Below are 56,493 nucleotides of genomic sequence, written 5' to 3'. Positions count from 1 at the left end.
TCTAATTGATGCGATAACTTCTTTCAGTCCCCCTGCCTCACTCTGAGACATACTTATTAATTCTAATTCCCATTTTTTTTGATGACTAACTTTTTCATACATCTTAAAAAGATCTGCAGCAAATAAGCTTGCCTCCAATCCTCCTGTACCTGCTCTAATTTCTATAATTGCATTTTTTTTATCTGCCTCATCTTTTGGTAATAAAAATAGTTTTAATTTTTTTTCTATAGTTTCGTTTTCTAATTTTAAATCTTTTAATTCTACTTCAGCCATTTCTTTAAACTCATTATCACTGCTAGAATCGCTTAATATTTTTTCTAGATCTTTTTTTTCTCCCTCATAAGAAAAATATTTTCTAGCATCATCAATTACTTCGTTTAAATCGGAGTATTCTTTTGATTTTTCAGCAAAAAGTTTTTTATCCACTTCACCTGATGATAATTCTTTCTCCAAAATAGAATGCTTAGATATTAAATCTTCAATAGTTTTTAGAGGTATCATTGTATTTATAATTTTTTATCAAGTTCGGCAGCTTTTTTTTCAACTTCACTTACAACTCTTGATATTATGTCTTCTGATAAAACTTTTTCACTTTGAATGCCAGATAAATAAAGCATATTATTACCTTTCCCACCTCCAGTAATTCCTATATCTGTCATCGCTGCTTCACCAGGTCCATTAACCACACAGCCAATAATCGATAATGTTAAAGGGGTTTTGATGTGAGCTAATTTATCTTCTAATATTTTTACCGTGTCAATTACTTGGAATGCTTGTCTTGCACATGATGGACAAGATATAATTTTTACACCTCTATTTCTTAAATTAAGTGACTTTAATATTTCATTACCAATTTTAATTTCTTTAACTGGATCATCAGACAAAGAAATTCTTATAGTATCCCCTATTCCATCCATTAAAAGTGAGCCAAGTCCTATTGATGACTTAACACTACCCGATACAAAACCTCCAGCTTCTGTGATCCCTAGGTGTAATGGATAATCTGTAACTTTTGATAGTTGACGATACGCTGCAATAGATAAAAAAATATCTGAAGATTTTACACTTATCTTAAAATTAAAAAAATCTTGATCTTCTAAAATTTTAATATTTCTCAGTGCACTTTCAACTAAAGCTTCCGGGCATGGTTCCTTATATTTTTCTAAAATATCTTTTTCAAGAGAGCCAGCGTTAACACCTATTCGAATAGAGCAATCATTATTTTTAGCAGCACTAAGTACATCGTGTATTTTTAATTTATCCCCTATGTTGCCTGGATTAATTCTTAAACATTTTGCTCCATTTTCGGCAGCTTCTATTGCTCTTTTATAATGAAAATGAATATCAGCAATTATTGGAACCGATACATGTTTTGTAATTTCCTTAAGAGCTAACGAAGATTCTTCATCTGGGCAAGAAACTCTAACCAGATCAGCACCCTCTTCATGAATATCATTAATTTGTTTTATTGTGGCCTGAATATCAGTTGTTAAAGTGTTGGTCATTGATTGAACAGAAATAGGATTATCACCACCTATTTTTACATCACCAACATTTATAACTTTAGTTTTTTTTCTATGAATGTCTCTAAATGGTCTTAAGCTCATAAGTTAATCTAACTTAAATTCTTTGTGAAGCACTGCTACTGCTTTTTTTATCTGTTTATTTGAAATTAAAACTGAAATTTTAATTTCAGAAGTTGAAATAACCATTATGTTAATCTTTTTTGAAGCTAGAGCTTGAAACATTCTATAGGTAATTCCTGGGGTTGTAATCATACCCACACCAATAATAGATACTTTTGAAACATTATTGTCATATGTAAGTTTTCTAAATGAAATTTTTTTATTTTGATTAATTATTTTTTCTGTTTTTTTTACATCCTCAGATTTAATTGTAAAAGTTAAGTCTGTTTCTTTTCCATTTAAAGAAATATTTTGAACTACCATATCAACATTAATTTGATTAAGTGATAATGGTTTAAAAACAGCAGCTGCTACTCCTGGTCTGTCCTTAACGCCCACAATCGTAACTTTAGAATCATTTTTTGTAGAAGTAATTCCAGTTATTATTTGATTACTGAAAGTTTTTTTTGCACCAGTTATTAATGTGCCTTTCTTTTTTTGAAATGAAGATTTAACTGAAAAATTAATATTATTTAGTTTTGCATCTTGCACAGATGTAGGTTGCATAACCTTTGCGCCTAATGATGCCATCTCTAACATTTCATCATAGGAAATTTTATGAATTTTTTTGGCTTTAGGATGATTTCTTGGATCTGTAGTATAAACACCATCTACATCAGTGAAGATATCACACGCATCAGTATTAAAAAATTTTGCAAGCATTATTGCTGATGCATCAGTTCCACCTCTGCCCAGTGTTGTAATTCTATTTTCTAAGTTAATGCCTTGAAAACCAGTTATGATAGGTATTCCACCTGATTTCATGAAACTAAGTATTTTTCCTTTATTGATTTTGCTAATTCTTGAAGAGCTGTAAGGTCCTTCTGTAATAATTGGTAGCTGCCAAGACATCCATGATCTAGCTTTAAAACCAAGGTGTTTTAATCTACCAGCAATTAATGCACAAGTTGCTTGTTCTCCTGTTGCTAACAAAACATCATATTCTGCTGCATCAAAGTTATTACTTAATTCTTTTGTTTTTTTTATTAATTCATTAGTTGTGCCACTCATTGCAGATGAAACCACAATGACACCCATTTTCTTCTTTTTGTAAGAGGAAATAATTTTTGCTACGCTCTTTATTCTATCTATACTTCCAACGGAGGTTCCACCGAACTTTAATACAACAGTTTTCATTGATAATTTTGTAATTTATATTTGATAAAATACATCTTAATTGTTATGTCCACAAGTTATCTATTATGAATTCAATAAATAAAAAAGAAATTGAGAAATTTTCCAAAATTGCTGAAGAATGGTGGGATCCTAATGGTAAATTCAAACCATTGCATAATTTTAATCCAATAAGAATTAGATATATAAAAGAAAATATTATCAAAGATTTTAAAATTAAATCATCTGATAAGCCGTTAAAAAATATTAAATTACTTGATATTGGTTGTGGTGGAGGGTTATTATCTGAACCAATGTGCAGACTAGGAGCAAGTGTTGTTGGCATTGATGCATCAAAGAAAAATATTGAAGTTGCAAAATTTCATGCAAAAAAAAATAAACTTAAGATTGACTATAAAGTTGCATCTCCAGAGATGTTAAAAGATAAAAAAAAATTTGATGTAATTTTGAACATGGAAATAGTTGAACATGTTAATGATATAGACTTTTTTATTAAAGAAAGTTCAAAATTATTGAAAAAAAATGGAATAATGTTTATCGCAACCCTTAACAAAACATTAAAATCTTATGTATTTGCAATAGTGGGTGCTGAATATATTTTAAAATGGCTTCCAATTGGAACACATGATTGGGAAAAATTTGTTAAACCTAGTGAGCTAATAGATATAAGTAAAAAAAACAATCTATCTCTTAAAAAATTAGATGGAATGAATTTTAATATATTAGATAATAGCTGGAAAGTAACAAATGATACTTCTGTTAATTATATTACAAAATTTATAAAAAATTAGTTCGTAGTATCTTTTATCCAAGGCAGTATTTCTGCTTTTATACCCTCTTCCTTTAATTCGTTAAGATCTTTTTTTGTTGCGGTACCATAAATACCTTTGGCTTTTTTTTTGTCTTTATAATGTAGAGACCTTGCCTCATAAGCAAAATTTTCTCCCACATATTCAAAATTTTTTTTTATAAATTCTTGATATTTATAAATTGTTTTTTTTATTTCTTTATATTTTTCACTGGATGAATCAATGTCTGTTAAAATATTTTTTGAAGTACTCACATTAGGAGACATCAAGCCCTTTCCAACATTTAAAGAATTACAAAAATGACAATTTAAGAATTTTTTCTTTTTAAGTTTTTCATATTCCTTGGACGATGAAAACCAACTATCAAAAGTAGTTTCACAATCTTTACATATGAGCTTGTATTTGATCATGGTTTATAGTTAATAATTAATAAAGTTAATTCAATATCAAATTAGCTTCTATAATCAGCATTAATCTCAATATATTTTTTTGTTAAATCCATTGTGTAAGCAGTAAAACTTTTTGATCCCATATTTAAATTTACTGAAATATCTATTGATTGACTTTTCATATAGTTAGCCGCTTCATTTTCTTTATAATATTTAAAAATTTGTCCTTTTTCTATAATCTTAATACCACCAAAGTTTATTGCTAATTTTTTTAAATCTATTTTCACTCCAGATTTTCCTATGGCCATTATTATTCTACCCCAATTTGGATCTTCTCCTGCGATGGCTGTTTTAACAAGATTTGAATTCGCAATAGAAAAAGCTATTACTCTTGCTTCTTTCTCACTTTTTGATTTAACTATATTGATTGTAATAAATTTAGTAGCTCCTTCACCATCCTTAACCACTCTTTTTGACAAATTTAATAATACTGAATGTAGGGCTTTATCAAAACTAAATATCTTTTTATCATTAATATTATTAATGATTGAGTTTTTTACTTTTCCTGTTGAAAAAATAGAAACCATATCATTAGTACTAGTGTCACCATCGCAACTAATTGCATTAAAAGTTGTATTAATATTTTTCTTTAATAGTTTGTTTAAAATATCGTTTGAAAGATCTGCATCTGTAAAAACATAACCTAATGTGGTCGCCATGTTTGGAAAAATCATTCCTGATCCTTTAGCAATCCCATAAATCTTAACATTTTTATTTCCTATTTTGCATTCCTCCATAGAAATTTTTGGCTGTAGGTCTGTTGTCATTATGCCTAATGCAGCTTTCATCCAGGTAAATTTATTTTGTGTGTATTTAATTTTTTTGATTAATTCTGGAATGTTCTTTTTAATTTTTTCAGTTGGATATTTTTCTCCAATTGTCCCTGTGCATCCAAAAAGTACTTGATTTGATGATATCTTCTTTGGAAAATCTTCGTCTTCAGTTTGTTTTTTTGTTAATTGTAATGCTGCTTCTTCTGCTATTTCTTTTAAACCTTTGTAACCATCTGATCCTGTAAATGCATTAGCATTTCTAGTATTAATAATTAGAGAGCTTATTTTTTTACTTTTAATATTTAAATTCCACTTAATGTTCTCTGAAACTATTTTTGATTGTGTATAAACAGATGCATAGTTTGCCCCGTCTCTAAAATAAAACATAACCAAATCATCCCTAGGTTTGCTGTATAAATTTGCACAAACTGTGGATATTGAAACTCCATCTAGATGTTCTAAATCTTGAAAGTCACTATTTTTTGACTTTAAATTTAGTGAGTTTATAAAGTTTTTAACGTTTATTGGCATGTGTTTAAAATATTTATTTAATACTTATATTAAAAGTTATAATTAATTATATACCAGAAAATTAAATGCTTAATCCCTTAAATTTTATCACAAAGTTTATTAAATCTAGCAATCAAAAAGAGCTCGATAGAATTAACAAAATAGTTGTAAAAGTTAACTCCTTAGAAGCTTCTGTTAAAAACCTTAGTAACGAAGACTTTCCTAAAAAAACTACAGAATTGAAAGATAGACTTAAAAATGGTGAAAATTTAGACACCCTATTGCCTGAAGCTTTTGCACTTGTGAGAGAGGCTTCTAAGAGAACAAGAAATGAGAGACATCATGATGTTCAAATACTTGGAGGTGTTGTGCTTCACGAGGGCAAAATTGCAGAAATGAGAACTGGTGAAGGTAAAACTTTAACAATAAGTCTAGCTGCTTATTTAAATGCTCTGACAGAAGAAGGGGTGCATATAGTTACTGTAAATGACTATCTTGCAAAAAGAGACTCGCAAGAAATGGGGGAGATATATAAATTTTTAGGATTAACTTTTGGTTTTATAAATAATGACCAAGATGATCTTGAAAGAAAAAAAAATTATAATTTTGATATTACATATGCAACTAATAGTGAATTAGGGTTTGATTATCTTAGAGATAATATGAAATTTTCAAAAGAACAAATGGTTCAAAGAGGACATGTTTATACTATTGTGGATGAAATAGATTCTTGTTTAATTGATGAGGCTAGAACGCCACTTGTAATATCGGGAGCTGCTGAAGACAAAACAGAACAATATCTTGCAATTGACAAACTTATAAAAAGATTATTACCAGAACATTATGAGATTGATGAAAAAGATAAAAATATATTGCTTACCAATGAGGGAATAAATAATGTAGAAAAAATATTCTCTGATGCTGGAATTCTAAAAAATGATAACTTTTATGACCCTGAAAACTTAAGTTTAGTTCATCATGTAAATCAATCTTTAAGAGCTCGTCATCTATTTGAAAAAGGAAAGGATTATATTGTTAAAGATGGAACATTAAAAATTATTGACGAACTTACTGGTAGAATATTAGAGGGAAGAAGATTTGGAGATGGCTTACACCAAGCACTTGAAGCCAAAGAAAGAATAGATGTTCAAGCTGAAAATCAAACTCTAGCATCAATAACTTATCAAAATTACTTCAAGCTCTATAATAAAATTTCAGGATGTACTGGAACTGCAGCAACTGAATCTCAGGAGTTTTATGAAATATATAATTTAGTTGTGGTTATCATCCCTACAAATAAAGAAATGATTAGAAAAGATTGGAATGATCAAATTTTTAGAACTGAAGAAGAAAAAAATAAAGCTATCATTGAAAAAGTTCTGGAGTGTCACAGGCAAGGTCAGCCTATATTAGTTTTCACTTCTAGCATTAATAAATCAGAAATTTATTCAAAATTACTAAATGATGAAAAAATTAAACATGTAGTTTTAAATGCAAAAAATCATGAAAATGAAGCTGAAATCATTGCAAATGCTGGAAAAATGAATTCAGTTATAATCACAACAAGTATCTCGGGTAGAGGTGTTGATATCCAGTTAGGTGGGAAAAAAGGAAGTCAACCTGATGATGAACTTTTAGAAAATAAAAATAAAATAAAATCACTCGGTGGACTATTTGTTATTGGTACAGAAAGAATGGAATCTAGAAGAGTTGATAACCAAGCCAGAGGAAGAGCTGGTAGACAGGGTGATGAAGGAAGTTCAATTTTTTATGTTAGTTTAGAAGATGACTTAATGAGAATTTTTGGTTCAGAATCTATGAATAATATTCTTCAAAAATTAGGCTTAAAAGATGGAGAAAGTATTGATCACCCCTGGATTAATAAAGCACTTGAAAGGGCGCAACAAAAAGTTGAGGCTAGAAATTTTGATATAAGAAAAAATTTATTAAAATTTGATGACGTGTTAAATGATCAAAGACATGTAATATTCTCTCAAAGGAATGGCGTGATGAATAGTGAAAAAGTTTTTGATTATTCAGATGAATTCTTATCTGAAATTATTAGTCATCTAATCAGCTTAAAAACACAGAAACTATCAACAACTAAAAATAATGAATTTAATAATCAGTTAAAAACTTTACTAGGAAAAAGTGTTGATGATAATGAATTTAAAAATGTTACTGAATTAAAAGATGAAGAGTTCAAAAATAAAATTAATTCTAAATTTTTAGAAGCAAGAAATGAAAGAATTAAAATGTTGGATGAAGAAAAAGCAAAAGAAGTTGAAAAAAGAATTTTTCTTCAGTGTATAGATTTAAACTGGAAGTCACATATTCAATATCTTGAACAACTAAGACAAGTTATTGGCCTAAGATCTTATGGTCAAAGAGATCCATTAGTTGAGTATAAAAAAGAAGCCTTTTTTCTTTTCGAAAACTTATTGAATAAATTGAAAATGGATTTTGTTACAATTTTAATAAATTTAAAAATAGTTCAAGAACCTAGTGAAAGTATTTCAAGACCATTAAAAAAAGAAACATCTAACGATCCAAAATGTTTACTAATAAAAAGAAAAAATGAAAAAATTTCAAGAAATGAGAAATGTGAAGCTACAGGTAAAAAGTTTAAAAACTGTTGTGGGGCCTTATAAAGAAAATATAAAATAGCCCAATAAAACTATTACTCCAAATAAAACTGCTAAATTTAACTTTGATTTAAAGAAGTTTTTAATAAATAAATTAACCTTACTTTCTTTCATGCTGAGTGTACTTAGATCGTCTATTTGATTTACGAAACCTTTAGATCTTCCAATAGTTAAAAATTTATTTTTTCTATGATTAAAAATTTCTTCTCCACTCATGTTAAAAAATTCATTCAAATTTTTTTCAATCGATTTTCTTACGTTATCTAATATTAGGTCTCTATCTCTGTGGGCACCACCAATTGGCTCTGGAATAATTTCATCAATTACTTTTAGTTCTAAAAGGTCTTTTGAAGACAATTTCATAGCTTTTGCTGCTTCTAAAGTTCTTTTAGGGTCTCTCCATAAAATGGTGGCACAGCCCTCTGGAGATATTACTGAGTAAATTGCATTTTCTAACATGATTACCTTGTTAGATGAAGCAAGTGCTATTGCCCCTCCTGATCCACCTTCTCCAATAACAATTGCAAGAGTTGGGACGTTTAAAGACATGCAGCACTCAATTGATTTTGCAATTGCCTCTGCTTGACCTCTTTCTTCCGCTCCTACACCAGGGTAAGCTCCGGGTGTGTCTATAAAAGAAATTATCGGAATGTTAAATTTATTTGCTAATTTCATTAATCTAATTGTTTTTCTGTAACCTTCAGGTCTCATCATTCCAAAATTTCTTTCAATTCTACTTTCAAGGCTGTCCCCTTTTTCTTGACCAATAACTAAGACAGATTTTTCATCAAATTTTGCAAATCCTGCTAATACGGATTTGTCTTCTCCATAATATCTATCACCTGACAATGGGATAAAATCCTCAAATAAATTATCGATAAAAAATTTTGCTTTAGGTCTGTCTTCATGTCTTGCAACTAGAGTAGTTTGCCAGGGGTCTAAGTTAGAGTAAATCTCTTGTAGCTTATTATCTATCTCTTTTTGAGACTCAGATATTTTTTTGGTATCTACTTCCGAAAGACCATCTTGATTATAAGGGTCTTTAAGTTTGTCTATTTCTATCTCTAAATTTTTAATATCTGTTTCAAAATTTAAATAATTTTTCATATGATTGTTTAATTATTAATTAATTGAGAAAAAAGGCAATAAAATGTTTTAAATAATTTATATTTGACATAATTCTATTAAAGGTTACTCTTAATTGATATCGGGAGAGACTATTAGATAATAGCGCCGAAGGAGCAACCACCCCGGAAACTCTCAGGCAAATGGACCGATAACAAACATAACACTCTGGAAAGAGATTTATCTCGCCGATGGAGCAAAACTCTCAGGCAAAAATACAGATGGGGTAAAATGGGTGCTATGAAAGAACAATATACAAAAATACACAATCTATCAGTTTCTAATAAATTGCTTAACTTCGTTAATGAAGAATTGCTTAAAGATACAAATATTTCTTCTGAAAAATTCTGGGAAGGCTTCGACCAAGTAGTTCATGAGCTAGCCCCAAAAAATAAAGAGCTATTAAAAATAAGAGAAGATTTACAAAAAAAAATAGACGATTGGCATATTGCTAATAAAGGTAATGAAATCAATTTAGAGGAGTATAAAAAATTTTTAAAAGAAATTGATTATTTAAAAGAAGTGGGCCCTGATTTTAAGATCAAAACAAATAATGTTGATGAAGAAATAACTAGTATTGCTGGACCTCAATTAGTAGTTCCAATCATGAATGAAAGGTATGCACTGAATGCTGCTAATGCTAGATGGATGAGTTTATATGATAGTTTGTATGGCACAGATATAATTGAGCAATCTGAAGATAGTACTTCTCAGAGATATGATCCTTTGAGAGGTGAAATGGTCATAAAATATGGAAGAGACTTTTTAAAAAAATACTTTCCTCTAGAAAATTTTGAATGGCATAATATTACAGGCTTTAAAATTGATAATGGCTCTTTAACAGTATTAAAAGATAGTAATAAATCATCTTTAAAAAATAAAGATAAATATATTGGTCATAGAGGAGAGGCCAATGATCCATCAGCAATAATTTTAAAAAATAATAATCTTCATATAGAAATAATTATAGACCCAAATGCTTTTAGCGCTCAACAAGATCCTGCTAAAATTAGTGATATTATTGTTGAAGCTGCAGTTTCAACTATTTGTGATAATGAAGATAGTGTTGCCGCAGTGAATGCTGATGACAAAGTTATTTGTTATCGTAATTGGCTTGGACTTATGAAGGGTGATTTGAAATCAACTTTTGAAAAAAATGGAAAGACTTATGAGCGTAAATTAAATCCTGACAGAAGTTATATTTCTAAAGATGGAAAAGGATTAAAGCTACATGGAAGAAGTTTATTATTGGTAAGGAATGTTGGGCACCTTATGACTAACTCAGCAATCACTTTAAAAGATGGTTCTGAAATACCAGAAGGTATTATGGATGCCTTTATAACTTCAGCAGCTTGCGTTCATGATATTAAAAAAAAAGGTAATTCTAGAACTGGTTCCATTTATATTGTTAAACCAAAAATGCATGGTCCTGATGAAACCTCATTTACTGATTTAATTTTTACTAAAGTTGAAGAAGTTTTAGGATTGGAAAAATACACCTGTAAAATTGGAATTATGGATGAAGAGAGAAGAACCTCTTCTAATTTAAAAGAGTGCATTAGAACACTTCAAAATAGAGTATTTTTTATTAATACTGGTTTTTTAGATCGTACTGGTGATGAAATGCATACTTCAATGGAAGCTGGTCCTATGATTAAAAAAGGAGATATGAAATCTTCTAAATGGATTGGGGCATATGAAAATAACAATGTAGACATAGGTCTTCAATGTGGTCTTTCTGGTAAGGCTCAAATTGGCAAAGGGATGTGGGCTATGCCGGACAAAATGAAAGAGATGATGGAACAAAAAACTGGCCATCTAAATGCTGGTGCAAATTGTGCTTGGGTTCCCTCACCTACAGCAGCAGCTCTTCATGCTCTTCATTATCATGAGATAAATATTTTTGAGAAACAAAAAGAAATTCAAAAAAGGGAATCTGCAAAACTGGATGACTTGTTAACAATTCCTGTAGCAGATAGACCAAACTGGTCAATGGAAGAAATTAATTCCGAAATTTCCAATTCTGCACAAACTCTTTTAGGGTATGTCGTCAGATGGATAGATCATGGAGTTGGCTGTTCAAAGGTACCCGATATTAATAATGTTGGTTTGATGGAGGATAGAGCCACTTTAAGAATTTCTTCTCAACATATAGCTAATTGGATACATCACGATATTTGTACAAAATCACAAGTTATGGAAGTAATGAAAAAAATGGCAAAAATTGTTGATGATCAAAATAAAAATGATGGTGCCTATACTCGCTCTGGAAGAGGAAGCTACGAAATGATGTCTGAAAATTTTGAGCAATCAATTGCTTTTAAGACAGCTTGTGATTTAATCTTTAAAGGTAAAGAGCAACCTTCGGGTTACACAGAACCGTTATTACATCTAAATCGATTATTAAAGAAATCTAGTCAGAATTAGTTTTAATTCCAGTTCTGTTTTTAAAAGCTGAATATAAAGTACCATCATCGAGACTTTCTATTTCACCACCAACAGGAAGTCCTTGAGCAAGTTTTGTAACCTTAGTAGAAGTTTTTTTTAAACTATCCTCTATGTAATAAGCAGTAGTTTGACCTTCTACTGTTGCACTTGTTGCTAGTATAACTTCTTCAATATTTTCTCTTGAAACTCTTTCTACTAATGAATTAATCAAAAGATCCTCTTTTCTCTGGCCGGCAGAAGAAATAGTGCCACCAAGAATATGAAAGTAGCCTTTATAGATATTTGAATTTTCAATTGACCATTGATCTGCAATGTCTTCAACTACACATATTTTATTATATTTTTCTTTTGAATTTTCACAATTGTTACAGCCTAATGAATTAGATTTTAAAGTACCACAAGATTGACACCTAATAACATTTTTATAAACTTGCGCCAAAGTGTTTGCCATTGGCTTTACAAGTTCATCCCTATTATTAATAAGTTTTAATACAATTCTTTTTGCTGATTTAGGACCTAAGCCAGGAAGTTTAGAAATTAATTTAATTAACTCTTCTATCTCATTAATATTTTGCATATTCTTAAAGCGGCCATTTAAAACCAGGAATACCTAATCCACTTGTAGACTTAGAAATTTCTTCAGATGTCTTAGATTTTAATTCTGATTTTGCATTATTATGGGCAGCCACTATCAAATCTTCGATTATAATTTTATTTTCCTTTAATATTTCGTCCGAAAGGTCAATTTTGATCATTTCATTTTCACCATTTAAAGTAACCTTTACAGAATTTGAACCAGACGTTCCTTCTACCTGAATGTTCTTTATTTTTTCTTGGCTCTCTTTCATTTTAGCCTCTAATTCTTTTGCTTTATCTAAAATTTTTGTAAAATCAGTCATTCTTTAATCTTCTTTTCTAGGTTTAACATCAATAAGTTCTGCGTCAGGGAAATTTTTTATAATATCTTTATAAATTGAGGAGTTCTTTACACTTTCTATCAGTTCTTTTTTTTCATTAATTTCTTCTTCTTTTTTTGATGGCTGCCCTTTGGTTTTGCTTAGACTTATAATCCATCTCTCATTAGTCCATTCAAAAAGTTTTGTTGAAAGATCTTTAATAAAATCTTTATCTAAATCTTCATTAAATGAGATTTCAATTCTTTTGTTCTCAAAACTTACAAGGTTAACATTTTTTTCTAATTCATATTTTAATTTAATCTCTTTTTTAGAAGAGCATGCTTTTAATAGATCATCAAATGAATTTATAAGACTGGTATTTATTTCAATGTTATTATTTTCTTTTTCTTTGATATCTTTTTCCTGAACAATATTTTTCATTTGCCCTATTGTTTCAGATTTATCTTTTATTCCAAAGATATCTTCGTTTGTTTTTTTTGGGGAAAAAGATGTTTGGTTTTCACTTTCAGATAATAGTTTGCTATCTTCTTTATATTTTTCACTTTCCTGTTTAATGCTTTTTAAATGAATTAATCTAATTAAGAACATTTCCATTGATAAATGTTGATTAGAAACAATATCAAGCTCCTCAAGTGTTTTAATAGTAAATTGCCAAAATAATATTAAGGTCTCATTGTTAACTTTTTCTGAAAGATCTTTAATTTTATTAAACTCTTCATCATTCAATAAAAAATTATTACCATCCAAATTTAGTGAATCAATATTTTTAAAATAATATAAGAGCTCTAAAAAATCATTAATAAAAATTTTTGGTTCAACACCCTGGTTATATATTTCTCTGTAAGTGTTGAGAACTTCAGTTTCTTTACCTTCAAATATCAATTCAAATAAATCAATTAATTGAGACTTATCAAAATAACCAAATATTTTTTGTGCTGCTGCAAGATCTAATTCTTTATCTTTATCCAAAGTAAGTAGAGCTCTATCAAGTAACGATAGCGCATCCCTAACTGAACCCTCAGAAATTTTAACAATTAATTTAAGAGCATCATCTGATGCGTTACCATTTTCTTTTTCTTTAATTTTCTTAATAAAATCAAACAACTCTAAAGATTTAATTCTAGATAAATCAAATCTTTGACAACGTGAGACTACTGTAATTGGAATTTTTTTTATTTCTGTTGTTGCAAAGATAAATTTTAAATATTCTGGTGGCTCCTCTAAGGTTTTTAACAATGCATTGAATGCTTGTTTGCTAAGCATGTGAACTTCATCAATTATAAATATTTTATATTTAGCAGTAGTTGGGCCATATCTAGAAAATTCAATAAGGTCTCTTACATCGTCCACCCCTGTTTTACTTGCTGCATCCATTTCCAATACATCAATATGATTTGAGTTAGAAATGGCATTACAATTTTCACAAAGTTCCTCTTTACACAAATTATCTATTCCATTTGAACAATTTAGAGATTTTGCAACAATCCTTGCTGTTGTCGTTTTTCCTATTCCTCTAATTCCAGTAAAAAGATAGGCATTAGGCACTTTATTAGCCTTAATAGAGTTAGAAATTGTTTCCGCAACAACATCTTGCCCTATAAGATCATTAAATGTCTGAGGTCTGTACTTTAAAGCTAAAACTTTTGTATTTTTATTCATTTTATATAAAGGAGACTAGAACCTGAATAACTGTCTCTACGACTGCTTCCGTTAAGATCTGGTCGGGTTCAAGCAGTATCCACCTCTAGCCTCCAAAACTATTATAACAGTAATGTTTTCTATTCTACAAGAAAAGTTTCTAAGTTATTTTTCTCTAAACTTATCAGCCTCAAAAACACCTAGTACGTGAAAATCTTGGCAATGAAGTCCTAATTCTTCTAAAGACTTTTGTACTTTTGGATTGTCTATGTGTCCCTCTAAATCACATAAGAAAAAATATGACTCAAAGGAATTTTGCTCTGGATAGCTTTGAAGTTTTGTAAGGTTAACTCCATTGATCGCAAAACCACCTAATGATTGATAGAGAGCTGCAGGCTTGCTTTTTAACTTAAATAGAAAAGAAGTTATGTATTTCTTATCACCAAAATCAGGCTGTAAAACTTCATTACCCATTACCAAAAACCTCGTAGCATTCCCTTTTTCATTCTCAATATTTTTTGAAAGTATTTTTAGATCATAAATTTCAGCACTTAAAGTAGAAGCAATTGCTGCTTCCGTTTTAATTTTAGACTTTGAAATTGTCTCAGCCGAACCAGCAGTATCTGCACGAATATGTTCAACTAAATTATTTTTTTTAATAAATTTAGAGCACTGTGACAAAGCTTGAGCGTGAGAATAAACATCTTTGATATCATTTAAATTGCTATCTGGCTGTCCTAATAAATTATGTTCAATTTTCTGAAAATGTTCCGCATAAATATTAAGTCTATACTTAAAAATAAGATATTCGATTCCAATATTTCCTGTAATTCGATTTGATTCTGGAATTACCATTCTCGAATTTTTATCTTGTGATGTTTTTAAAAAACATTCATCAAATGTCTTACATGGAATTATTTCTGCTTTAGGATCTATTTCTAGTGCTGCTAAATGTGAATAAGCACCGAATGTTCCTTGAAAATAAATTTTGGTCATTTTAGGATTTATATTCCATAATTTTTTTTATAGCTAGATAATCTTCTTTTGTATCTACACCAATGGGAGAAAAGTTTGCCAAAGCAACATTGATTTTCAGATTATTATCCAATGCTCTTAACTGTTCTAATCTATTTTTTTTTTCTTTAAATGTTTGGTCCAGACTAACAAATTTTTTTAATGTACTTGTTTTATATGAATAGATTCCAATATGATGATAAGTATTTTGATCATTTCTTGAAAAACCATCTCTAGTAAAATTTAATGCTATTGGAAAATTATTCTTTTCTAATTTTGTTTCTGTAATAACCTTAACTATATTTTGATCAATTAACATTTTATCATTTTTAATTTCTGCTGCTAGCGTTCCAATTCCAGAATTACTATTAATCATAAAGTTATTTAAATTTATAATATCATTTTTATCGATATTTGGTTCATCCCCTTGCAGGTTTAATATAAAATCAATGTCTTTAATATTAAGCTTTTCGTAAGCCTCAAAAATTCTATCTGTGCCAGTTTTGTGAGTGTTACTCGTCAAAACAGCTCTACCACCATTTTTTTCAACATCATCGAGTATTTCTTGATCTTCGGTTGCTACTACTACCTCGCCAATATTTGTTTCTTCTGCCTTTTTAAAAACATGAGAAATTATTGATAAATTATTAATTGTTAAAAGTGGTTTACCTGGCAATCTACTTGCTGACATTCTTGATGGAATTAATATTAATGTTTTAGCCATTATAAATTTACCAATTTGTGCGTCTAACAGACGCAAAATTAAAAAATTAAAAATTAAGTATTTTTTTAATTATCATGTTATATCTGCAAAATAATAAAATTTATATGGATTCGTTCGAGCTTAATAAAATTATTGCTGCTATTTTAATGGTTGCGCTTCTTGTAATTGGTTTAGGAAAAGTTGCTGATGGTGTCTTTCATGTAAATAAACCAGAAAATCCAGGGTATCAAGTTGAAGTTGAAGGACAACCAGCTTCCACAATATCCCAAGTTGCTGAAGTTGAGCAAAAAGTAGACATTGCCGCTATAATGGCTCTAGGCGATGTAACTTCAGGTGAGAAAATTTTTAAAAAATGTGCAGCATGTCACTCTATTGAAAAAGGTGGTCCAAATAAAATTGGTCCTGCTCTTTATAACGTAGTAGGCAGTAAAGTAGGTGCTGTAGAAGACTACAAATATTCTAAAACTTTAGCCTCATATGGTAAAGACTGGACTTTTGAAGAACTTAATGGTTTTTTAACTAAACCTAGCTCATATTTGAAAGGAACAAAAATGTCTTACGCTGGCTTGAGAAAAGAAGCAGATAGAGCCTCGATTATTAAGTACCTAAATCAAAATAGTGATAGCCCTAAACAGCTACCTTAATTTACCAAAACAATATAATAAAATACTTTTTTGAACATGCACTCTATTTAGAGCCTGCAGCCATACTTCAGAATTTTTTCCCAAAAAAACATCTGCTGTAACCTCTTTTCCCCTTGGAAGACAGTGTAAAAAAGTTGTATCTTTTTTAGCAAAACTCATCAATTTTGAATTGATTTGAAAGTTTCTAAAATCTTTAATTTTTTTATTTTTATCAACTTTATCGTTCAATGAAATTACTTTATCTGAAAAAATTACATCAGCATTTTTAACTGCTTTTTTAGCATCATTAAAGATATGAATTTTTCTTTTATTTTTTTTTACCCAATCTAATACAAATTTTTTAGGCCCATAATTCTTGGGACAGCCAATATTTAAGTTAAATGAAAATTTAACTGAAGCAGCAATCAAACTATTTAGAACATTATTAGAATCTCCAATCCAGCAAATATTTAATTTGGAAATAGATTTTTTTTTAATCTCTTCAACTGTGAAAATATCTGATAGCACTTGTGTTGGATGAGACGATGGACTTAAACCATTTATTACTGGTATCTTTAAGTATCTGCTAAATTCTTCTATTTTTTTATCACTATCAGTTCTCAGCATAAAACCATCCCCATAAGTAGATAAGATTTTAGCAGTATCTGCTAGACTTTCCCCACCTTTTCCTAGGTGTAATTCGTTAGCTCTAAGTGTTATAGTTCCTCCACCTAGTTGTTTTATTGCAAGGTAAAAACTTAATCGCGTTCTCAAACTTGCTTTTTCAAACATTTGAATGAGTAACTTGCCTTTTAAAGGTTTATCTTTATCAACCTCTAGAGTGTTATAATTTTTTCTTTTTTGTTTTCTGTTCTTTGCGTCAATGATGATTTTTTTAAGATCTGCTGAAGGTATATCTTTAAGGTTGATGAAATGTTTCATATTTATTTATAAGTAGAACACACTTTTTTAATAATATTTATTGCTGTTTTTATTTCTTCTTTTTTAACATTAAGAGGAGGTAATATTCTAATAACATTTTCAGCCGCTCTAATTGTTAATAATTTATTATCCATTAGTTTCTGTATAAATTTTGTTTGATCGTTATGAAGTTGTAATCCCATTAATAAACCAACGCCTCTTACTTCTTTAATTATTTTAGGAAACTTTTTTCTCAATATATTTAATTCTGAATGAAAGTATTTTGATAATTTTTTAACATTTGAAAGAAATCCTTTTTTTAATATTTGATCTAAAACAGCATTTCCAACAGACATAGCTAGTGGGTTGCCACCAAATGTTGACCCATGAGTTCCAGCTGTCATTCCTGATGCTACCTTTTTATTCATTAAAACTGCACCTAACGGAAACCCACCTCCAATACCTTTTGCTATTGGGACAATATCAGGCTTAATTTTCGAATTTTCAAATGCAAAAAAATTTCCACTTCTTCCAATTCCACACTGGACTTCATCTAAAATTAATAAAATTTTTTTCTTATCACAAATTTTTCTTAATTCTTTTAAACACCAATTGGGTATAACTTTAATTCCTCCTTCTCCCATCACAGTTTCAACCATAATAGCAGCCGTTTTTTTTGTTATTTTTTTTTTAAAATCTTTATGATTTCCAAATTCAAAATGGTCAAATCCATCAACTTTCGGTCCAAAGCCCTCTGTCATCTTCTTTGATCCACTAGCATAAATTGTAGCTAATGTTCTTCCATGAAATGAATTTTTAACACAAAGAATTCTATTTTTTGAAGGTTGTCCTATCGAATAAAAATATCTTCTAGCAACTTTAATTGCAGCCTCTGTGGCTTCTGCTCCACTATTTTGGAAAATAATAAAGTCTGCAAAAGTTTTTTTTGCCAATCTTTTAGCTAATTTTTCTCCCTCTGGAATGATAAACGCATTAGAAACATGCCAAAGTTTTTTAGATTGTTTGTTAACTGCTTTTATTAAATATGGGTTTGCATGCCCTAAGGAATTTACTGCTATTCCCTGAACAAAGTCTAAATATTTTTTTCCATTAGTAGAATATAAAAAACTTCCTTTGCCATATTTAAAGGAAATTTTTCTTCTATTATAATTTTTTGCTAAAGCGCTCATTAACTAAGATTTAATTTTATAACCTTTTTTGTAAAGAAGAAAAGCAACATACCACATGAGAACACTTAATATAATTAGATAGATTAATCCTACTGTTATCGATCCATCTGATTTTCCTAAGAAGCCATATCTAAACCCATCAATCATATAAAAGAATGGATTTATGTGACTAATATTTTGAAATAATTCTGGCAGTTTATCTATAGAATAAAATACACCTGATAAAAAACTTAATGGAGTTATTATAAAATTTGTTACAGTTGCTGTATGATCAAATTTTTCAGCCCAAAGGCCAGTTATAAAACCAAGACTTCCAAGAATAAATGCACTTAAAAAACCAAATACAAAAATATAAAAAATATTATAAATTGTGATATCAACTATTAATGAAAAGACCGCTATTGAAATTATAGCTATTAAAAAACTTCTTGTTAAGGCAGCCAGTATTATTGCCATCGACACTTCAAAGGCTGAAAGTGGTGCATAGAGCATGTCAACAATATTTCCTTGAATTTTTCCTATCATTAGTGAAGAAACAGAGTGACTAAATGATTGTGTTAAAATGCTCATTGCAATTAAACCGGGCGCTAAAAAATTTATAAAAGAATAGCCAAGCACATCTCCTCTATTATTGCCTAAAGCTAGGGATAGAACTGATAAAAATAATAAACTTGAAACAAGTGGAGATAACAAAGTTTGCTGCCAAACTGCCATGAACCTGTTACACTCTTTAAGCCATAGGCTTTTAAAGCCAATCCAATTTACAAAGCCAAACTTTTTAACTCCGATATGATATTTTTTATCCAATTCAACCATAAGTAATCATATATAAATTTTAAAAAAAGATGTGTATAAAACAGAAAAATCCATTGTCTTTTTTTTAATCTTGTGTGATCTGTATATAGTTATAAAAATTAATTAACATACTAAATATAGAATATGAGCTGGAACGAAGAAAAAGTAGAAAAGTTAAAAGAACTTTGGGGCAAAGGAAGCACTGCAAGCCAAATAGCTGAAATAATCGGTGGTATTAGTAGAAATGCAGTAATTGGTAAAGCTCATAGATTAAATTTATCATCAAAAATTAAAACTAGAAATGCATCTTCAAGCCAAAATTTTGATAATAGTTCAGAAGAAAATTCTTCTAAGCAAAAAAGAGGACGAAAAAGTAAGTTTCAATCCTTAATTATTGAAAAAGACTTCGAACCAGAAAATCCTAAGAAATTAGAGGAACTAGATGAGAGCTCTTGTAAATGGCCTATAGGTCACCCTGAAGAACAATCATTTTATTTTTGTGGACGATCGTCTTTAAAAGATTTTTCATATTGCAAACTTCATTTACTATATGCCTATCAGCCAAAAGGAAGAAAAGAAGAGCCTGTAGCTGATAAAGATGAAGAGACACCTCAGTATATTGATAAAAAAATTAATACTGCTTAATAATTTTTTAATTTAATTAATCTTAATTTTTTATTTCTTATTCTTTCCATTAAACCCTCTGATCAGAGATTTTATGATTAGATAAATTAGGTAAGAGAAAATTGAGAATATTAAAAAATAAATAATATTAATTATCATAAATAATCATACAATTTTAGTATAGGAAATTCTATTAAGAATTAGCAGGATTATATTTTTTTGTAGAAAATTGCCCACCTTCTCTCCACATATAGCTATATTTTTCTACTTCATTATCAAATACTCTTGTACTTGGAACCCCAATATCAGCATTAGTTTGATATTTTCCTGAAGGAACATTGTCATATTTTAAAAGTGTAAGCTGATCTATTGTTAGAAGTGGTTTTGGAAATAATTGAAAAACTTTAGCAGACATAGTTGCTAAAAAAAGAGGTAATGGTACTAATAATCTTTTTTTATCTATTAAATGTAATAATTTTTTTAAAATTTCTTTTAAGGATAAGATGTCAGGCCCAACACACTCTATAATTTTAGAGTAAATATTTTTAGAGACAACATGATAAATGGTATCAGTTAAATCCGAACAATGTATTGGAGCAAATTTAGTTGATCCATTATAATAAAGTGGAAAAAACGGAAGCCTACTAAGTAAGGTCATAAAAGACGTAGTAAAATTATCATCAACTGAATAAACTACAGAAGGCCTTAATATTGTTGCTAAAGGAAAATTTTTTTGAATATTTAGTTCACCATCTAATTTACTTTTTGCATACTCTGAGTCTGGTGCATTATTTATCCCTAATGCTGACAAATGAATAAATTGCTGAACTTTATATTCTTTACAAAGTTTAGATAAAATAGATGGAAAAATAGAGTGAATATTTTTGAAAGTATTGCCCTTGCCACTTTCATATAAAATACCAATTAAATTTATACAAATATCAGTTTGGGAAAAAAGCTTTCTAATTTTTTTTTCATCAAAGATATTAGCTTCAACAATGTCTATGTAACCTGCATTAGCTTGAGTTTTTATTGCATATCCTTTTTGATGAAGGTTTCTAGTAACCACAGTCACTTTATAATTATTTTTAGTAAGCTTTCTTATTAAATGACGACCTATTTGACCACTACCGCCAAAAATTAGACAATTTTTTGCTTTCATATATATATAATTAAAAATGAATATTGATATTAAACTTCACAAGAATGATCTACCAGAAGATTTAGATTTAGGCAATATTATAGCGGTTGATGGAGAGTTTATGGGCCTCAATGTTAAGCGTGATCCTTTATGCCTTATTCAAATATCAACTGGTAATTCTGATGCTCATATTATCCAGCTTGATAGGGAAAAATATGATGCTCCAAACTTAAATAAAGTTCTTTCTGACGCATCAATCATAAAAATATTTCATTATGGTAGGGCGGACATGGCTCACATAAAGCACTACCTAAAAACAGAAACTAATAATATTCTTGATACAAAAATTGCTTCAAAGCTAGCTAGATCCTATTCTGATAGTCACTCCCTAAAAACGTTAATTAAAGAATTTATGAACGTAGATGTAAGTAAACAATTTCAAAGTTCAGATTTTGGAGGGGAACTATCTCCAGCACAATTAAAATATTGCGCTAATGATGTTATTTATTTGCATAAAATTCATGAAGAATTAAATAAAATTCTAGTAAGAGAAAAACGAATTGATTTATATAAAAACTGTTTAGCATTTTTAAAAACTAGAGTTGATCTTGATTTGGCTTTATTTAAAGACGATATATGGTCTCATTAAATGAAAAAAAGAAATTATAAAAAAATTGCAAAGAATGTAATTGATCTTGAAATCAAAGCTCTAAAAAAATTAAAAAATTCAATTAATAATTCATTTAATGACGCTGTTGACGCAATATCAAAATGTCAATCTAAAGTAATACTATGTGGTGTTGGCAAAAGTGGATTAATAGCAGCAAAAATTTCAGCAACACTTTCTTCTGTTGGAACACCTTCATTTTCACTATCTGCAAATGACTGTTCTCATGGTGATCTTGGTAGCATTTCAAAAAAAGATATTTTAATTTTAATAAGTTATTCAGGATCTACAGAAGAATTAAAGAATATAATAAAATATGCCAACAGAAATAAAATTACTTTAATAGGCATAATGTCTAAAAAAGACTCAATACTATATAAAGCGTCAGACATTAAGTTACTTATACCAGAGGTAACTGAGGCAGGACTTGGTATTGTTCCAACTTCAAGTACTATAAATCAATTAAGTATTGGTGATGCATTAGCAATATCAACTCTAAATCAAAAAAAAATTAGCAAAAAAGATTTTAAAAAATTTCATCCTTCAGGAAATCTTGGGGCCAAACTAAGAACAGTAGAGGAGATAATGATAACTGGAAATAAAATTCCTTTTGTAAATGGTAATTTAATAATGAAAAAAGCTTTACAAATAATATCAAATAAAAAACTTGGAATATTGGTAGTTAGTAATAGCAAAGGGATTACAACAGGAGTTATTACAGATGGTCAAATTAGAAGGTTTAATGAGGTAAATGACAATCTACAGAGTTTAACTGTTAAAGAGGTTATGACTTTAAACCCCATCAGTATTGATAAAGATACCTTAGTAGAAAAAGCGTTATCAATCATGAATAGCAAAAAGATCACCTCTTTATGTGTTCACAGCAAAAAAAACTTAAAAAGAACTGTTGGAATACTACATATTCATAAAATATTAGAGACTAACATCAATTAGATGGGTCAAAAAAGTTTAATTCAGTTAATAATAGTTTTAATAATAATCTTAATCTCATCAGCTGTGTATTTAAATTATTTTACTAAAGACTCAGAAGATTTGGCAACTAAAATGAAGACCTTAAAAACTGAAAACATTAAAGACGAAACCAGTAATTATATAGAAAATATTAGTTACATTTCTAAAATTGGTGAAAACAAATATGAAATTTTAGCTGATAGAACAAAAATTAAAATAAATGAACCTGATATAATGTTTTTAGAAAATGTAGCTGCTTTTATAACCCTTAAAAACACTAGCACAATTAAAGTAACTTCAGATTTTGCGAAATATAATTCAAAAAATTATGACACTATTTTTTCAAAAAATGTTATAGCAACTTATCCTGGGCATAAAATAACAGGTGAGTTACTAGATTTTTCTTTTGTAAATAATATTGGTATTTTCTCAACTAATATTGTTTATGTTGGTAGTAAGACAAAAATGATTGCTGATAAAATAGAAGTGAATCTTACCAATAATGATACTAAAATTTTTATGCTTGATCAGTCTAAAAAAGTTATAATTGAGGGAATAAATTAATATGGCTCTTATAAAAAAATTTAGAATTAAATCATTTAAAAATCCCCAGCCTATAATATCGTTGGATAATATATCTTTATCATTTGGAAATAGAAAAATTTTAGATAACGTGAGCTTCAAAATAAATCATGGACAAATTCTTGGAATGTTGGGACCTAATGGAGTTGGAAAATCAACTATTTTTAATTTAATTACAGGTTTAATAAAGCCAGACTATGGTAAAATTAATTTTAGAGGTACTGTTGTTAATGACTACCCAATATATTTAAGGACTACAAAGTTTAAGATTGGCTATGTTCCTCAGTACGGAGGATATTTTGGTGATCTTACATTATTAGAAAATTTAAAAGCAATTGCTGAAATAGTAATATTAGAAAAAGAATTGATTAAAAATAAAATTGATCAATTAATTGCTAAATTTGAGCTTGATGCCATTAGAGACACTAAAGCAAAATATTTGTCTGGTGGTCAAAAAAAAAAACTAGTGATTGCATTAGCTTTATTAAGTGATCCTGAAATTTTATTGCTTGATGAATGTTTTGCAGCACTAGATGTTCTTACAATTAAAATGCTTCAGGAAATTATAGTTAACTTACAAACGGAAAACAATATAACAATCTGTATCTGTGATCATCAAGCAAGAGATTTACTGTCCTGCGTAGATATTGCTTTGATTTTGTCTAATTGTAAAATTGTGGCTCACGGCTCACCCAACGATTTAGTTAATAATGTTGAAGCAAAAAATGCCTATTTTGGCGACGCCTTTAAATTTAATTAAAATGGCAAAAATACTTGCAATTAAAAAAAAAATTAATTCATTCAAAAAAAAAATAGAAGTTAGTGGTGATAAAAGCTTAAGTATAAGGTGGGTCCTTTTAGCCTCCCAAGCAATTGGAAAATCAAAAGGTTACAACCTTTTAATGTCAGAAGATGTATTAGCTGCAATTGATAGTATCAAAAAACTTGGCGTAAAAGTGAGGATACAAAAAAATTACTGTGAAATAGTAGGCAATGGAATTAATGGCTTTAAATACAATAAAAGCTTAACAATAGATGCTAAAAATTCTGGAACACTTGGTAGGTTAATTTTAGGTCTTTTAATTAAATCTCCTAAAAAAATAAAAATAATTGGTGACAAAAGTTTATCTAAGAGAGATTTTTCAAGAGTGACCACACCTTTAAGCAAATTTGGTGTTAAATTTTCTTATAAAATAAAAAATAAACTGCCTTTAACAATTCTTGGCATACAAACAGCAAAAGGTATTAAATATTTTGAGAACAAAGGTTCAGCTCAATGCAAAAGTAGCGTAATGCTTGCAGCACTAAATGCATCAGGAACAACTTCTATTAAAGCAAAGAAATCAAGAAATCACACAGAGTTACTTTTTAAATATTTAAAAATTCCTATCAAAGTAAGAAAAACTAAAAAATTTGATTTTATAGATATTAAAAAACCAAAAAAAATTAGTGCCTTCAATTATCAAATTCCAGGAGACATAAGTTCCAGTTCTTTTTTTATGGTACTAACAACGCTTGCTGATAATTCAAAACTTTTAATTAAGAATGTAAATATCAATCCTTCTAGAGTGGGAGTTATTACAATCTTAAAAAAAATGGGAGCCAAAATAACACTTGAAAACCAAAAAAATTATAGAGGAGAAAAAATTTCTGATATTTTAATAAAAAGTTCAAAAAAACTTAAAGCTATTAATTGTCCAGTAGAATTAAATAGTAGTGCCATTGATGAATTTTTGGTTATTTTTTTAATTGCCGCAAAAGCAAAAGGTATTTCTTATTTTAAAGACCTTTCAGAACTAAACCAAAAAGAAAGTCCGAGATTAATTTGGGGTTCTAAAATTTTAAATATGATGGGTATAAAAACAGATTTAACAAACGATTCTATTAAGATTTATGGACAACCTGATTTAGAAATAAAAAAACCAATAACTGTTAAAAACTATCTAAAGGATCATAGAGTTTTTATGATGAGCACAATTGCTGCCTTAACCTTTGGTGGAAAATGGAAAATTCACGATAAAGATTCTATAAATACTTCCTTTCCATCTTTTTTGAAGATAATTAAAAATATAAACCATTCATCACTATGAAGCTTAAAAAAAAAATTAAAATCGCAATAGACTCACCTGCTGCTGCTGGTGCCGGCACTCAAGCAAAATTAATTTCTAAACATTTTAACTTATTTTATTTAGATACAGGAAAAATTTATAGATTAATTGCAAATATTAAACTTACTCAACAAAATAAGTATAGTCATAGTTTAATAAAAAAAAAGATGCTCAAATTAACTATGAAAGATTTGCAAAATAAAAAATTATTATCGGATGAAGTTGGAACAATGGCATCAATTATATCAAAAGATAAAAAAATAAGAAAACTTGTTCATGCATTTCAAATTAAAAGCGCTTATCATCCTCCCAAAAAGTATAATGGATCTTGTTTAGATGGAAGAGACATAACTTATAAGATAATTCCTGATGCTGATTTTAAATTTTTTATAACAGCAAATACTAAGACTAGAGCTTTAAGAAGGTATAAAGAGTTAAAAGGACTAAATAAGAAAATATCTTTTAATGAAGTCCTAAAAAGTATCAAAAACCGTGACAAAAGTGACTATAATAGAAAAGTTTCACCTCTTATGAGAACTCGAGATTCGGTCTTGATTAATACCACGAATTTAACTAAAAGATCATGCTTTTTAAAAATTAAACAAATTATGGATAGGAAACTAAAAGCTTAATGGAAATTTATAAAGACCTTTCAAACCCCGCATCTAAAGAATTCGAACAATTACTAAATTCACAGTTTACTAAAACAGCAAATCTTGAAGAAGGAAAAATTATTACTGGTGTAGTAAACAAAGTTACTGATAACTTTGTATTTCTTGAAGTACCTGGTTTAAAATCAGAGCCTATCTTGGATATTAATGAATTAAAAAGCATGGGTATGCTTGATAAAGCAAAAGTAGGTGAAAAAATTTCTGTTCTTCTTGAAAGGTTAGAAGATAAAAAAGGTGAAGTACTAGTATCAGCTTCAAAAGCTCAAAAAATTCAAGGTTGGGACAAACTTGTTGAAGCGTATGAAAAAAATGAACCTATCATGGGTAAAATTACTGGACGTGTTAAAGGTGGATGCATAGTTGAACACATCGATACTGGTTCTTTAATGTTTTTACCTGGATCTCAAATTTCAGATAAACCATTAAAAGACATTAGTCATTTAATGAATGAGCCTCAAAAATTTGCTCTAATAAAATTAGATAAAGTTAGAGGAAACGCATGTGTTTCTAGAAGAGAAATAATCTCTTCATTTAAAAAAGAAGATAAAATTAAAATTGTCGAAAAATTCAAAGTTGGGGATATAATTAAAGGTGCTGAAGTAAAAGGCTACAGTTCATTTGGTTGTTTTTTTAGTGTTAATGGTGAGCTTGATGTTTTAGTTCACTTACAAGAAATTTCTTATTCAAGAGTTAATCACCCTGATGAAGTTTTTACAATTGGTGAGAAACATGACCTTAAAGTAATCAGTGTTGATCTTGAAAAGCTTCAGGTTGGTTGTTCAGTAAAACAACTTACACCAGACCCTTTTGAAAACATTTCAAATTATGAACTAAACAAAATCTATAAAGTAAAAGTCGTTAAGCTTATGGACTTTGGAGCTTTTTGTGAGCTTGAAAAAGGATTATCAACTTTATTGCACTCAAGTGAATTAAGTTGGACTAAAAAAAATATTTCTGCAAAAAAAATGTTTAAAGTTGGAGATGAAATTGATTGTGTAATCACTGAAATTGATAAAGAAAAAAGAAGAGTGGCAATATCTCACCGTTTAACAACTGATAACCCTTTTGAAACATTTGAAAAAACTTACCCAATTGGATCTGAGGTTGAGGGTGAGGTTGCAAGTAAAAATGAATATTCTATTTTCTTAAAAGTTGATGGCTTAGATATTGATGCTTTCTTGCATTGTAATGATTTAACTTACCTAAATAATGGTGAAGAAGAATTAGCTAAATATAAAATTGGAGATAAATTAAAAGTTAAAGTGTTAGAAGTAAAAGCAGCAGAACAAAAAGTTAGAGTTGGCTTACGTCAAACTCAACCAGACCCTTTTGATTGGTTTAATGATAAAAAGGTTAAACAAACTATTACTGTTAAGATTATTTCAACTGACAACAAAGGTCTTGTTGTAAGACCTGAGGGCTGTGAAATGGACTTCATTATTAAAAAATCTGCAATTGCTATTAATGCTGCTGATGCAAGACCTGCTAGATTTACAGGTGGAGAAAGAATTGACTGTGCTATTCAAGAGTTAGATATAGATAAAAGAAAAGCAACATTAAGTATTAAACTTTTAGAGGAAATTGAGCGTAAAGTTGCACTAGATACTTATGGTTCTGAAGCAAGTGGTAAAAACTTACCTTTCTCATCATTATCTGATGATTTAGAGAAAAAGAAAAAAGAAGACGAATAAAAATTGGCTATTGTAAAATCAAAGCTTCTAAAACAACTCGCTAATAACTACCCAAATTTTTTAAAAAAAGACCTAGAAAAGTTTACTGATATTATTCTTACTGAAATAAAGCAGGCCCTTAAACGAGGAGATCGTGTTGAATTAAGAGGTTTTGGAATGTTCTCTACTAATATTCAAAAAGCAAGAATATCAAGAAACCCCAAAACGGGAGAGAAAGTGAATACGCCTGAAAAAAAAACAATTCACTTTAAAATGTCTAAGGAAATGTTTAAAAAATTAAACAATGATGAATAAAAATATCTTTGTTGCTTGTGATACATCAAGCTTAAAAGAAATAAAAAAAATAATTAGCGATACGAAAACTAATAAACTTCAAATAATTCCAAAATTTGGCTTACAGTTCTTTTATTCAAAAAGTGGGAGAGCTTTTCTTCAAAATTTTAAGAGAGATTATTTCTTAGATTTAAAAATAAATGATATTCCACAAACTGCTTTATCTGCAATGGATAGTTTAAAAGATTTAAAGAAATGTAAATATATTACAGTTCATGTAAGCGGTGGCCTTGAAATGCTTAAAGCTATTACAAAAAAAGCTAAATCAATTAACAAAAATTTAAAAGTATTAGGAGTTACAATTTTAACAAGCCTTAACAAAAAATCTCTTGAAGAAATTGGTCACACCAAGACCGTAGAGCAGTTAGTATTAAAACAAGCTGGTCTTATAAAAAAATCAGGTGCAGCTGGAATTGTGTGTTCTGCACAAGAAGCAAAAATAGTTAGGAAAAAATACAAAAATTTATTTATTGTTACGCCAGGAATAAGGCTACCTGGAGATGATGCAAATGATCAATCTAGAGTAATGACTCCTAATGATGCTTTTAAAAATAAAGTTTCTGGTATTGTAATGGGAAGGTCATTAATAAAGGGTAATATCAAAAACAACATTAAAAGATTAATTAATCACTTAAATCAATGATCCAACCCTGCAAGATTTGTGGGATCTCCGACTCTAAAACTTTAGAATTTTTAACTTCCCATCCTACTCCACCTAAGATGATAGGGTTTATTTGTAATTGGCCTAAATCAAAAAGATTTGTTGAACACAACAAGCTTAAAAAGCTATTAAAAGTTGATAAAAAAAAATCAGAATATGTTGCTGTATTAGTTAAACCTAATGAAGATATATTAGAAAAAATAAAGGATTTACCATTCGATTATTATCAACTTTATGATTGTACACCTACTGAAGTTAAATCAGTTAAAGAAAAATATAATAAGAAAATTATTGTTGCGATAACTGTAAAAGATCAAAATGACACAGTTAAATATTTAGAATATAATGAGCTTGCAGATATAATATTATTCGACAGTAAAGGTTATGAAAAAAGCATGTCCTTTGATCATCAATTAATTAAAAATATTAAAATTAATAAAGAATTGATGCTTGCTGGGAATATTCAAATTGAAGATAACCTTGAAAATTATAAAGAAATAGCAGACATTATAGATATTTCTGGAGGTCTAGAAACATCTGGATTAAAAGATATTTCAAAAATAAATATTTTTTTAAATAAAATTAAATTAATTAACAATGAAACTTAAAAAAAAAATTCCTTTAATCGATCAGCACAACAAAAATGGATTTTGGGGTGGTAAATTTGGTGGTAATTTTATACCTGAAACTTTAAAAAAGCCTATTGAGGATTTAACTGAACTTTTTGAAAAACTTAGATACGATAAGAAATTTCTTAAAGAGAGAGACTATTATTTTAAGAATTATATAGGCTCTCCTACTTCATTTGTTAAACTTCAAAACCTATCAGATCACTTAAGTGGAGCTCAAATATATGCCAAAATGGTGTCAGAGGCGAACGGAGGAGCTCATAAAATTTATAATGCAACAGTTCATTGCCTTATTGCTAAAAAAGCAGGGAAAAAATATGTCGTTGGTGATACGGGTGCAGGTTATGCTGGAAAGATGCTGAGTATGGCTGCTAAAAAATTTGGCCTTAAATGCAAAATATTCATGGGTGCAAAGGATATTAAAAGACAAAAACCTAATGTAGATGCGATGAAAAAGAATGGTGCAGAAGTTGTGCCCGTTTATTCAGGAAGCCAAACATTAGTAGATGCTGTCAGTGAATGCATGCGTTATTGGGTTTCAAATTGCGATAACACCCATATGTGTGTTGGATCAACAGTAGGCCCTAATATATTTGTTAAAATTTGTGGCTGGAGTACAGCTCAAATTTCAAGAGAATTAAAAGTTCAAATTCAGTCAGAATTTAAAAAGATGCCTAAAAAAATTAAACTCATTAATTGTGTTGGAGGTGGAAGTTCAGCTTATGGGTTTTGGAGTGAGTTTATTGATTATGACAAAAAGCAGATTGAATTAATTGGTGTTGAAGCTGGTGGACCAAAAAGTTCAAAACTGCATGCAGCACCTCTAACTAATAGAGCTAAACTTGGAATATTACATGGAGCTGCAGCTTATGTTTGTCAAAATAGTGAAGGACAAATTAACGATACTGCTTCTATTTCTGCTGGATTAGATTATCCTGGGGTATCCCCTATTCACTGCTTCTTAAAAGATACTAAAAGAGCAAGATATATATCTGCAACTGATGAGGCTGCTTTAAATGCATACAAACTAGTTACAAAACTTGAAAAAATAAACCCAAGTCTTGAACCTAGTCATGCTTTTGCTGAAGCTATAAAAATTGCTCCAAAATTAAACAAAGATACTATCATTATTGTTAATTCTTGTGGTGATGCCAAAAAAGATCGTGATATTTTAAAAGAAAGATTGGGAAAAATTAACTAAGATGTCATTAATCAACTTAGCATTTAAAAAAGTAAAAACTGAAAAGAGACCTGCATTACTAACTTACACGGTAGCTGGAGATAATACTAAAAAGAAGTCTCTTGAGATATTAAAATCAATTGCAAAATATGCTGACATTTGCGAAATAGGATTTCCTCATAACACTCCAATTGCAGATGGTGGACAGATTCAATCAAGCGCTTATAGAGCTTTGAAAAATGGTATCAAAATTAAAGATGTTTTTTCAATAGTTAAAGATTTTAAAAAATCAAAACAATCAAAACCAGTAATATTGATGGGTTATTATAATATGATTTATCAATATGGAGATAATAACTTTATAAATATTTGTAAAAAAGTAGGAGTAGATGGATTAATTGTTGTTGACCTTCCTTATCCAGAAAATAAAGAATTTGCAAAAAAATGTAAGAAAAAAGATATTAGTTTTATTCAATTAGTGTCTCCTACTACGTCTCTAGACAGAATGAAAAAGATTATAAGAGACTCACATGATATGGTCTATTATATCAGTATGCTCTCAACAACTGGTGGCAAGCTAAAGGTTTCGCCTAAAAAAATTTTAGAGCGTTACAGTAAAATTAAAAAACTTAACAAGAATAAGAATATTGTAATAGGCTTTGGGATCACTGAAAAAACCATAGCATCTCTAAGAAAGGCTGATGGATTAGTGGTTGGCAGTGCTTTATGTAAAGAAATATCAAATTCTATTAAAAAACGCCAAAATCCTGTCACAAATGTAACTAATATTGTGTTAAAGTTAAGAAAAAAAATAGCATGAATTGGATTAAAAAAACTTTAAGATTTGGTGAAAAGATTAAAACCATCATTAAAGCACGTGCAACCAAAACAGAGATAGCTAATAGTGACTGGACCTCATGTTGTAAGGGACCAATCTTAAAAAAAAATTTAGAGGAAAACTTATGGGTTTGCCCATCTTGTAATAAACACCACAGAATAAGCCCACGTCAGAGATTTGACATTATATTTGGCAAAAATAATTATGAAGTTTTAAAAACTCCAATTCCTCAAGATGACCCTTTAAATTGGAATGATGCAAAACCTTATAAAGATAGATTAAAAGCTGCTAGAAAAAAAACTGGCATGGATTGTGGAATGATGGTTGTTAATACTAATATTCTAAATTTAAAAATCACAGCAATTGCATCTGATTTTGATTTTGTAGGTGGCTCAATTGGTGCTGCAGAAGGTGAAGCTTTTTTATACGGAATTCAACATGCAATAGAAAATGAGCAACCTTTTGTAGTGTTTACTTCTGGTGGCGGAATGAGAATGATGGAAAGTCTTATATCTTTAAGTCAAATGACAAGGACGACACTTGCAATTAACGAACTAAAGAAAAATAATTTACCCTATATTGTTGTTCTAACTGATCCAACTGCTGGTGGTATTACAGCGTCATATGCAATGTTAGGTGATCTGCACTTAGCAGAACCAGGAGCTCTTATAGCTTTTGCAGGAGCAAGAGTAATTCAAGGCACTGTAAGAGAAGAGTTACCAGAAGGCTTTCAAAGAAGTGAGTATGTAGAAAAAACTGGCTTTGTAGATTTAATTGTAGAGAGAAAAGACTTAAGAGAAAAAATTGGATCATTATTATCAATATTGTTAAAGAAAAATTCTGCTATAAATTCATCAGAAAATGAAACTTCAGAAGATAGTAGAGCGCTTACAAAAGCTGCATCCTAAAGAGATTGATCTAAGTCTAGATCGAACTAAAAATCTTTTAGAAAAATTAGGCAATCCTCAAGATCAAATCAGTTGCATTTCTATTGTTGGCACGAACGGAAAATTTTCGACTATCCAGGCACTTTATGCAATTTTAAAAGAGGCTGATTATAAATGTAATATTTATACCAGTCCTCACATTCAAAAAATTAATGAGAGATTTGTCTTTAACAATAAGCCTCTAACAGATGATGAATTAGCCAATCTTTTTTCTGAAATAGAAGAAGCTAACAATCAAACACAAATCACTTTCTTTGAAATTTTAACTGTTGCTTATTTTCATTACGCAAAGAAATACCCTGAAAACATTAACTTAATTGAGTCAGGTCTATTTCATAGATTTGATGCAACCAACATTTTAAAAAAAAACTTAGCTAGTATTGTAACAGCTATTGGTCTGGATCACTTAGATTGGCTTCCAAAAGAAGAGCAAACAGTTGAAAAAATAATATTTGAGAAAACATCCACTTTGTTAAACTCTAAAATCGTAGTTGCAAAACAAAGCTCAAATGAAATTAACAAAAGTATTGAGGATACAATTAAAGATAACTCTTCTAAAAAAATAATCTTTAATAAAAACTATAATTTTACCTTAAAAGAAAATAATTTTTTTTATTTTGAAGATGAATTTGGTTCTCTTAAACTTCCAAAACCCAATTTGCCTGGAGAATTTCAATTAGAAAATGTCTCTACAGCAATTGCAACTGTTAGACAATTAGCAGACTATAAAATAACTGATGAACATATTAAGAGTGGTATTACTAAAATAGAAAGTATCGCACGACTACAAGAGTTAAAATCTGGAAAATTAAAAGATTTAAATAGTAATAATTTATTATTTGTTGATGGATCTCATAACCCACTTGGCGCAAAGGTATTAAATGAATATCTTCAAAGTCTAAATTGTAACAAACATATTATTTTAGGAATGATGGCCAACAAAGATCACAATGAATATATGAGTTACTTTAAAGATATTAAATCATTAACAACAATTGACATTCCAAATCAACCCAATGCTATTAAGGGAAGTGAACTTAAAGAGAAAATTAAAAATTTTGAAAATATTAATTATAAAAATTCTATTGAGGAAGCAATTAGCTCAATTGATCTTCAAGAAAATGATATTATTTTAATTACAGGGTCTTTGTATCTTGCGGGAGAAGTTTTAAACTTAAACTAGATATTCTTATCTAGAAATTCTTTCATTTGACTCTCAGCAACTCCACCAACTTTTCTGTCTACTTCAACACCTTTTTTGTAAACAATAACAGTTGGTACACCTCTTACACCAGCAGCTGAACCTGTGTTAATTCCACCATTTTCTATGTCGGCATAATAAAAGTTTGCTTTATCTTTGTAGCTATCTGAAAACTTATCCATGATGGGTTTAAGGCTCTTGCAAGGAGCACACCATTCTGCAGAAAATTGAACTACAGAGATATCTTCATTCTTAATTTTTGTTTCAAATTCCTCGTCTTTAAAATCAATAAGCATATTTCATATATAAATTCTTATTAGATTTATTCAATATGTAAAAAAGGATTTTTTTAGTTAATTAACAGAGACTTATTATACTTGTTCGTATTTTTTTTGAATACCTTCAACGAACTCATTAATTTCGTCTAAAAACTTGAGCTTTTTCTCATCTTTTTCGTTGGTATATCTATCTCTTAAATTATCACACTCAAAATAAAATTCTTTGCATGTCCACCATTTTTCTTTTTCATCACTTAATATTCTTTCGGCTATTCCACGTTTAATGGTCTTAAACATATCAGGAGGAAGTGTCTCAGGTGATTCTTGATATATTATTTTTTTTCCAAAGCTTACCATTCTCTCGTCTTCAAATTTATCTAATAATATTAATTTATCTTTCCAAGAAGCTGCATGCCATTTTGGAAATAAAGCTGTATCTTTTTGAGGAGTAAATTTTTTATAAATTGTCTCTTCTGCCAGTAAATCAACTTGTGAATCGAATTGTGCTTTTTCTTCAGCTGTTTCTCGTAATGCGGTTAAAACATTTTGAGAAAATCTCTCATTACTGTTTACTAATTTTGCACGCTCTTTAATTAGATCAGGATCAAGATTGCTATATGGTTCAACTTGTAGTCCATAACTTGCGTCTAGAATTATAGGAGCTTTATTTGATCGTATAGTTCTTAAAAACTTTAATTTTTTAATAGCACTTTTAAGTTCAGAAATTGACATATCAAATAATGGAATAGGATCAATTTTAAGATCAAAAGCTTGGCCCCATTGATAGATTGGGTGAATACAATGTTTTGGGTGAAGTGGTGCAACTACAAATCTATAATTTTTACCAAAATGATATTCTGCTAATGTAAACATTTTTTCAGTTTTAAATATCGTCTCAGTATCACTCTTGTTTGCTGTTCTTAAAAATGTATCCCAAGTCTGAGGTTGATTTTTTTTAATTAATCCTAAAACCTTAACGGTTAGTTCTGCATCAAATAAAGCTGAGTGAGCTCCACTTGATTCAAAGCCATTCATTCTAGCTAACGACTCTAGTTTCATGACCGCATTACCTTTTGCATTTGTTTCAGTTTTTATAACACTCTCATCAACTGCATGGGCACCTCTTGCAATGTTTAAACCATCATGTCTTTTGTTAGGGGTTGCATTGGTGATATAAGGATATCTAATTCCTCTAAAGAATTCGTTTCTTATCATCTCATCATCAAAGCCAATGTTTGACCAACCCATGAATATTGCTGGGCTCCATTTTTTAAATGTTGCTTCTAACTGAGATAACATTTGGTAATGACTTAAATTTCCTTTAGTTAATAAATCAACACTAGTCTTGTTAACTATCAAAGCCATTGCTTGAGGAACTTCTCCTTCTGGTAATCTACATCTAAAATTAAAACGATCTAATTCTTTAAAATTTGGGTCAACTAAAATACCACCTACTTCAATAATACTTCCCCATGAAGTATTGGCACTACTAGATTCAATGTCCCATATTGCTAAATTCATATTAGTTCATATTCCTTTGATGATAGTATTGTTCTACTTTTTCTAAAAACTTGTTTTGGTATTCTTCTAGTTTTTCACCTTGAATTCTAAAGTCTTGGAATAAATTATCTACAGTGCAAAGTAAAACAATTCCTTGGGTTATTTTTGAATTATGGACAACGTTATGAGCTAATGAATATGCCCCTAATTGTAGATAATAGTCCTCAATCCACTCTTCTTTTTTTGGTTTATTGGATTGTTTAAAATCAATGATAGTTTCTTGCCCTTCATACACACCAACTGCATCACATGTACCTGCGTATTTTCCAGGGTAATACAATGTTGCTTCAGTACCATAAATTTCTGACAATTTTCCTTTAATACCTTGTTCGATAATTTCGTCTGCCATTTTTTTAGATTTGCTAGCCTCTTCTTCTAATAGCTCTAAATTTAATTGCCCTAATAAATATTTTTCTAAATGAGAATGCATTGATGTGCCTCTACTTGAAGCATCATTTTTAATTCTATTTGCTTCAGCAGTCCCCACTCTTGCCTTCCAATTTGCAAGAGATGCTTTTTTTTCTTCACTTTGTGTTGCTTGTAATATGGAAGTTACTGAAGGAAGCTTTTCTTGATTTACAGCATACATCCTTGAACCACTCACCATTGATCTCATAGATTTTGGATAAGTAAATTTATTATTCCACTGCATATAGTTTGTTATAAGCGGTATTGAAGAAAAAAAGAAATTAATTTTTTGCTTGTTTTGAATGGTCAACAAATTTTTCTACATTTTCTGTTTGAACGGCTTTATCAACTCGTTCAGGATCTTTAATATTTTCTAGGCTTCTGCTAATCGATCTTGCATCTGTTCCAAACTTATCAACAACAATCATTGCTTCTTCTAATTTTTTTCTAAGAGCAACTATATTTTCAAAATGTTTTCCAAATCTTGAGCTAATTGTTTTTAGATGATCGTAGATTTCTGTTGCACCTTTTTGAACTTTTAAAGATTGAAAGCCCATGTGTAATGATTGCAAATAAGCAGAAAGAGTATTTGGACCACAGATTACAACTTTATGTTTTTTCATTAATTCTTGAGTTAATAATTCTTTAGTAGTTGGATCTTGGTATTCAGTTAGTTCTTTATATAAACTTTCAGTTGGCGCATAAACTATTGCAAAATCTGTTGTCTTTGGTGGAACAATATATTTTTCATTAACACTTTTAGCTTTAGCTTTAAAAGCAGTGGCTAATTTTGCTCTGGCATCTGCAACAGCTTTTTTATCATCAGCATCATAACCATCGGTAATTGCTTTAAATTTTTCTACTGGGAAATGACTATCTACTGGAACTAGAACATCTCCTTGAAGCTTAATTGCAAATTCAACATTTTCGCTTGTGTCCTCTTTCATCTTAACGTTAGTCATGAATTGAGAGGCAGGTAATAAGTCTTTGATTAGAGCATCTAATGAAAACTCTGCAAGAGTTCCATATTTTTTAACTCCAGCTAAAATTTTTGTTATACCTTCTTGGCTTTTATTTAATAATTCGACCTGACTATTAAAATTTCCTACTTTTTCATCAACTTTTGTTAGGGCCTCTGTCATATCTTTAGTTACCCCAGTTGATAGGTTATTAAAAGAAGTCGACATTGAACCAAGTGAAGTATTAATAGTAGTATTTAGGGTATCTTTTAATGAAGTAATTTCTGTCTTTAAATTAGCCATCTCTTCAGCTTCTTTATTTTCACTACCATCTTTTGGCTTAGATCTTAAGTTTAGATAAAGGATTGCTAAAGCAACTCCTAACAACAAGACTAATACGGTTAATAAAATTATGTCCATGATTCTAGGAGATATTTTATAGTAAAAATTTGATTTATATATGTAATTATTTAAAACTGTCTCTATGGAATTAATCTTAATACTAAAAATACTACTTATTATAGGAGCTATTGTTGCAGCTTATGCAGTACTTAGAAACCTTGATATTATTAGGATTATTTTAATTTACGTAAAAGATACTTTACTTCGAAAGTAACTTAACTAGTTTTTTAACCAAACCATTTTTTAAAGAAGATTTTGAAGCCATCATGCAGGCTTCTGACTTTAAAATTTCACCATCTTTAAGAATTCGAAGATTATTTGCTCTTAGAGTTTCACCAGACGAAGTAATATCAGTTATAATTTCAGATGACTCTGTAAAAGGATACGCTTCAGTTGCACCTAAACTACTAACTAATTTAAATTGAGTAACTCCTTTTGAAAACAAAAACTCCCTTGTTAAATTCGGATATTTAGTTGCCACTCTTAATCTTTTTTTCTTTTTATCTTTAAATTCAAAAGCAATTTCTTCTAAATCAGCTACTGTTTGAACATCAATCCAAGGATCTGGGATAGCCACAACCAATGTTGCTTTACCAAAGTCATAATTCTTAACAACACTTATTTTTTTTTGAATATTTACTTCACTTTCTTTTAATAAATCAAATCCAGAAAAGCCAAGATCTAAAGAGCCATCTCCAAGTCTTTCAACTATCTCTCTTGCATGAAGATATAATACCTTAACATTTTTCAAGTTTTTAATAGATCCCAATAAATCTCTCTCACCTCTTTCTGAGACTAAATTTAATCTATTTTTTTTAAATATCTTTAAGATATCGGCTCTCAATCTGCCTTTACTTGGAATTCCGATATTAATAATATTTTTTATCATTAGTAATTTAAATTTAAAGCAGCTCCTACTGCTGGAACTTGTTTTTTTGATCCAAGGTCTGAAATTAGTTTGTCATAACGTCCACCGTTAATGATGTTAATATTTTTAGATTTAGATTTAATATCAATTTTAAAGACCATGCCTGTATAATATTCTAATTGACGCCCAAAAGACGCTGAGAACTCTACATTTAATTTTTGAATTTTATTTAATGAAGTTGGGAAATATTTTTGATCCACAACTAAATTAATTTTATTTTTTTTAAAAAAAATATTAAGGTTTTTAGCAGCTTGTCCTATTGGACAGTTAATTTTTAAAAACTCTTTAATAATTTTTGAAACGTTTTTACCTCTACTAGCTCTTCTTGGATCTTTAATCTTGTTATCAAATCTCTTTAAAATCTCTTCAATTGATCGTCCAGCAACTACTGTTTGCTGTTTATCTTTTAGCATTTTTTGATATCTCTTTTTATCAACCTCAACAATTGTTGGGTCCACATCAGAGTTTGTCTCTAACCTTTTTAATAAATCATTGAAGTATACTTCTCTCCAAAAGTGTCTTGAAAGCCTTAACTTCCATCTTTTTGGGATATCTAATTTTGAAATTAATAAATTGAAAATCTCAACATTACCAATTTTTAAAGTCCCTGATGAATATTGTAAATTAGATAAAGATTTTAGGGCTGTATTAATAATTTCTTTATCATCTTTTTTTTCATCTTTAGAACCGATGATCTCAAAGCCAACTTGATCTCTAATAATAGAATCTTTTTTATTATTTGATTTTCTATAAGCCTGACCACTATAAAATATTTTCTCTTTTCCTTTAAGATTGTTTTCTAAGTATCTTAAACATGATGCTATTGTGAGATCTGGTCTTAGACAAAGTTCACTACCATTTTGATCAGTAAATGAAAAAATAAACTTTCTAAAATTTTCCCCAGATCGTTGAACGATATGATTGGCCTCAATTACTGAAGGTAAATCAATATATTTAAACCCTTTAGATTTAACCGATCTAAGAATTTTTTCAGATAAATTTTGTGATTTCATTAATTAAATTTTCTTTTGGGAACGTTAACTGATTATTTTCACCTTTAACTCCTAAAAGGTTTTTTAAAGTAATCGTATTATCTTTAAATTCATTTTCACCACAAATAACAGCTATCGGGCATTGTTTTTTATTAGCATATGTTAATTGTTTGCCTAGATTTTTTTTACTATCTAAAAATATTTCAGAGTTAATATTATTGTCTCTTAAAACTTTTAAAATTTCATAATAATTTTTTAAATACTTTTCATCCATTACACAAATAATGACTGGTTTTTTTTCATCAACTTCAATTTGATCAAGTTGCATCATAGCGAATAATAATCGGTCAACACCAATACTCATTCCAGTTCCAGGAATATCAACTCCCTTAAATCTTGAAATTAATTTGTTATATTGTCCACCTGAACAAATACTTCCTATATCAACTTCTTTGCCTTTGTTATTTGTTGTCTTAAAATTTAAATTTGTTTCAACACAAAATCCGTCATAATAAGCAAGACCTCTAACAATTGTAAAGTTTGTCTTTATTTGATCTAAATAATCTCCATAACTTACTATTTCTAATAATTCTTCTAGTTCTTTAATTCCTTCTTGGGATAAAGGGTTTTTTAAATTTTCTTTTAATTCTTCTAAATCTTTTACTTTCAGGAAGTTAATTATTTGTGAAGCTTGATCATCTGTTAAGTTAGCACCCTTTGTAACAGCTCCACTTGCATCTACTCTTTCTTCTTTTAATAAATCTTCAACTCCTCTTAAACCAAAGCCAGGCTTATCTAATTTATCTATTGCTCTCATAACCTTTATCTTCTTATCATCGGATATTTTAAGGTCTTCAATTAAACCTTGAACAATTTTTCTATTACTAATGTTAATAACGAACTGATCTTTTTTTAAACCACAGGCAAGAAGTGTACTTGCAATTAAATTACAAAGTTCGGCATTGGCTTGAGCTGGATTAACGTTACCAACGATATCTGCATCACATTGTAAAAAGCTTCTATAGCGAGCATTGCCTGCTTTTTCGTTTCTCCATACATCACCCATTTGATATCTTTTATAAGGTAAGGGTAATTCTTGATTATTTTGAGCAACAAATCTAGCTAATGGACTTGATAAATCATATCTAAGTGTAATATTTTTTTCCCCATCTTTGAATGAGAATACGTCAGACATAGGATTACTATCATCATCTGCAAGAAATGATCCTATGTTCTCTGAAATTTCAAATGAAGGCGTTTCAAGAGCGCCAAAACCAAATTTTACAAAATTAGCTTCAATAATATTAATTAACTTTTTCTTGAGAATTAATTTTTTGCCCCATCGATCTTCAAATCCTGAGGGTAACCCAGGAATTAGTTTATTTTCTTTATTCATCTTTTTGGTACCCGGGCTGAGAATCGAACTCAAACTTAAAGTTCCACAAACTTTCGTGCTAACCGTTACACCACCCAGGCATTCCTTGTGTTTATATTATTTTTGTGTGGATTTAAAATTATATTATAAATAAATAGCCTAAAGGCTATGGAAACAAAGTCTGTGAGTACTTCTTGAAGTCTCTCTGTATGTAATATTTATAATCATGATCAGTCTTTTAGACAATTAAGAATAATTTTCAACACCTAAATATAAAAGGACGTTAACCTTATTTTTAAGGATAAAACGCCCTTTTAGATTTTTGAAGTTTAAGAACTAGTCTATTTTTTTTAAATTTACAGCTGAAGGGCCTTTCGGGCCATCCTCCATCTCAAATTCTAGTTTATCACCTTCGTTTAAAAAACGCATACCTGCAGTTTTTACTGCTGATGCGTGAACGAATGCATCTTTTTCTTTATCTTCTCTTTCAATAAAGCCAAAACCTTTTTTACCGTTAAACCACTTTACTGTTCCTTTTAGTGTGCTCATTTTTACTTATCCTTTTATTATTTATATAAAAAGTTATTTTATTTTTTTTATTTTTTCAATAATTTTTTGGATTCTTAAAGGGAGGTGGTGGTGGCCCCAACTGGACTCGAACCAGTGACACACGGATTTTCAATCCGATGCTCTACCAACTGAGCTACAGGGCCCCTTATTAACCTCTAAAAGTGATACGACCTTTGGTCAAATCGTAAGGTGTCATTTCAACTTGAACCTTATCACCTTGAAGTACTCTAATTCTGTTCTTACGCAATTTGCCTGCAGCATGAGCTGTAACAATATGGCCGTTTTCTAATTTTACTCTAAACATTGCATTTGGTAATAAATCCTCAACAATTCCTGAGAACGACAGCATTTCTTGTTTTGACAAATTTATTTTCTCCTAATTCTTTTTTCTACCGACTTAGCGTGTCCCACTAAACCCTCGTAGTTTGCAAGTGTTATAACTGATGGACCAAGGGTTTCAATCCCTTTTTTTGATAGGTTTATATATGAAATTCTTTTATAAAATTCATTAACACTAACTCCACTTGAATATCTTGCTGAGGAATTGGTTGGCAATACATGGTTAGAGCCAACATTATAATCTGTCATTGCCATTACAGCATATTTTCCTAAACAGATAGATCCTGCATTTTTAATCTTACTCGCTACCTTTTTATAGTTCTTAGTATTAAGCTCTAAGTGTTCAGGAGCAATTTTATTTACTGTGTTAATAATTTTTTGGTCAGACGGCATATGAATTAAAATTCCATTATTAAGTAGACTATTTTTTGCAATCACTGCTCTAGGCAATTCTTTTAATTGATTGATAATTTCATAATTAACTTTTTTAATAATTGATTTGTCTTTTGAAATTAAAATACATTGAGCAAGGTTATCGTGTTCTGCTTGACCTATTAGATCGCTCGCTATCCATTCAGGATTTGAAAACTTATCACAAACAATTGTCACTTCAGAAGGACCTGCAATCATTCCTTCAATTCCAACATCTCCAAATACTTCTTTTTTTGCTGCAGCTACATAAGAATTTCCAGGGCCAATAATTTTGTCAACTTTTTTGATTTTCTTAGTACCATATGCAACAGCTGCAATAGCAGATGGTCCTCCAATTGAATAAATCTCTTTAATCTTACATTTTTTAGCAGCATATAATACCGCAGGATTTTGTTTACCTTTTTGACCTGGATTAACCATAACTAGTCTTTTCACTCCAGCAACAATTGCAGGTACTGCATTCATTAAAACACTGGAAGGATATGAAGCTGTTGAACCAGGTACATAAATTGCAACTGATTCAATAGGTACGTATTTATACTCTAATTTATTTTTTAGTTTGTCTGTATAAGAAATGTTTTTAAATTTTTGTAATGAATGGAATTTATAAATTCTATCATAAGCAAGATCGATTGCCTTTTTAACTTTTGGATCTAAAGACTGAATAGCTCTATTAATTTGTTTTATGCTTGGGGCAATAATACTATTTTTATTAAATCTCTTTTCATACTTTAAAATAGCTTTATCTCCATTTTTCTTAACATCTTTAATAATTTTAATAACTGAAACTGAATTAAGTTGGACTTTATTTTTTCGTTTAGACAGTAATGCGTCTAAAGTTTTGTCAAAGTTTTTATTTTTACTATCTAATATCTTAATCATTAATCAGCTTTGTTTTGGTCATCTAAAGTTACTTCAATTATTTCTGTCGATAATGTAATATATGCATTGTTTGTAAACATTAAGTTTATCTCATAATTGTCATTATTTTTTAAATAATCCATCCCAATTAACTCTAATTTTTCCTCAGGGTCGTTTTGTTTAATATTTTTAGATTTAACTCTATCTACAAATTCAAATTTGCAAATACTAGTAATTTTTTTATCTTGTTCCTCCGTTTCTACTTTAGATCTTTTTAATGATAATAGAAAAACTTTGTTTTTCTGAAGATATTTAATTTCATTAACTTTAACTTCAGCTCCAGAGCAACATGCTGAGATTACTTGTAATCCCTCATTATCTGTAGCTATAATTTTTGATAAATATTTTTTATCCATTAATTAATTCTCTTAATTTTAGCCCCTACTTTTTTTAATTTCTTCTCTATATCTTCATAGCCCCTATCAAGGTGATATATTCTATTAATTACTGATTTTCCTTTAGCTGCAAGAGCTGCAAGAATTAAAGATACCGAGGCTCTTAAATCTGTGGCCATTAATTCTGCTGCTTCAAATTTGATATTTCCTTCTATGCTTGCTTGATTTCCATTAATAGAAATTTTAGCTCCCATTCTATTAAGCTCTGCAACGTGCATAAACCTATTTTCAAATATTTCTTCTTTAATATGAGATCTTTTATTGGCCTTACATAATAATACCATCATTTGTGCCTGCAAATCTGTTGGAAACCCTGGATAAGGAGATGTTTTAATATTTATATTTTTAATCTTTTTACTTCCTTGAATAAGGATTTCATTTTTTTTTAAAGTAATTTTTGATCCTACTTTTTTTAAGATATTAATTTCTGTACTTATTATCTTATGATCAATTCCAGTAATTTTCAAATTTCCTTCAGTTAATGCTGCAGCTATTAAATAAGTTCCAGCCTCTATTCTATCCGGCATTACTGAATAATCTAATTCTTTAAGATTGTTCACTCCTTCAATTCTAACCGTTCTCTTTGCAGTCCACTTAATATTACACCCCATATTAATTAAAAAATTAATTAAATCTTTAATCTCAGGTTCAATCGCACAATTTGATAAAGTTGTTTTTCCTTTAGCTAAACATGCGGCAATAATTAAATTTTCTGTAGCACCAACTGAAACTTTAGGAAATTTTATATTTGCTCCTATTAATCCTTTGGGTGCATTAGCATGCACATAACCTTGGATAATTTTATATTTAACTCCAAGTTTTGATAGAGCATGTAAATGAATATCAACAGGTCTTGTCCCTATTGCGCAGCCGCCAGGTAATGAAACTTTTGCTTTACCAAATTTAGCAAGTAATGGTCCTAAAACTAATATTCCTGCTCTCATAGTTTTAACCAAACTATAAGCTGCAAAAGTTTTTGTTTGCTTGGTATTTTTGATAATCAATTCTTTTTTATTATCTTCAATAATTGAACCTAATGACTTTAATAAAAGTATCATTGTTTCAATATCTTTTACCCTTGGGAGGTTTGCTAAAGATATCTTTTTATTTGATAATAATGTTGCAGCTAAAATAGGAAGGGATGCATTTTTAGAACCTGAAATTCTAATTTGTCCCTTGAGCTTTGCTGCCCCAAAGACTTCCAATTTTTTCATGATTATACTTTTGGTAAAGTTACTCCAGTTTGACCCATATATTTTCCTTTACGGTCAGCGTATGAAGTTTCAGGAGACTGATCTCCTTTTAGAAATAAAAATTGCGCAACACCTTCATTTGCATAAATTTTTGCAGGTAGCGGTGTGGTATTAGAAAACTCAAGAGTAACTGTTCCAAAAAACTCAGATTCAATTGGAGTTACATTAACTATGATTCCTGTTCTTGCATATGTGCTCTTACCAACAACAATACACATAATATCTCTTGGTATTTTAAAGACTTCAATAGTAGTTCCAAGAGCGAAAGAATTAGGAGGAATGATAATATAATCAGAGCTTTTTTTGGTTACAAAATTATCTGAACTAAACTCCTTAGGGTCAACGATAGAAGAATTAACATTATGAAATATCTTAAATTCATCTCCTACTCTTGCATCATAGCCAAATGAACTAAGTCCATAAGAAATTTTACCATCCCTGACTTGCTTATCTATAAAAGGAGAAATCATTGACTGCTCAACTGCTAACTTCCTTATAGATTTATCAGAAAGTACTGACATTATTTACTTTTCTTCTTATTTTTTTTTTGAAAAATTTTTCTTTTTTTTAAATTTTTTCTAAGAGCCAGACTTAACTTCTCATTTTTTTCTTTATCATTCATTATTTGTCTGGATTAGTTAAAAAATCTAAAGTGATAGGCTTTGATGCATCTAAAGTTTTCTCTGGTTCTTCTTGAACTTTTGGTCCCTCTTTAGCTTCACGTTTTGCTTTTTTTTCAGCAAGCTTTTTTTCTCTCTTTGCCTGCTTCTCCATAAGCTTATTGCCTTTAGTAGATTTATAATCGTAATGAATGCCCATAAAATTTCCTCCGTAGGTATAAATCATTATATGAAAAAAATTAAGGCAATTTTTTGAAAAAATGATTTATTATAGAAATACTTCAATAAAATAACAAATTAGCCCCTATAGTTAAATGGCATAACATGTCCATGGTAAGGATAAATTTCAAGTTCGATTCTTGGTGGGGGCACCAGATTATTTTTTGTAGAATATTTTTCTAGCAACAATTGCAGCTACTAATAAAGCTCCAAAAGCAATCATTGGAATGTAGATATCTGGTGAATATATCAAATCAATGATTCTAGGAGCTTCTAAGTTTTGTTCTATGATTTTTTCAAGTCCACTTCCAATTGAAACAACTAAAAATAGTGGTGGAGTTAATCCTATTAATGTTGCCCAAAAAAAATTACTCACTCTAACATTAAAAATACAAGGTAACACATTTGATAATGCAAAAGGAATGCCTCCAATAAATCTATAAGCTAAAAGATAAATAAATTCTGATTTTTTAAATTTTACTTCTAAATTTTTAAATCTATTTAAAAACTTTTCTTTAATAATTTCTTTAAAAAAATAATTTCCAATGATGTATAAAATTGTTGCACCAATAGTCATTCCAATTATTAGAATAATCGTTCCAAGCCACTTGCCAAAAATAAACCCTGCTAAGAGTGCAACTGGCAAACCAAATCCAGCCATCACAACCCAGATAATTGACGCTATTAAAAATATTAAAGAAATTAAAAATAAATTAGTTTGTTTTAATCCAAAAAAATAATCTCTATTGTTTTTAATAAATTCATAGCTTGTTAATTCTTCGAGGGTGAATTTTGATAAAAAAAAGTATAAAAATGATGAAACAACTAGAAGATAAAATAAACCTAAAGTTATCTTAACTTTTTTTGATTTTTCCATAATTTATTGGTCGTATTATAAAATCTTCTATTTGCTATTTATACATATAATTACTATAAAGGGCGAAATTTAAAAAAACTTAAATAAATCCTATGAAAAGAACATATCAGCCTAAAGTTGGAAAACGTCTTAAGAAGCATGGCTTCAGATCAAAGATGGCAACTAAAGGTGGGAAGAAACTTATTAAGAGAAGACGTGATAAGGGACGTAAAAACCTTACAGTGTCATCTACTCAAAAAAAACCTCAGGGTAAATAGTTTAAAATAAATGAAAAGCAAAATTGTTGCTCTTTCTAAAAACGAAGATTTCAAAAATTTACTTAAACAGAAGAAAGTCTCAAACAAATATATAACTCTTTTTTTTGGTCCTCTTGTAGATAAAGATAATAGAAAACTAAATATTAGCTTTGTCGCTAAAAAAAAACTAATCCGTGGTGCTGTAAAGAGAAATAAAGTTAAAAGAAGATTAAGAAATATAATGAACGAAGCTATAAAAAAAGTGTCTATAAACTTTAATTATTCTTACCTTGTGATTGCGAAAATAACTATGCTAAACAATGAATATGCGATAATAAAAGATACTTTATTCCAAGACATAGAAAAGATTAAGTAATGAATATTATATCAAACATTTTAATTGGCCTGATTAAATTTTATAAAATGGTTATTAGCCCCTACTTAACTCCTTCGTGTAGATATCTTCCAACTTGCTCAGAGTATACAATTGAATGTTTAAGAACATATGGGCTCATTAAAGGGATATCAAAAAGCACTAAAAGAATATTTTCATGCCACCCCATTAAAATGTTAGGTGGTGGTGAAGGATTTGATCCAGTAAATAAAGAATTCAAGGCTAAGAAATAATGGATACTAGAAACGTAATCGCAGCAATATCCTTATCAGCAGCAGTAATTATTTTATACTCTCTTTTTTTTCAGCCTGACCCTGCGACTATTAAAAAAAATATAGCTGAACAAAATAAAATTGAAAATAATGAAGACACTCCTAGCTTAGATAAAAATGAAAATTTTTCAAAACTTTCAAGAGCAGATGCTTTAAAAGAAAATGATAGAATTCAATTTGAAAATGGAAGTGTTGTTGGGTCAATTTCTTTAAAGGGTGCAGCAATAGATGATTTAACTTTTAAAGAATATAATGTCGAACTTAATAAAAATGAAAAAATAACCTTATTAAGCCCAAGAAATGTTGAAGATGGTTATTTAATTGAAAGTGGCTTTGTAAGCACTAATAAAAATATAGATATACCTGATGCTTCTACCGTCTGGGAAGTTTCAGGAAATAACAAATTAACTAATAATAATCCTGTAAAGCTAACATGGAGTAATGCTCAAGGGATTACATTTGAAAAACATATAAGTCTAGATGATCAATTTTTATTTACTGTAAAAGAAAAAATAATTAACTCATCAGATAAATCTTATAATTTTTACTCCTATGGGCAAATAATTAGAAACGAATTACCAGAAATATCTGGTTTTTATATTTTGCATGAAGGGTTTTTATCTGTACTTGATGATGAATTAATTGAGGAAGATTACGACGATATCCAGGATAAAAAATTTACTCAAATTGCACAAGATGGATTTGTTGCTATTTCAGACAAGTTTTGGGTTACATCAGTTATACCACCAAAGGGTAAAGAGTTTAAAACAACTTTTGATTATAAAAATAAATTCAGAGCAAATTACATATCTACCAAAGGTATTGAGGTTAAAGCAAATAGTTCCATTGAAGAAAAAATTCAAATTATAGTTGCTGCTAAAAGAGTAAATGTAATTGATGGTTATGCTGAAAATTTAGATATCAATAAATTTGATCTAGCGATTGATTGGGGCTTTATGTACTTCATCACAAAACCTTTGTTCTTTGTATTAGATTACTTCTTTAAATTACTTGGTAATTACGGTTTAGCAATTATTGCTGTCACAGTTTGCATTAGATTGGCTTTCTTCCCTCTTGCCAACTTTAGTTTTAAGTCTATGGGTAAAATGAAGTTATTAGCGCCTGAAATGGCTCGTCTGAAAGAATTGCACAAGGATGACAAAATGAAATTACAACAAGCAATGATGGCTCTTTATAAAAAAGAAAAAGTTAATCCTATGAGCGGTTGTCTGCCTATCCTAGTTCAAATTCCAGTTTTCTTTGCACTATATAAAGTATTATTTGTAACCATTGAAATGAGACACATGCCATTTTATGGATGGATACATGACTTAAGTGATAGAGATCCTACATCTTTATTTAATGTTTTTGGTTTACTTCCTTGGGACCCACCTTCTTTCTTATTAATAGGTGCGTGGCCAATCATTATGGGTATCACAATGTGGATACAGCAGAAACTAAACCCAACTCCACCAGATCCTATACAGGCTAAAATATTTATGTTCTTTCCGGTATTTTTAACTGTAATTCTTGCACCATTTCCTGCAGGTCTTGTTATCTACTGGAGCTTCAACAACATCTTCACAATGATACAACAATATATTGTTCAAAGAAAAATGACTATCAAAACAACATAAATGTCATCGTTAAGAGAAGAAGAATTAATAAATATCCTACCCAAAGATGGCCCAACAGTTGAAGAAGTAAAAAAATATTTAGAAAAATATAATGATGAATTTATTATCATTAAGTGTGGTGGCAGTGTTTTAGTTGATCCAAAATTATTTAAAGTTTTTATTGAAGATGTAGTCGTTTTAAATAAGCTTGGTTTCAATCCTATAATTGTTCATGGAGGTGGAAAAAGAATTAATAATAAACTTTCAGAAGTTAATATTAAAAGCAATTTTATTAACGGACTAAGAGTTACTGATAAAGATACGATCAACATAGTTGAGGATGTATTAATCGAATTTAATAAAGAGATTGTTGAAGCTTTAAACGAGTTAGACAGCAAAGCAAAAAGAATTACCACAAAAGAGAATAATATAATTACTGTCGTACAAGAAAACAAAGACCTTGGATTTGTGGGAAAGCCTACTGGGATTAACAAAGAGTTCTTAACTGAAATAATAAAAGCAAACGAAGTACCAGTCATTGCACCCTTAGGTTTAGATAAGGATAATCAGACCTTTAATATAAATGCAGATACTGCTGCAGGATCGATTGCAATTGAACTAAAAGCTAGAAGATTAATGATTATTAGTGATGTTGAAGGCGTATTAGACAGTGAAAAAAAACTAATCCCTGAAATTAATTCTAAAAAAGCTAATGAATTAATTGATCAAGAAGTAATTTCTGGTGGAATGATACCTAAAATTAAGAATTGTCTAGATGTTGCAAGTAATGGAGTTAAGGCAGTTGTAATAATTGATGGAAGAAAAAATCACTCACTCCTTTTTGAACTATTATCTGATAAAGGTTCAGGAACTTTAATTAGAGAATGAAAAATTTAATTGATACTAAATACTGGATATTCGACTTAGATAATACTTTGTATTCTGGACAAACAAAGGTTTTTTCTGAAGTTGATAAAAAGATGTCTTCTTTTATTTCAAAGAAATTTAATGTCAATTTAATTAAAGCAAGAGAAATTCAAAAAAAATACTTCTATGAATATGGAACGACATTATCTGGATTAATGAGTCACGATAAAATTGATCCACATGAATTTTTGGAATTTGTTCATGATATTGATATTAGCTGGCTTCCTAAAGATGAGATATTAAGAGAAGAATTAATTAAAATAAAAGATAAGAAATATATTTTTACTAATGGTTCTCACGCTCATGTTGAAAATGTAACTAAACAACTAGGTATAGATGGTTTGTTTGATGGAGTGTTTGATATTGTTGATGCTAATTTTATTCCAAAACCAAAAATTGAACCTTATAAAAAGATAGTAGAAAAATTTGAGCTTGATCCAACAAAATCAATATTAATCGAAGATATTGCTCATAATTTAGAACAAGCGAAAAATTTAGGAATGAAAACTTGTTGGCTTGAGAATGATGAAGTATTTGCAAAAAAAGATGCCGATAAACCATATATTGATTATAAGATTAAGAACTTGCCTTCTTTTCTTCAAGAAATTAATATATTAAAAGCACAATAAAACTAACCTACTAAAGATAAGATAAAATTATGAAAGAATTTGAAAGCATTATTAATACAGCTTGGGAAAATAAAGATTCCATAAATGGTCAATCAGATAAATCTATATTAGATGCTATCAACCAAACAATTGAACTTGTTGATAAAGGTGAGCTAAGAGTTGCTGAAAAAAATGGCAATGAGTGGGTAGTTAATCAGTGGGTTAAAAAAGCAATAATGTTAAGTTTTAGAACTCATGATATGGATTCATTAAGCGGCCCGTATAGTAGTTGGTATGATAAATCTCATTTATTAAAAGGTAAAACAGCAAATTGGACTAAGGAAGATCATATAAAAGCTGGTTTTAGAATGGTTCCAAATTCTCCAGTTAGAAAAGGATCTTTTATTGGAAAGAATGCAGTGCTTATGCCTTGCTTTGTAAATATTGGAGCTTATGTAGATGAAGGAACTATGGTGGACACTTGGGCTTCTGTAGGGTCTTGTGCACAAATAGGAAAGAACTGTCACATATCAGGTGGTGCTGGAATTGGAGGTGTATTAGAGCCAATGCAAGCTAACCCTACTATCATCGAAGACAATTGCTTTATTGGAGCTCGTTCAGAAATAGTTGAAGGAGTAATTGTTGGAGAAGGATCTGTATTATCTATGGGTGTATTTATTGGTCAATCTACAAAAATTGTTTATCGAGAAACTGGTGAAGTAATCTATGGAAAAATTCCACCATACTCAGTAATAGTTCCAGGTAGCATTCCTAGTAAAGATGGTAAAGGTCCTGCTTTATATTGTGCGGTAATTATTAAACAAGTTGATGAAAAAACTAGATCTAAAACTTCTATTAACGACTTATTAAGAGACTAAATGCCAACTTATAATGAAATCACATTAGCTAAAGAGCTAATAAGATTTCCAAGCATTACACCAATTGATGCTGGGGTAATGAAATTCTTAGCTAAAAAATTAACTACTATTGGATTTAAATGTAAGATTTTAGAGTTTAAAGATAAAAACTCTAAACCAGTTAAAAACCTATATGCAAGATTGGGTAATACTCAACCAAACTTTATGTTTGCTGGTCATTTGGATGTAGTGCCTCCCGGAAATATACAAGATTGGACGATTAAACCTTTTAGTCCAACTATTAAAAAAAATCATCTTATTGGTAGAGGTGCTAATGATATGAAAAGTGCAATTGCAAGCTGGGTTGTTGCTGTAAACAACTATGTATTAACTAATAAAAAAATTAATGGATCAATTAGTTTATTAATTACTGGTGATGAAGAAGGTGTTGCAATTAATGGTACTAAAAAAGTAGTTGATTACTTAAAAAAGAAAAAAGAAAAAATAGATTTTTGCTTAGTTGGTGAGCCAACAAACCCTAATAAACTTGGTGAAATGATTAAAATAGGTAGAAGAGGAAGTATTAATGTTGAATTAACGATAATTGGAACTCAAGGTCATGTTGCATATCCTCATCGTGCTAAAAATCCATCGACTTCATTAATAAAAATACTAAATGAAATAAAAGAAATAAAATTTGATAAAGGAACAAAAGACTTTCAGCCTACAAATTTAGAGGTAACTAAAATTAATATCAATAATACAGCTGATAATGTTATTCCAGGCCTTGCAAGAGCTACCTTTAACATAAGATTTAATAATAAACATAAGTCTTCTAGCTTAAAGAATAGATTGAATAAAATTTTCAAAAAAATTACTAAAAAGGATAAATCTAATTTTAAAGTTGAATATCGTGTATCAGGTGAAGCTTTTTTAACTAAGCCTAATAAAACAACTTATATGATTCAAGATGTAATAAAAAAAATTACAAAAATTAAACCTCAACTGTCTACAACCGGTGGAACTTCTGATGCAAGATTTATTAGAAAAATTGCCCCATGTTTAGAATTTGGTCTAGTAGGTAAAACAATGCACAAAGTAGATGAGGCAGTGTCTATTTCAGATCTAAAAAAATTGACTAAAATATATTATAATATTTTAGAAAATTATTTTAAATGAAAACTGGTTTAATAACCTCTGGCACTTATCAAAATCATAATACAGGCGACGGTCATCCAGAGAAAATTGATAGAGTTACAGTAGTTATCGATAACTTTAAAAAGTTAGATAATAAAGATTTAGTTTGGAAAAAACCTTCAAAATTTGACCGATCACTTTTAGAAATAACGCACAATTCTGATTATATAAATTTTGTAGAAAAATCTTTTCCTGAAAAAGGATTATCTTTTTTAGATGGAGATACAATAATCTCCCCTGGGAGTAAGGATGCGACCTCAGATGCTGTAGGTTCAATTATAACAGCTATTGATGGTGTTCAAAATAAAGATTTTAAAAATGCTTTTTGTGCCGTTAGACCTCCAGGACATCATGCAGAGAAAAATAAAGCTATGGGTTTTTGCATTTATAATAATGTCGCTGTTGGAGCCAATTATCTTATAAATAAATATAAACTTAAAAAAATAGCAATTATTGATTTTGATGTACATCATGGAAACGGCACTCAAGATATTTTTTACGATAATGAAAAAGTTTTATATATTTCTACTCATCAATACCCTTATTACCCAGGCTCAGGCACTAAAGATGAAAAAGGAAAACATAACAATATATTAAATATTCCTTTACCAGCAGGAACAACTTCTGAAGAGTATTTAAATGCTTATGAATTTGTACTTAATAAAATTAAAGAGTTTAAACCTGAATTTATCTTACTTTCTGCAGGGTTTGATGCTCATAAAGATGATCCATTGGCACAACTTCAATTAGAGTCAAAAGATTTTTATAGTATTACCAAAAGAACACTCGAGTTATCAAAACAATATTGTGATGGAAAAGTAGTGTCAATTTTAGAAGGTGGATACGATCTACAAGCACTTCAAGAAAGCACTGAGATGCATGTAAAAGCTTTACTAGAATTTAATTGATAATTTCTCAATACGCATTAAAGAACTCACAATGAAACTTTACAAAATTAAAAAATCTGACATCGATAAAAAAGGTCGTGGCCTGTATGCTGCAAAAGATATCAAAAAAGGTACTAGAATTATTGATTATGTAGGTAAAATTATCACTAAGAAACAAACAGAAGAATCACAAAAGTTTGATAATGCAAAGCCCATATATTTATTTAATTTAAATAAAAAATATGACTTGGATGGAGATGTTTCTTGGAACACAGCACGTTTAATAAATCACTCTTGTTCTAATAATTGCGATTATAACGGGACGGGTTTAAAATTATGGGTGGTTGCTATAAAAGATATTAAAAAAGGTGAAGAGATTACAGCCGATTATGGTTTTGGTTATGATGAAGATTACAAACAGTTTCCATGCAAATGTAAGTCAAAAAATTGTTGTGGTTATATTGTTAGAGCAGAATCTAGATGGAGAATTAATAAAAAATTTAGTATTGGCCGACAAAAAACTAGTAAATAACTTTTTCTAAGAATAATCCCTCAGCAGGTGCTGGTGGTGCACAAAGAATTCTTTTTTTTGATTTAATAACAAATTCAAATTTTTTTAAATCCCATTTATTTTCAGCTAAGTATTTTAAACTACCTACCATTGATCGTACTTGTTGTTGTAAAAATGATTGTGATTTAAATTGTATTTCAATTCTTCCATCTTTTGATTTAATCTTAACAGATTTCATAGTTTTGATTGGACTTTTTGCATTACAGCTTGATGCTCTAAAAGTAGAAAAATCTTTAGTACCTAAAAGTTTTTTTGCCCCTTTTTTCATTAACTCAATATCTAATTTTTTGATTATGTGCCAACCTCTTTCTTTTTCAAGAGAGGGCTTACTTAATCTATTAAAAATTATATATTTATAAATTCTTTGTTTGGCAGAATGTCGTGCATGAAATTTTAGACTTCTTTTTTTAATTGCTAAAACAGAAATACCTTTATCATTTATAAAATGATTAATTGATTTTAATAACTTATCTAAATTTTGAATTTCTTTTTTGCAATCAAAATGAGCTGACTGCTCTATTGCATGAACGCCTGCATCTGTTCTTCCAGATCCTATCAAAACCACTTTTTCTTTTAAAAATTTTGATAACTTGACTTGTATTTCTTTTTGAATTGATTTTCCTTTAGATTGTATTTGCCAACCAACAAAATTAGTTCCAATATATTCTATTAAGACTTGATATCTAAACATTTGTTATTCTTGAGCCTTTTGTAATTTGAGAACCAAGAACAAATTCATTAATATTTTGAGGCTTTTTTCCTTGTCTTTGAATTTCAATAATTTTGATAGATTTTTGGTTACCGCAGCTAATTTCTAAATCACTGGACATTACTTCACCTATCTCACCACTTTTATTTCCTAATTCTGCTTTTAAAATTTTGTATCTTTCATCTTTAAAAATAAAAAAGGCCCCAGGGCTTGGGTACAATCCGTTTATTTTTCCAATAATACTTTCTGCATTATCATTCCACTTAATTTCACCCTCTGATTTTTCAATTTTAGAAGCATAGGTTGCGTTTGTCTCATCTTGTTCTTTAAATGTTAATTTATCTTCAAATATATTTTCTACATTTTCTATGATTTTTTCTGAAGCTAAAATTGAAAGTTTAGTTGATATTGTTTCTGCATTATCACTATCTTTAATTTTTATTCTATAACTATTGCCAACTGGACCAGTATCAAGTTTTTCTCCTATTTTCATAATACTAATTCCTGTTTCTTTCTCTAAATTCATAATAGACCTTTGAATGGGTGCAGCACCTCTCCACTTTGGCAGAAGGGAGGCGTGAATATTTATAAAACCTTTTTTGGCAAGATTTAAATATTCTTTGGGTATTATTTGACCATAGGCCACAACAATTACTAAATCTAAATCTAGTTGTTTTAAATATTCATATTCCTCTTTATTTGCTTTTAATGTGTCTGGTGTTCTACAATCTATATTATAATCTTCTGCTACAATTTGTATTGGCGACTTATTTATTTTTTGACCTCTTTGAGATTTTTTTGGTGGCTGTGTATATACAGCAGGTATTATATAATTTTTTTCATATAAAGATTTTAAAATTGGTACAGCAAAAAATGGTGTACCCATGAAGACAATTTTCTTTGTCATTTAAACGATTATTCTATTCGACTTAATCTTAGAGAGTTTTTTAATTATCATAGATTTTTTTAATTTAGATAAATAATCTATAAACAAAACTCCTTCTAAGTGATCCATTTCATGTTGAATACAAGTAGCCAATAATCCATCTGCTTTTAATAATTGTTTTTTTCCATTGTAATCTAAATATTCAACTTCACATTCATTTGGTCTTTCTATTTCAGCAAACTGATCAGGAACTGACAAACAACCCTCTTCATATTTTGACGTTATATCATTTTTATTTTTGATTACTGGATTAACAAAATATCTTGGCTCCTTTTTGTCTTCATCTCTACTTATATCCATTACTATAATTCTTTTTGGTACCCCTATTTGAATTGCTGCAAGACCTATTCCCGGTGCTGCGTACATAGTATCCAACATATCATCCATAAGTCTTCTTTCTTCATCACCAACATTTTCAACTGGTTTAGAAATCTGCCTTAATAGTTTATTTGGTTCTGTTAAAATTGGTTTAACTGACATTATGATTGATTATTTTAGTATAAATTTTAAACTTTTAAAGGAAGAACTTTAAAGAGTATTTTATTTCTTAGTGGATCCGCATTTAGCTGATTAAGTGTGCTTATAATAAAGTATAACGTATCTTCATCAATAACATTTAAGCTGTCCTGCCCTATAACCTCAACAATTCTAAGCAATGCAGCAGCCATATCACCACTGTTAACAAATATTTGAATATCAGAAGGTATTTCTGAATCGTTTATTTGGTATAAATCATCATACTTATCTAAAATCTTGACACCATCGGACTTAAAGGTCTCAACTAAAATTACATCTTTTTTAGAAAAAAAATATTTTTTATCTTTTTTTATCTTTTTTAAGAAATCATTTATATCTTTTGTGGGATCATTTTTAGATTTTTCTAATTTTAAATAATTTATTAATTTTGATTGATGTAAAATTTTATTATTTATTTTAATATTTGCTTGTTTTGTCTCTTCATTACCTAAATTATCTTGATAAAATGTTGTAAAATTTGAAGGTACCTTGTTCTCTTCTATATTTTTTAAAAAATTTTTTAATTCTATATTAAATGCATTTTCAATACCGTCATTCTTGAAAGAATTTTTGAGGGCGTTCAT

At 29.3% G+C, this 56,493-nt stretch carries 63 protein-coding genes, 3 tRNA genes and 1 riboswitch (2 of these 67 running past the window's edge); of the genes, 30 read left to right on the top strand and 36 right to left on the bottom strand.

The features are described from left to right. The 3 genes in view from prfA to AC5SL3_RS00580 are tightly spaced (at most 5 nt apart) and all read right to left on the bottom strand, a layout consistent with a single transcriptional unit that may run on beyond the window. Positions 1-501, bottom strand: partial view of a peptide chain release factor 1 gene (gene prfA, locus AC5SL3_RS00590; protein WP_271741242.1) — the start only. It extends 573 nt beyond the left edge of the window; only the first 501 of its 1,074 coding nucleotides appear in the window; its start codon is at positions 499-501; the stop codon falls past the left edge of the window. 5 nt (positions 502-506) lie between these two features. Further along, the gene (ispG, locus tag AC5SL3_RS00585; protein WP_494578209.1) at positions 507-1,607 is read right to left on the bottom strand and encodes a flavodoxin-dependent (E)-4-hydroxy-3-methylbut-2-enyl-diphosphate synthase; all 1,101 of its coding nucleotides are present in this window, start codon (positions 1,605-1,607) and stop codon (positions 507-509) included. Between the two features lie 3 nt (positions 1,608-1,610). Next, positions 1,611-2,822 (bottom strand): aspartate kinase, encoded by a 1,212-nt coding sequence (locus tag AC5SL3_RS00580; RefSeq protein WP_494578208.1) that lies wholly within the window; start codon positions 2,820-2,822, stop codon positions 1,611-1,613. Between the two features lie 65 nt (positions 2,823-2,887). Here AC5SL3_RS00580 and ubiG point away from each other — a divergent pair, with 65 nt between their 5' ends. Further along, positions 2,888-3,610 (top strand): bifunctional 2-polyprenyl-6-hydroxyphenol methylase/3-demethylubiquinol 3-O-methyltransferase UbiG, encoded by a 723-nt coding sequence (ubiG, locus tag AC5SL3_RS00575; protein WP_494578207.1) that lies wholly within the window; start codon positions 2,888-2,890, stop codon positions 3,608-3,610. Here ubiG and AC5SL3_RS00570 read toward each other — a convergent pair. Beyond that, a complete protein-coding gene (locus tag AC5SL3_RS00570; RefSeq protein ID WP_011281766.1) occupies positions 3,607-4,038 on the bottom strand; it encodes a DUF1178 family protein in 432 nt (143 codons plus the stop codon). The genes ubiG and AC5SL3_RS00570 overlap by 4 nt on opposite strands. 41 nt (positions 4,039-4,079) lie before the next feature. Further along, the gene (gene argJ / locus AC5SL3_RS00565; protein ID WP_494578205.1) at positions 4,080-5,381 is read right to left on the bottom strand and encodes a bifunctional glutamate N-acetyltransferase/amino-acid acetyltransferase ArgJ; all 1,302 of its coding nucleotides are present in this window, start codon (positions 5,379-5,381) and stop codon (positions 4,080-4,082) included. A gap of 65 nt (positions 5,382-5,446) precedes the next feature. Here argJ and secA point away from each other — a divergent pair, with 65 nt between their 5' ends. Beyond that, entirely contained in the window at positions 5,447-8,011 is a 2,565-nt protein-coding gene (gene secA, locus AC5SL3_RS00560; protein WP_494578203.1) for a preprotein translocase subunit SecA, read from the top strand. On the opposite strand, the gene AC5SL3_RS00555 is transcribed toward secA, so the two are convergent. After that, positions 8,006-9,112, bottom strand: coding sequence for an acetyl-CoA carboxylase carboxyltransferase subunit alpha (locus AC5SL3_RS00555; RefSeq protein ID WP_011281763.1), 1,107 nt, complete (start codon positions 9,110-9,112; stop codon positions 8,006-8,008). The two genes, secA and AC5SL3_RS00555, sit on opposite strands and share 6 nt — an antisense overlap. A gap of 91 nt (positions 9,113-9,203) precedes the next feature. Further along, positions 9,204-9,291, top strand: a riboswitch (glycine riboswitch). 70 nt (positions 9,292-9,361) lie between these two features. On the opposite strand from AC5SL3_RS00555, the gene AC5SL3_RS00550 reads away from it, so the two are divergent. Beyond that, entirely contained in the window at positions 9,362-11,557 is a 2,196-nt protein-coding gene (locus tag AC5SL3_RS00550) for a malate synthase G (protein WP_494578201.1), read from the top strand. On the opposite strand, the gene recR is transcribed toward AC5SL3_RS00550, so the two are convergent. From recR to kdsB, 5 genes are all read right to left on the bottom strand, one after another. Continuing rightward, positions 11,544-12,155: a recombination mediator RecR gene (gene recR / locus AC5SL3_RS00545; RefSeq protein ID WP_006997394.1), complete on the bottom strand. Its 612-nt coding sequence runs from the start codon at positions 12,153-12,155 to the stop codon at positions 11,544-11,546. The genes AC5SL3_RS00550 and recR overlap by 14 nt on opposite strands. A gap of 4 nt (positions 12,156-12,159) precedes the next feature. Then, complete coding sequence (locus AC5SL3_RS00540) at positions 12,160-12,477, bottom strand: YbaB/EbfC family nucleoid-associated protein (RefSeq protein ID WP_006997395.1); 318 nt, start codon at positions 12,475-12,477, stop codon at positions 12,160-12,162. Positions 12,478-12,480: 3 nt separating this feature from the next. Further along, complete coding sequence (gene dnaX, locus AC5SL3_RS00535; RefSeq protein WP_494578199.1) at positions 12,481-14,154, bottom strand: DNA polymerase III subunit gamma/tau; 1,674 nt, start codon at positions 14,152-14,154, stop codon at positions 12,481-12,483. A gap of 144 nt (positions 14,155-14,298) precedes the next feature. Then, positions 14,299-15,129: a prephenate dehydratase domain-containing protein gene (locus tag AC5SL3_RS00530; RefSeq protein ID WP_018413803.1), complete on the bottom strand. Its 831-nt coding sequence runs from the start codon at positions 15,127-15,129 to the stop codon at positions 14,299-14,301. A gap of 1 nt (position 15,130) precedes the next feature. Then, positions 15,131-15,871 (bottom strand): 3-deoxy-manno-octulosonate cytidylyltransferase, encoded by a 741-nt coding sequence (gene kdsB, locus AC5SL3_RS00525; RefSeq protein WP_494578198.1) that lies wholly within the window; start codon positions 15,869-15,871, stop codon positions 15,131-15,133. Between the two features lie 104 nt (positions 15,872-15,975). Between kdsB and AC5SL3_RS00520 the strand changes: the two genes are divergently transcribed. Beyond that, a complete protein-coding gene (locus AC5SL3_RS00520) occupies positions 15,976-16,515 on the top strand; it encodes a c-type cytochrome (RefSeq protein WP_026362699.1) in 540 nt (179 codons plus the stop codon). On the opposite strand, the gene argF is transcribed toward AC5SL3_RS00520, so the two are convergent. The 3 genes from argF to AC5SL3_RS00505 are packed head-to-tail and all read right to left on the bottom strand — an operon-like array spanning position 16,507 to position 19,421. Beyond that, a complete protein-coding gene (gene argF / locus AC5SL3_RS00515; protein WP_494578197.1) occupies positions 16,507-17,436 on the bottom strand; it encodes an ornithine carbamoyltransferase in 930 nt (309 codons plus the stop codon). The genes AC5SL3_RS00520 and argF overlap by 9 nt on opposite strands. Before the next feature lie 2 nt (positions 17,437-17,438). After that, positions 17,439-18,605 carry an aspartate aminotransferase family protein gene (locus AC5SL3_RS00510; protein ID WP_494578196.1) on the bottom strand — a complete coding sequence of 389 codons (1,167 nt, stop codon included), beginning with the start codon at positions 18,603-18,605 and terminating at the stop codon, positions 17,439-17,441. A 3-nt stretch (positions 18,606-18,608) separates the two neighbouring features. Next, positions 18,609-19,421: an ABC transporter permease gene (locus tag AC5SL3_RS00505; protein WP_494578194.1), complete on the bottom strand. Its 813-nt coding sequence runs from the start codon at positions 19,419-19,421 to the stop codon at positions 18,609-18,611. Between the two features lie 123 nt (positions 19,422-19,544). Between AC5SL3_RS00505 and AC5SL3_RS00500 the strand changes: the two genes are divergently transcribed. After that, on the top strand, positions 19,545-20,045 hold the full coding sequence (locus AC5SL3_RS00500) for a GcrA family cell cycle regulator (RefSeq protein ID WP_006997403.1): 501 nt from the start codon (positions 19,545-19,547) through the stop codon (positions 20,043-20,045). A 172-nt stretch (positions 20,046-20,217) separates the two neighbouring features. Here the strand turns inward: AC5SL3_RS00500 and AC5SL3_RS00495 are convergent, their stop codons facing one another. Beyond that, entirely contained in the window at positions 20,218-21,186 is a 969-nt protein-coding gene (locus AC5SL3_RS00495; RefSeq protein ID WP_494578192.1) for a complex I NDUFA9 subunit family protein, read from the bottom strand. Between the two features lie 16 nt (positions 21,187-21,202). Between AC5SL3_RS00495 and AC5SL3_RS00490 the strand changes: the two genes are divergently transcribed. Genes AC5SL3_RS00490 through AC5SL3_RS00425 form a run of 14 tightly spaced genes read left to right on the top strand, consistent with a single transcriptional unit; the run spans position 21,203 to position 33,627 of the window. Then, positions 21,203-21,814: a ribonuclease D gene (locus AC5SL3_RS00490; protein ID WP_494578190.1), complete on the top strand. Its 612-nt coding sequence runs from the start codon at positions 21,203-21,205 to the stop codon at positions 21,812-21,814. Further along, complete coding sequence (locus AC5SL3_RS00485; RefSeq protein ID WP_494578188.1) at positions 21,815-22,786, top strand: KpsF/GutQ family sugar-phosphate isomerase; 972 nt, start codon at positions 21,815-21,817, stop codon at positions 22,784-22,786. Beyond that, complete coding sequence (lptC, locus tag AC5SL3_RS00480) at positions 22,787-23,368, top strand: LPS export ABC transporter periplasmic protein LptC (protein ID WP_494578186.1); 582 nt, start codon at positions 22,787-22,789, stop codon at positions 23,366-23,368. Position 23,369: 1 nt separating this feature from the next. After that, the gene (locus tag AC5SL3_RS00475) at positions 23,370-24,146 is read left to right on the top strand and encodes an ATP-binding cassette domain-containing protein (protein WP_271766180.1); all 777 of its coding nucleotides are present in this window, start codon (positions 23,370-23,372) and stop codon (positions 24,144-24,146) included. After that, on the top strand, positions 24,097-25,476 hold the full coding sequence (gene aroA / locus AC5SL3_RS00470) for a 3-phosphoshikimate 1-carboxyvinyltransferase (RefSeq protein WP_271485499.1): 1,380 nt from the start codon (positions 24,097-24,099) through the stop codon (positions 25,474-25,476). The genes AC5SL3_RS00475 and aroA overlap by 50 nt, the downstream gene beginning before the upstream one ends. Continuing rightward, entirely contained in the window at positions 25,473-26,126 is a 654-nt protein-coding gene (locus AC5SL3_RS00465) for a (d)CMP kinase (RefSeq protein ID WP_271485500.1), read from the top strand. Before aroA ends, AC5SL3_RS00465 begins: the two co-directional genes overlap by 4 nt. Further along, positions 26,126-27,856: a S1 RNA-binding domain-containing protein gene (locus AC5SL3_RS00460; protein ID WP_006997411.1), complete on the top strand. Its 1,731-nt coding sequence runs from the start codon at positions 26,126-26,128 to the stop codon at positions 27,854-27,856. Before AC5SL3_RS00465 ends, AC5SL3_RS00460 begins: the two co-directional genes overlap by 1 nt. Before the next feature lie 3 nt (positions 27,857-27,859). Beyond that, entirely contained in the window at positions 27,860-28,150 is a 291-nt protein-coding gene (locus AC5SL3_RS00455; RefSeq protein WP_006997412.1) for an HU family DNA-binding protein, read from the top strand. After that, the gene (gene pyrF / locus AC5SL3_RS00450; RefSeq protein WP_011281748.1) at positions 28,140-28,832 is read left to right on the top strand and encodes an orotidine-5'-phosphate decarboxylase; all 693 of its coding nucleotides are present in this window, start codon (positions 28,140-28,142) and stop codon (positions 28,830-28,832) included. The genes AC5SL3_RS00455 and pyrF overlap by 11 nt, the downstream gene beginning before the upstream one ends. Then, entirely contained in the window at positions 28,829-29,458 is a 630-nt protein-coding gene (locus AC5SL3_RS00445; protein WP_494578183.1) for a phosphoribosylanthranilate isomerase, read from the top strand. Before pyrF ends, AC5SL3_RS00445 begins: the two co-directional genes overlap by 4 nt. Continuing rightward, positions 29,448-30,680 carry a tryptophan synthase subunit beta gene (gene trpB, locus AC5SL3_RS00440; RefSeq protein WP_494578181.1) on the top strand — a complete coding sequence of 411 codons (1,233 nt, stop codon included), beginning with the start codon at positions 29,448-29,450 and terminating at the stop codon, positions 30,678-30,680. The genes AC5SL3_RS00445 and trpB overlap by 11 nt, the downstream gene beginning before the upstream one ends. Position 30,681: 1 nt before the next feature. After that, positions 30,682-31,479, top strand: a complete 798-nt coding sequence (gene trpA, locus AC5SL3_RS00435; protein WP_020169042.1) for a tryptophan synthase subunit alpha — start codon at positions 30,682-30,684, stop codon at positions 31,477-31,479. Beyond that, positions 31,476-32,405: an acetyl-CoA carboxylase carboxyltransferase subunit beta gene (locus tag AC5SL3_RS00430; protein ID WP_494578179.1), complete on the top strand. Its 930-nt coding sequence runs from the start codon at positions 31,476-31,478 to the stop codon at positions 32,403-32,405. Before trpA ends, AC5SL3_RS00430 begins: the two co-directional genes overlap by 4 nt. Then, positions 32,359-33,627, top strand: a complete 1,269-nt coding sequence (locus AC5SL3_RS00425; RefSeq protein WP_494578177.1) for a bifunctional folylpolyglutamate synthase/dihydrofolate synthase — start codon at positions 32,359-32,361, stop codon at positions 33,625-33,627. The genes AC5SL3_RS00430 and AC5SL3_RS00425 overlap by 47 nt, the downstream gene beginning before the upstream one ends. Here AC5SL3_RS00425 and AC5SL3_RS00420 read toward each other — a convergent pair. The 16 genes from AC5SL3_RS00420 to AC5SL3_RS00345 all read right to left on the bottom strand — a co-directional run bounded on the left by AC5SL3_RS00420 (position 33,624) and on the right by AC5SL3_RS00345 (position 45,276). Next, the gene (locus AC5SL3_RS00420) at positions 33,624-33,941 is read right to left on the bottom strand and encodes a thioredoxin family protein (protein ID WP_011281744.1); all 318 of its coding nucleotides are present in this window, start codon (positions 33,939-33,941) and stop codon (positions 33,624-33,626) included. The two genes, AC5SL3_RS00425 and AC5SL3_RS00420, sit on opposite strands and share 4 nt — an antisense overlap. Before the next feature lie 75 nt (positions 33,942-34,016). Then, entirely contained in the window at positions 34,017-35,444 is a 1,428-nt protein-coding gene (locus AC5SL3_RS00415; RefSeq protein WP_494578176.1) for an exonuclease domain-containing protein, read from the bottom strand. A 1-nt stretch (position 35,445) separates the two neighbouring features. Beyond that, positions 35,446-36,135 carry a hypothetical protein gene (locus AC5SL3_RS00410; RefSeq protein ID WP_271510623.1) on the bottom strand — a complete coding sequence of 230 codons (690 nt, stop codon included), beginning with the start codon at positions 36,133-36,135 and terminating at the stop codon, positions 35,446-35,448. 37 nt (positions 36,136-36,172) lie between these two features. Further along, a complete protein-coding gene (locus AC5SL3_RS00405; protein WP_494578174.1) occupies positions 36,173-37,270 on the bottom strand; it encodes a DNA recombination protein RmuC in 1,098 nt (365 codons plus the stop codon). Between the two features lie 181 nt (positions 37,271-37,451). After that, on the bottom strand, positions 37,452-38,141 hold the full coding sequence (gene hisG / locus AC5SL3_RS00400) for an ATP phosphoribosyltransferase (protein WP_494578173.1): 690 nt from the start codon (positions 38,139-38,141) through the stop codon (positions 37,452-37,454). Continuing rightward, positions 38,141-39,193, bottom strand: a complete 1,053-nt coding sequence (locus tag AC5SL3_RS00395) for an ATP phosphoribosyltransferase regulatory subunit (protein ID WP_494578171.1) — start codon at positions 39,191-39,193, stop codon at positions 38,141-38,143. Before AC5SL3_RS00395 ends, hisG begins: the two co-directional genes overlap by 1 nt. Continuing rightward, entirely contained in the window at positions 39,171-40,568 is a 1,398-nt protein-coding gene (gene hisS, locus AC5SL3_RS00390; RefSeq protein ID WP_494578170.1) for a histidine--tRNA ligase, read from the bottom strand. The genes AC5SL3_RS00395 and hisS overlap by 23 nt, the downstream gene beginning before the upstream one ends. A 5-nt stretch (positions 40,569-40,573) precedes the next feature. Further along, positions 40,574-40,648: transfer RNA gene (locus AC5SL3_RS00385), tRNA-His, on the bottom strand. 235 nt (positions 40,649-40,883) lie between these two features. Then, positions 40,884-41,096: a cold-shock protein gene (locus AC5SL3_RS00380; protein ID WP_006997426.1), complete on the bottom strand. Its 213-nt coding sequence runs from the start codon at positions 41,094-41,096 to the stop codon at positions 40,884-40,886. A gap of 88 nt (positions 41,097-41,184) precedes the next feature. Next, a tRNA-Phe gene (locus AC5SL3_RS00375) sits at positions 41,185-41,260 on the bottom strand. Between the two features lie 5 nt (positions 41,261-41,265). Further along, positions 41,266-41,481, bottom strand: a complete 216-nt coding sequence (infA, locus tag AC5SL3_RS00370; protein WP_006997427.1) for a translation initiation factor IF-1 — start codon at positions 41,479-41,481, stop codon at positions 41,266-41,268. Positions 41,482-41,483: 2 nt separating this feature from the next. Further along, the gene (gene hisD / locus AC5SL3_RS00365) at positions 41,484-42,770 is read right to left on the bottom strand and encodes a histidinol dehydrogenase (RefSeq protein WP_494578168.1); all 1,287 of its coding nucleotides are present in this window, start codon (positions 42,768-42,770) and stop codon (positions 41,484-41,486) included. Then, positions 42,770-43,165 carry a DUF2948 family protein gene (locus AC5SL3_RS00360; protein WP_006997429.1) on the bottom strand — a complete coding sequence of 132 codons (396 nt, stop codon included), beginning with the start codon at positions 43,163-43,165 and terminating at the stop codon, positions 42,770-42,772. Before AC5SL3_RS00360 ends, hisD begins: the two co-directional genes overlap by 1 nt. After that, positions 43,165-44,418, bottom strand: coding sequence for a UDP-N-acetylglucosamine 1-carboxyvinyltransferase (gene murA, locus AC5SL3_RS00355; protein ID WP_494578166.1), 1,254 nt, complete (start codon positions 44,416-44,418; stop codon positions 43,165-43,167). Before murA ends, AC5SL3_RS00360 begins: the two co-directional genes overlap by 1 nt. 2 nt (positions 44,419-44,420) lie before the next feature. Next, a complete protein-coding gene (dcd, locus tag AC5SL3_RS00350) occupies positions 44,421-44,978 on the bottom strand; it encodes a dCTP deaminase (RefSeq protein ID WP_006997431.1) in 558 nt (185 codons plus the stop codon). 100 nt (positions 44,979-45,078) lie between these two features. Next, on the bottom strand, positions 45,079-45,276 hold the full coding sequence (locus tag AC5SL3_RS00345) for a hypothetical protein (RefSeq protein WP_006997433.1): 198 nt from the start codon (positions 45,274-45,276) through the stop codon (positions 45,079-45,081). Between the two features lie 101 nt (positions 45,277-45,377). On the opposite strand from AC5SL3_RS00345, the gene AC5SL3_RS00340 reads away from it, so the two are divergent. After that, positions 45,378-45,451, top strand: a tRNA-Thr gene (locus AC5SL3_RS00340). A 2-nt stretch (positions 45,452-45,453) separates the two neighbouring features. Here the strand turns inward: AC5SL3_RS00340 and AC5SL3_RS00335 are convergent. Continuing rightward, positions 45,454-46,173, bottom strand: a complete 720-nt coding sequence (locus AC5SL3_RS00335; RefSeq protein ID WP_494578165.1) for a TVP38/TMEM64 family protein — start codon at positions 46,171-46,173, stop codon at positions 45,454-45,456. Between the two features lie 92 nt (positions 46,174-46,265). Here AC5SL3_RS00335 and rpmH point away from each other — a divergent pair, with 92 nt between their 5' ends. From rpmH to AC5SL3_RS00285, 10 genes are read left to right on the top strand one after another with little or no spacing between them, the layout of a single operon-like run. Further along, the gene (gene rpmH / locus AC5SL3_RS00330; RefSeq protein ID WP_006997435.1) at positions 46,266-46,430 is read left to right on the top strand and encodes a 50S ribosomal protein L34; all 165 of its coding nucleotides are present in this window, start codon (positions 46,266-46,268) and stop codon (positions 46,428-46,430) included. Positions 46,431-46,440: 10 nt separating this feature from the next. Continuing rightward, positions 46,441-46,785, top strand: coding sequence for a ribonuclease P protein component (gene rnpA, locus AC5SL3_RS00325; RefSeq protein WP_494578163.1), 345 nt, complete (start codon positions 46,441-46,443; stop codon positions 46,783-46,785). After that, positions 46,785-47,036, top strand: coding sequence for a membrane protein insertion efficiency factor YidD (gene yidD, locus AC5SL3_RS00320; RefSeq protein WP_271579998.1), 252 nt, complete (start codon positions 46,785-46,787; stop codon positions 47,034-47,036). Before rnpA ends, yidD begins: the two co-directional genes overlap by 1 nt. Beyond that, positions 47,036-48,712 carry a membrane protein insertase YidC gene (yidC, locus tag AC5SL3_RS00315; RefSeq protein WP_494578162.1) on the top strand — a complete coding sequence of 559 codons (1,677 nt, stop codon included), beginning with the start codon at positions 47,036-47,038 and terminating at the stop codon, positions 48,710-48,712. The genes yidD and yidC overlap by 1 nt, the downstream gene beginning before the upstream one ends. Beyond that, positions 48,713-49,579: an acetylglutamate kinase gene (gene argB / locus AC5SL3_RS00310; RefSeq protein ID WP_271615771.1), complete on the top strand. Its 867-nt coding sequence runs from the start codon at positions 48,713-48,715 to the stop codon at positions 49,577-49,579. It begins immediately after the preceding gene. Further along, complete coding sequence (locus AC5SL3_RS00305; RefSeq protein WP_494578159.1) at positions 49,576-50,247, top strand: pyrimidine 5'-nucleotidase; 672 nt, start codon at positions 49,576-49,578, stop codon at positions 50,245-50,247. Before argB ends, AC5SL3_RS00305 begins: the two co-directional genes overlap by 4 nt. Before the next feature lie 29 nt (positions 50,248-50,276). Next, complete coding sequence (gene dapD / locus AC5SL3_RS00300; protein WP_006997441.1) at positions 50,277-51,104, top strand: 2,3,4,5-tetrahydropyridine-2,6-dicarboxylate N-succinyltransferase; 828 nt, start codon at positions 50,277-50,279, stop codon at positions 51,102-51,104. Next, on the top strand, positions 51,105-52,262 hold the full coding sequence (gene dapE / locus AC5SL3_RS00295) for a succinyl-diaminopimelate desuccinylase (RefSeq protein ID WP_494578158.1): 1,158 nt from the start codon (positions 51,105-51,107) through the stop codon (positions 52,260-52,262). Then, complete coding sequence (locus tag AC5SL3_RS00290; RefSeq protein WP_494578156.1) at positions 52,259-53,188, top strand: histone deacetylase family protein; 930 nt, start codon at positions 52,259-52,261, stop codon at positions 53,186-53,188. The genes dapE and AC5SL3_RS00290 overlap by 4 nt, the downstream gene beginning before the upstream one ends. Before the next feature lie 31 nt (positions 53,189-53,219). Beyond that, the gene (locus AC5SL3_RS00285) at positions 53,220-53,699 is read left to right on the top strand and encodes an SET domain-containing protein (protein ID WP_006997444.1); all 480 of its coding nucleotides are present in this window, start codon (positions 53,220-53,222) and stop codon (positions 53,697-53,699) included. On the opposite strand, the gene truA is transcribed toward AC5SL3_RS00285, so the two are convergent. The 4 genes in view from truA to AC5SL3_RS00265 are tightly spaced (at most 26 nt apart) and all read right to left on the bottom strand, a layout consistent with a single transcriptional unit that may run on beyond the window. Beyond that, positions 53,689-54,429 (bottom strand): tRNA pseudouridine(38-40) synthase TruA, encoded by a 741-nt coding sequence (gene truA / locus AC5SL3_RS00280; RefSeq protein WP_271615766.1) that lies wholly within the window; start codon positions 54,427-54,429, stop codon positions 53,689-53,691. The two genes, AC5SL3_RS00285 and truA, sit on opposite strands and share 11 nt — an antisense overlap. After that, a complete protein-coding gene (gene fmt, locus AC5SL3_RS00275; RefSeq protein ID WP_278387013.1) occupies positions 54,422-55,354 on the bottom strand; it encodes a methionyl-tRNA formyltransferase in 933 nt (310 codons plus the stop codon). Before fmt ends, truA begins: the two co-directional genes overlap by 8 nt. Continuing rightward, positions 55,355-55,873 (bottom strand): peptide deformylase, encoded by a 519-nt coding sequence (def, locus tag AC5SL3_RS00270; protein ID WP_020169025.1) that lies wholly within the window; start codon positions 55,871-55,873, stop codon positions 55,355-55,357. A 26-nt stretch (positions 55,874-55,899) separates the two neighbouring features. After that, positions 55,900-56,493, bottom strand: partial view of a hypothetical protein gene (locus AC5SL3_RS00265; protein ID WP_494578154.1) — the final stretch only. 1,167 nt of this gene lie beyond the right edge of the window; 594 of the gene's 1,761 nt are visible here — the last part of the coding sequence; its start codon lies off the right edge, out of view — the gene reads right to left on this strand; the stop codon is at positions 55,900-55,902.

The sequence above is a fragment of the Candidatus Pelagibacter sp. PS_34 genome (genome assembly GCF_059417845.1).
This window is presented reverse-complemented; position numbering and strand designations above follow the sequence as displayed.

Excerpts from the sequence above, each read along its gene's own strand:
- ispG (WP_494578209.1), bottom strand. The coding sequence starts at position 1,607 with ATGAGCTTAAGACCATTTAGAGACATTCATAGAAAAAAAACTAAAGTT.
- AC5SL3_RS00580 (WP_494578208.1), bottom strand. The coding sequence starts at position 2,822 with ATGAAAACTGTTGTATTAAAGTTCGGTGGAACCTCCGTTGGAAGTATA.
- ubiG (WP_494578207.1), top strand. The coding sequence starts at position 2,888 with ATGAATTCAATAAATAAAAAAGAAATTGAGAAATTTTCCAAAATTGCT.
- AC5SL3_RS00570 (WP_011281766.1), bottom strand. The coding sequence starts at position 4,038 with ATGATCAAATACAAGCTCATATGTAAAGATTGTGAAACTACTTTTGAT.
- argJ (WP_494578205.1), bottom strand. The coding sequence starts at position 5,381 with ATGCCAATAAACGTTAAAAACTTTATAAACTCACTAAATTTAAAGTCA.
- secA (WP_494578203.1), top strand. The coding sequence starts at position 5,447 with ATGCTTAATCCCTTAAATTTTATCACAAAGTTTATTAAATCTAGCAAT.
- AC5SL3_RS00555 (WP_011281763.1), bottom strand. The coding sequence starts at position 9,112 with ATGAAAAATTATTTAAATTTTGAAACAGATATTAAAAATTTAGAGATA.
- AC5SL3_RS00550 (WP_494578201.1), top strand. The coding sequence starts at position 9,362 with ATGGGTGCTATGAAAGAACAATATACAAAAATACACAATCTATCAGTT.
- recR (WP_006997394.1), bottom strand. The coding sequence starts at position 12,155 with ATGCAAAATATTAATGAGATAGAAGAGTTAATTAAATTAATTTCTAAA.
- AC5SL3_RS00540 (WP_006997395.1), bottom strand. The coding sequence starts at position 12,477 with ATGACTGATTTTACAAAAATTTTAGATAAAGCAAAAGAATTAGAGGCT.
- dnaX (WP_494578199.1), bottom strand. The coding sequence starts at position 14,154 with ATGAATAAAAATACAAAAGTTTTAGCTTTAAAGTACAGACCTCAGACA.
- AC5SL3_RS00530 (WP_018413803.1), bottom strand. The coding sequence starts at position 15,129 with ATGACCAAAATTTATTTTCAAGGAACATTCGGTGCTTATTCACATTTA.
- kdsB (WP_494578198.1), bottom strand. The coding sequence starts at position 15,871 with ATGGCTAAAACATTAATATTAATTCCATCAAGAATGTCAGCAAGTAGA.
- AC5SL3_RS00520 (WP_026362699.1), top strand. The coding sequence starts at position 15,976 with ATGGATTCGTTCGAGCTTAATAAAATTATTGCTGCTATTTTAATGGTT.
- argF (WP_494578197.1), bottom strand. The coding sequence starts at position 17,436 with ATGAAACATTTCATCAACCTTAAAGATATACCTTCAGCAGATCTTAAA.
- AC5SL3_RS00510 (WP_494578196.1), bottom strand. The coding sequence starts at position 18,605 with ATGAGCGCTTTAGCAAAAAATTATAATAGAAGAAAAATTTCCTTTAAA.
- AC5SL3_RS00505 (WP_494578194.1), bottom strand. The coding sequence starts at position 19,421 with ATGGTTGAATTGGATAAAAAATATCATATCGGAGTTAAAAAGTTTGGC.
- AC5SL3_RS00500 (WP_006997403.1), top strand. The coding sequence starts at position 19,545 with ATGAGCTGGAACGAAGAAAAAGTAGAAAAGTTAAAAGAACTTTGGGGC.
- AC5SL3_RS00495 (WP_494578192.1), bottom strand. The coding sequence starts at position 21,186 with ATGAAAGCAAAAAATTGTCTAATTTTTGGCGGTAGTGGTCAAATAGGT.
- AC5SL3_RS00490 (WP_494578190.1), top strand. The coding sequence starts at position 21,203 with ATGAATATTGATATTAAACTTCACAAGAATGATCTACCAGAAGATTTA.
- AC5SL3_RS00485 (WP_494578188.1), top strand. The coding sequence starts at position 21,815 with ATGAAAAAAAGAAATTATAAAAAAATTGCAAAGAATGTAATTGATCTT.
- lptC (WP_494578186.1), top strand. The coding sequence starts at position 22,787 with ATGGGTCAAAAAAGTTTAATTCAGTTAATAATAGTTTTAATAATAATC.
- AC5SL3_RS00475 (WP_271766180.1), top strand. The coding sequence starts at position 23,370 with ATGGCTCTTATAAAAAAATTTAGAATTAAATCATTTAAAAATCCCCAG.
- aroA (WP_271485499.1), top strand. The coding sequence starts at position 24,097 with ATGTTGAAGCAAAAAATGCCTATTTTGGCGACGCCTTTAAATTTAATT.
- AC5SL3_RS00465 (WP_271485500.1), top strand. The coding sequence starts at position 25,473 with ATGAAGCTTAAAAAAAAAATTAAAATCGCAATAGACTCACCTGCTGCT.
- AC5SL3_RS00460 (WP_006997411.1), top strand. The coding sequence starts at position 26,126 with ATGGAAATTTATAAAGACCTTTCAAACCCCGCATCTAAAGAATTCGAA.
- pyrF (WP_011281748.1), top strand. The coding sequence starts at position 28,140 with ATGATGAATAAAAATATCTTTGTTGCTTGTGATACATCAAGCTTAAAA.
- AC5SL3_RS00445 (WP_494578183.1), top strand. The coding sequence starts at position 28,829 with ATGATCCAACCCTGCAAGATTTGTGGGATCTCCGACTCTAAAACTTTA.
- trpB (WP_494578181.1), top strand. The coding sequence starts at position 29,448 with ATGAAACTTAAAAAAAAAATTCCTTTAATCGATCAGCACAACAAAAAT.
- trpA (WP_020169042.1), top strand. The coding sequence starts at position 30,682 with ATGTCATTAATCAACTTAGCATTTAAAAAAGTAAAAACTGAAAAGAGA.
- AC5SL3_RS00430 (WP_494578179.1), top strand. The coding sequence starts at position 31,476 with ATGAATTGGATTAAAAAAACTTTAAGATTTGGTGAAAAGATTAAAACC.
- AC5SL3_RS00425 (WP_494578177.1), top strand. The coding sequence starts at position 32,359 with ATGAAACTTCAGAAGATAGTAGAGCGCTTACAAAAGCTGCATCCTAAA.
- AC5SL3_RS00420 (WP_011281744.1), bottom strand. The coding sequence starts at position 33,941 with ATGCTTATTGATTTTAAAGACGAGGAATTTGAAACAAAAATTAAGAAT.
- AC5SL3_RS00415 (WP_494578176.1), bottom strand. The coding sequence starts at position 35,444 with ATGAATTTAGCAATATGGGACATTGAATCTAGTAGTGCCAATACTTCA.
- AC5SL3_RS00410 (WP_271510623.1), bottom strand. The coding sequence starts at position 36,135 with ATGCAGTGGAATAATAAATTTACTTATCCAAAATCTATGAGATCAATG.
- AC5SL3_RS00405 (WP_494578174.1), bottom strand. The coding sequence starts at position 37,270 with ATGGACATAATTTTATTAACCGTATTAGTCTTGTTGTTAGGAGTTGCT.
- hisG (WP_494578173.1), bottom strand. The coding sequence starts at position 38,141 with ATGATAAAAAATATTATTAATATCGGAATTCCAAGTAAAGGCAGATTG.
- AC5SL3_RS00395 (WP_494578171.1), bottom strand. The coding sequence starts at position 39,193 with ATGAAATCACAAAATTTATCTGAAAAAATTCTTAGATCGGTTAAATCT.
- hisS (WP_494578170.1), bottom strand. The coding sequence starts at position 40,568 with ATGAATAAAGAAAATAAACTAATTCCTGGGTTACCCTCAGGATTTGAA.
- AC5SL3_RS00380 (WP_006997426.1), bottom strand. The coding sequence starts at position 41,096 with ATGAGCACACTAAAAGGAACAGTAAAGTGGTTTAACGGTAAAAAAGGT.
- hisD (WP_494578168.1), bottom strand. The coding sequence starts at position 42,770 with ATGATTAAGATATTAGATAGTAAAAATAAAAACTTTGACAAAACTTTA.
- AC5SL3_RS00360 (WP_006997429.1), bottom strand. The coding sequence starts at position 43,165 with ATGGATAAAAAATATTTATCAAAAATTATAGCTACAGATAATGAGGGA.
- murA (WP_494578166.1), bottom strand. The coding sequence starts at position 44,418 with ATGAAAAAATTGGAAGTCTTTGGGGCAGCAAAGCTCAAGGGACAAATT.
- dcd (WP_006997431.1), bottom strand. The coding sequence starts at position 44,978 with ATGTCAGTACTTTCTGATAAATCTATAAGGAAGTTAGCAGTTGAGCAG.
- AC5SL3_RS00345 (WP_006997433.1), bottom strand. The coding sequence starts at position 45,276 with ATGGGCATTCATTACGATTATAAATCTACTAAAGGCAATAAGCTTATG.
- AC5SL3_RS00335 (WP_494578165.1), bottom strand. The coding sequence starts at position 46,173 with ATGGAAAAATCAAAAAAAGTTAAGATAACTTTAGGTTTATTTTATCTT.
- rpmH (WP_006997435.1), top strand. The coding sequence starts at position 46,266 with ATGAAAAGAACATATCAGCCTAAAGTTGGAAAACGTCTTAAGAAGCAT.
- rnpA (WP_494578163.1), top strand. The coding sequence starts at position 46,441 with ATGAAAAGCAAAATTGTTGCTCTTTCTAAAAACGAAGATTTCAAAAAT.
- yidD (WP_271579998.1), top strand. The coding sequence starts at position 46,785 with ATGAATATTATATCAAACATTTTAATTGGCCTGATTAAATTTTATAAA.
- yidC (WP_494578162.1), top strand. The coding sequence starts at position 47,036 with ATGGATACTAGAAACGTAATCGCAGCAATATCCTTATCAGCAGCAGTA.
- argB (WP_271615771.1), top strand. The coding sequence starts at position 48,713 with ATGTCATCGTTAAGAGAAGAAGAATTAATAAATATCCTACCCAAAGAT.
- AC5SL3_RS00305 (WP_494578159.1), top strand. The coding sequence starts at position 49,576 with ATGAAAAATTTAATTGATACTAAATACTGGATATTCGACTTAGATAAT.
- dapD (WP_006997441.1), top strand. The coding sequence starts at position 50,277 with ATGAAAGAATTTGAAAGCATTATTAATACAGCTTGGGAAAATAAAGAT.
- dapE (WP_494578158.1), top strand. The coding sequence starts at position 51,105 with ATGCCAACTTATAATGAAATCACATTAGCTAAAGAGCTAATAAGATTT.
- AC5SL3_RS00290 (WP_494578156.1), top strand. The coding sequence starts at position 52,259 with ATGAAAACTGGTTTAATAACCTCTGGCACTTATCAAAATCATAATACA.
- AC5SL3_RS00285 (WP_006997444.1), top strand. The coding sequence starts at position 53,220 with ATGAAACTTTACAAAATTAAAAAATCTGACATCGATAAAAAAGGTCGT.
- truA (WP_271615766.1), bottom strand. The coding sequence starts at position 54,429 with ATGTTTAGATATCAAGTCTTAATAGAATATATTGGAACTAATTTTGTT.
- fmt (WP_278387013.1), bottom strand. The coding sequence starts at position 55,354 with ATGACAAAGAAAATTGTCTTCATGGGTACACCATTTTTTGCTGTACCA.
- def (WP_020169025.1), bottom strand. The coding sequence starts at position 55,873 with ATGTCAGTTAAACCAATTTTAACAGAACCAAATAAACTATTAAGGCAG.